This window comes from Oceanospirillum linum (assembly GCF_001995095.2).
Taxonomy (GTDB): Bacteria; Pseudomonadota; Gammaproteobacteria; order Pseudomonadales; family Halomonadaceae; genus Oceanospirillum; species Oceanospirillum linum.
The window spans coordinates 1-57,247 of record NZ_MTSD02000009.1 but is presented as its reverse complement, the minus strand read 5'-3'; the positions used below and the strand labels follow the sequence as shown (position 1 = coordinate 57,247).

The window sequence follows — 57,247 nt, the reverse complement described above, 5'->3', positions numbered from 1 at the left end:
ATCGCCCCCCGGGTCAGCCTCAGATCGGTCTGGTGATACGCGTCGATAACAGGCTGATCATTCATCGCTGAGTGAATCGTTGTTGTGACTCCATGGGCGATACCAAAGGCATCATCGATCAGTTTCAGTATCGGAATCACGCAATTGGTGGTGCAGGAGGCACTGGAAACAATAGTCTGCTGCTGGTTCAGCTCATGCTGATTCAAGCCGTACACGATCGTTGCATCCACATCCGACTCTGCAGGTTGGGAAAACAGCAGTTTTTTTGCACCACTTTCCAGATGACGCTGAGCGCTGGCCCTGTCTTTAAAAGAGCCCGAACACTCCAGCAGCAGATCCACATCCAGCTCACCCCAGGGCAACTGTTCAGGCTCGGCCTGACTTAAGACCTGAATCGGGTGGTTGTTAATCAGCAGTCCCTGCGCATCGGAACCCACCGGCACAGGGAATCGACCATGGGTCGAGTCATAGCGGGTCAGATAGGTGATGGTCTCAAGGTCAGACAACTCATTCAGCGCCACCACCTCTACATCAGCGCAATCCTGACGCTCATAACAGGCACGCAGCACACACTGCCCGATACGCCCGTAACCGTTAATGGCCAATCTGAACTTAGACAAAGCTCCACCTGCTTGGATTCAGTATGAAAAATATCAGCGACTTGGCGGAATATCGTAAAACTGACCGCGAACCACTGAAAAAAGGTGCCGTATTTTCCCGCATATAGCGCTGCAGCGCAAACTTAGTGGGAGGGATGAGGATAAGGTATTGTTATGGCTTACCTAAGAGTGTCGTTTATCAGACGATGAAAGTGCTCCGGACGCGGGCAATCTGTCCCCTTGCTGCTTACTGCTGTACAGAGGATAATCCACGAGCATTCGGGATTTGGTCATCAACAGCAGGACAACACTATGCGACTTAGCGAGGCTCAGGTCTGCAGCATCACGCACATACTGCGCCAGCACTTTGGCGCGGAGAGTGAAATACGGCTTTTTGGCTCCCGGTTGGATGATAGCGCCCGAGGCGGTGATATCGACCTTTATATTGAGCCGGAGCTGACCGACGGGAATGAGCTGGCAAAGGCGCTGATTCAGTCAAAAGTGGCACTGGTCAAAGCCCTGGGCGATCAGAAAATAGATCTGGTGATTAACCGTAAAGGCAGCTCCAGTCTGCCGATTTATCAGCACGCCCGTGAGACTGGGGTTGTTTTGTAGGAACTATCAACTTAAAACCCAAAAGGGAACTGCCTGTGAAACCCATTAACTACCGGGGGATTGAAGAGGTCTGCAGAGCTCACGCAGAACGTCTGCGCTGGGCAAGAGACACGTTAAGCCCCTTATTTCCTCTGCAACCGGAAAACCTAAGCCGTCTCAGCCCCATTGATCTGGCCGTTTTTGATCAGTTTGTGGTGCGTTTTTCAAAGCTTCAGGACGCGATGGGAGCAAAGCTATTTCCCGCAGTGCTCGAACTCACCAAAGAACAGGGTGAGCTGCGCACTTTTATCGATAAGCTGCACCAGCTGGAAAAAATGGGTGCCCTAGACTCTGCCGAGCAGTGGCTGGTCTTCAGGGAAATGCGTAATCAGTTCGCGCACGATTACCCGACCGATCCTAATATGCAGTCTGGTTTGCTGAATCAGGCCTTTGATATGACAGAGATATTGCTGAAAACTCTGGATCAGATAACGGATTTTGCAGCACCTTACCTGCCAAAATAACCACTGCCGGATGGCGCGCCCACGGCGCTTATCCGGCCTACCTTAATGCTCATATACCATTATTCCAGAAACCAAAAAAGGCAACCCGAAGGCTGCCTTTTTTGCGCTTTAAAGCGGGTAACTGATCGTTAAACGATTAGTCGTCCAGCTCTTCCAGCAGTTCGTCAACGGTACCCACGATATTGTCTGTGGTGAAGCCGAACGCTTCAAACAGTTGGTTAGCCGGTTGCTTTAAACTCTGCTTATTTGTCTGATGCCTCTGGCAGCATACGTGTCAGTGTATCGTCTTTTTGTACGAAGTGATGGTAAAGCGCTGCGCCAGCATGCATAGCAATTAGCATCCAAAGAGCCCAGGCTCCAGCAATGTCTTTATGGAAAAAGTCCCATTTCTTTTCCCAAACGCCCCATTCGGTATTGAACAGCTCTAAAATCCACTGCCCTATTCCAGTTTCACGAAAGGTAGGTATCTGAAAAAAACCGTAGTCAATTGGGCCACCGAAGCCGAACCATCCCGAAACAGGCATTGCAAACATAAAGAAGTAAAGAACCCAATGCATCACGTGTGCGCTATTAAGTTGCCACTTTGGCATTGCAGGCATTTTAGGCTGAGTATTCATCAACCTCCATCCTATTCGAAAAGAGGCCCAGGCGAGCACGCTAAAACCTATGGCGGTATGAATATTCAAGCTAGAACGAAATAGTGAATCATCTTTGTCTAAAAACCAAATTTTATAATATACGATCACATAGGCAGCCAAAAAACATAAGGCCACTAACCAGTGAAACCATTTGGCAATACTTCCATAAGTTCTTTCAGTATTTTTAATCATCGTTTTCTTATCCAATAGATATATTAAAATGCACTAGCTCAAATATTACGAGGCCTGCATGCTGGATTAATACGGGCACTTATACCCATATTAATGCTTAAAAAACATCAAATAATCTCACCACCTAAGCCGGGCACAACAACCGTTATATTCATTACTGCTCAGACTTAGAAACCAGCCTTTTTTATCAGCGATGCGGGATACAATATCTAACCCCAGCCCAAAGCTGTTACGGCCAGAATGTCCACGTTGCATCAGGTTAATGTTGTCACTCAGGCCGATACCGGTATCGTTAATGGATAGCTCTTTGTTGCTGATGCTGATATTAATCTGGCCTTCGAAGGTATGTTCATAGGCGTTCCGGATTAAGTTAATAAGTACAATGCGTAACAAATCGGCATTATGCAGTACTAGGTCATGGGGCACCGGGCCAATGTGGATGTTCAACTCACGTCCATCTATCAGGTAATGCAGTTGTTGTGTGACTTCACTCAACATCTGCTGTAAATCATTAGCCGTTACCGGTAATGACTCAACGGACTGAGGTTCATCACGGGATAGCCATAGTAATGCTTCCGTAGTGGACTTCATGTTGACCACAGCCTGGCGCATATGAATCAAGGGTTTGTCGAGATCCTTTTTACCCAGCTGCCGACGCCGGTCGATGATATCCAGTGCGCTACTGAGCACGGTAATGGGGGTGCGCAATTCATGGCTGGCATTTTGTAAAAAATCACTTTCGCGCTGATGATAAGCACGAATACGCTCAATGCCTGCCTCCAGTGTCTGGGCCACCAATCCGGTTTCGCTGCGATCTGCTAATATCGGATGCTTAACGAGTGGCTTTTCCTGGTCAATGTTGGCAGCCATATCCGCCAACGCCTCCATAGGCTTCAGCACCCGTTGATTAAAGCGCTGGGCCATCCACAGCACGATGATCAATAACACAATAAATACGGTAACGGTGATCGTCAGCACCGTTTGCAGAATATTGGGAGATCTACCAGCATTGCCGGTACCATCCTTGGGGGTCGGCTGAAAATGATATACGGCAAATAACTGTTGTTCGCCGTTATTAATTGGGATAGCAGTGAGAAGTAATGGAGCTATGCTTCCATTGGATGAATCAGAGACCTGATAATGAGCTTTATATAAAGTACGATTGCTAAACTCTTGTTGGTTAAACTCATTGCTAATCCAATCGGGCAAGTTCTGTTGACCAACAAATATTGAAAACTCATTAGCCTGTATCTGAGTTTGTGACAGTTCACCACTCTGATATAACTGGGCGTAATAGTCCCCGATAACTTGCAGACTTTTACGCGTAGCGATATCGAGCCCATCTACGTAGAGATAAAACAAGATGCAGCCGAAACCCGTTACCATAAAACTGCTTAATACCAGTAGTTGATTACGCAAAAAATAGCGCAGGCTGTAACGTTTACTGACTGTTAGCTGATGCATCTGCTACTCCTGATCGTCGAAATTATCGCGCAGCACGACACCCACATTTCTCAGCGTGTGTAGCAATGGTGTAGCGAAAGGCTTATTCACTACTTTACGTAACTGATATAAATGTGATTTGAGTGCGTCGGAATCAGGAGGTGCGTCCTGCCAGATTACTCGTTCCAGCTCACGCCGACTAACCGGTGCCGGACTCGCCTTCGCCAGAGCGACCAATAGATCCCAGCCAATCGGGTGCAGGTTTAAGCGCTGCCCCTGACGACTTGCTTCGCGCAAAGACAAATCCAGTGTCAGATCAGCTAGCTGAAGCCGGCTTTGCTGTGGTACCGCGCGACGTGTGAGCGCTTTTATCCGAACCGCCAGTTCAGGTAAATCGAACGGCTTAGTCAGGTAGTCGTCTGCTCCCAGATTAAAACCCTGCAGCTTGTTCTCCAGAGAATCCCGTGCTGTCAGCATCAGGATAGGTGTTTGGTTTCCGGCTTCACGCAATTGCTGGCACACACTCAAACCGTCTAAACCGGGCAGATTGAGATCCAGAATGATCATATCAAATGACTGCTGCTGAGCCAGTTCCAAGCCCTGATCCCCGCGTTCAGTGTAGTCACACTCAACATTCTCAAGCTCGAGGTATTCGATAATATGAGCCGCTAAGGCACGGTTGTCTTCAATCAGCAAAATCAGCATGGTGTTTCCTTTAAAAGAGAAGCAGCAGGCATAAGTATATTGCATGGCTAACGCTGCTTTTCACCTTGATTTCACCTGCTCCCCGATAGGCTTAAGCCACATTCGGATTATAGGATTAGGTAATCGCGACAATGAAATTCATTCAACTCACTGGCATTACGTTATTTTGTCTCGCCTTATGGGGATGTGCCACTCAACCGGCGAATCTCGATGCGATAGCACAAGACAGTGTTGCTGACCGTGCACAATGGGGCTCAGAGCAAACGGCACAAAGCAGCCTGGCCGACAGTTTGCTGGCGCTGTTTAACGATGATGCTCTGAATCAGTTGGTAATAAAAAGCCAGCAGCACAACCTATCCTTATTGCAGCAAAAAGCCCGCACCGATGCCGTCTTATTTACGCTGACTCAAGCTCAAGCAGAAAATTTACCGGAGGTTTCGGCCAACGTAAGCAGCCAGCGCCAGAAAACAGCTAACAGCGGACCAACAAACAGCCATAGCCTAGCGTTGGATGTCAGCTGGGAATGGGATATCTGGGGCGGCCTCCATGCAGAGAGTAAACAGGCACTGGCGGACCTTCAGGCATCGCAGCTCAGCTATCAAGCGTTGCAGGACTCGATCGCAGCACAAACCATGCAGGCTTATATCAATGCCATCAGCCAAACTCAACTGGCCGGATTAAGTGAAAAAAACTATCTCAGCCTGGAAAAAACCTTAATGGTTGTCAGTCGCCAGTACCTTGATGGCAGTGTTGACTTATCGGACCTGACGCAGGCTCGTCAGAACCTGGCCAATGCCGATGCCAGCCGTATCAGCAGCCAATTAGCACAGCGCAATGCTATTCGAACATTACAGCTACTAATAGGTGATTACCCCGACGGTGAGGCTCTGGCCACTTACCATTTACCTAAATTGCTGGCAGCACCTAAAGCTGGTGTGCCCGCGGACGTTCTGGCCCGTCGCCCAGATGTCCAGGCCGCTTGGCATGAAGTCGAAAGTGTTGGCTGGGGTGTGGCTGTGGCTCGGGCTGACCGGTTCCCGAAAATCACACTGACGGGCCAGGTTGGACAGTCAGCAAGCGCATTAAAAGATTTGCTGAATGGCGATCTGATCTGGTCGTTGGCGTCATCAGTGGGCTACAACCTGTTCGATGGCGGCTCATTAAAAGCCAAAGAAGAACAAAGTCTTAGTCTGGCCGAAGCTCAGTATTACAGTTATCTGGATACCGTAATGACAGCATTAAACGAAGTCGAAACGGCCCTCGACAGCGAGCACAGTCAATATCAGCAAGAACAGGCCCAACACCAGGCGGTAGCACAGGCCAGGTTACTGCTAGCCAATGCTGAACAGGACTATCGGGCTGGGCTACTCGATATTACCGATTGGCTCAGTTTTCAGCGCAGCTTATTTACAGCCCAGTCTGCGCTGATCGAAACCCGTAACCAGCGTTTACAAAACCGTATCAGCCTGGGGTTAGCTCTGGGCCTGGGTGTTTGAATCTGGCGCGTTACCTGTCGCTGCTTTAGTTATTGTTAAGAGAAATCTCATGTCATCAAAAAAAACCATCATCAGTATCGCCATAGCGGCGGTTGTAGTTGCAGGCTTTATTGCTTTAGAGCTTCGCCCTGTGACCTCCAGTCAGGCGTCACAGCCTGCGGCAAGCCAGCCTGTCGAGACCAGTAACGCGGTATTGGTCTCCGTTGTTACTACGACCAGCGGCACCACAGAAGCACCTGTAATCGAAGGCTTTGGTACCGCTCAGGCATTATGGAACACGACACTGTCCGCTCAGGTTAAAGGACAGGTTGAAAGTGTGAGCGAGAAATTACTGGTTGGCAGTGCCTTTAATAAAGGCGATGAGCTGGCACGTATAAATGATATTGATTATCTGAGTTTACTGGCTACCGCGAAGGCAGACCTGGCAGCTGCAAAAGTTAACTTCCTGGAGCAACAGCAGCAAACCGAACAGGCACAGGAGCGTTGGCAGCTAAGCGGCCTTGAGGGTTCACCCTCGGATCTGGTCTTACAGCTACCACAACTACAGCAGGCAAAAGACGAACTGGAAGCGGCTCAGGCTGCCGTCAATAAAGCCAGGCAAGATCTAAAGCGCACCCGCATAACCGCACCGTTTAACGGTCGGGTTGCCAGCCGTAATATTAGCCTAGGGACTTATGTCAATGTCGGCAGCGAGGTGGCACAAGTGTTTGCTACCAATAATGTCGAAGTAGAAATTGCTCTTAATGGGCAGCAATTCTCTTTATTAGGTGAAGAGAAGGAGGCATTGCAACGCTCCGTCCAACTGATTGACAGTGCCGACAGTAGCCGCAGTTGGAGTGCCAAAATTGTTCGCTTCCAGTATCAGGTTGACGATACCAACCGCAGCCGCAAGCTGGTTTTACAGGTGAATAACCAACAACAATCCACAGACTTGCTACCCGGCACCTTTGTTAAGGCGTTTATTCCAGGTAAGACACTGAGCGGCCTGCTAAAGCTGCCAGCCAGTGCGCTTTCTCGCGAGGGTTATATCTGGCATGTCAAAGACGGCTTATTGCAACGCTTTAGGGCCGATACGGTTTATAGCAACAACGACTACATAATGGTGCACAGCCCGAACGCAGAGGATACGTCGGTGCCGTTAAACATCGTACGTTACCCTCAATCCGGTTTTCTGCCCGGACAAAAGGCCCAGATCAAGGCGGAGGCTGAACTATGAGCAGCAGCAGCACGGAGAATCATAACAGTGTGATGTCTTGGTTTGTACGCAACCCGGTCGCGGCCAACTTATTGATGGTTATGATTCTGCTGTTGGGGTACTTCACGGCAACCGGTTTGCGGACTGAAACCTTTCCATCGTTCCCTGCGGAAGATGTCACTATCTCAGTAACCGTCGATGGCGGAGGTATCGAAGATATTGAAGAGAGTGTGGTACTAAAAATCGAAGAAGCACTGGAAACAGTGCAAGGTATCGATACTGTACGCAGCTCCATCACAACAGGGAGTGCAACGGTCACTGTCACCAAACTTGATGATTATGATCTGGCGACGTTAAAAGATGATATTGAGACTCAGGTCAATTCCATCAACAACTTCCCGTCAGCAGCCGAAGAGCCCGTGGTGGAAGCAGCCAAACGCGAGTCTCAGGCCATCTGGTTGGCCGTTTACGGTAACACTGATGCCAAAACACTGAAGCTTGTAGCCGAAGGCTTACGTACTGAGCTACTGAGCGACAGCAATATTCAACAAGTCGATGTCAGTGGTGAGCAAACCGAAGAAATCGGCATTTCAATATCTGAGCAAACGCTGCAGCGCTACGGCTGGACACTGGCAGAGGTCGCTAACCAGATCGCTGATCAGTCAATCAATAAATACAGTGGTGAATTAAGCAGTGTCGACGGCGAGATTACTGTTCGCGGTGATTTTCAGCATTATTACCAACCGGGCTTTGAAAACATCGTCCTGCAATCCAGTACAGATGGTTCAGTGATCCGCCTCGGAGAAGTTGCAAATGTGAGTGACGACTTTGAAGAACAGGCGGTGATCTCTCGCTTCAACGGTCATGATGCCATCATGTTAAAAATCGTCGTAACCGGCGATACCAGCCTGATTGACGCTGCTAACGCTGCCAAAGTTGTCAGCAAGAAATACCAACAAACAACTAACCTGCCAGACACGATTATGATTGGTAGTATGAGCGATCAATCAGTTTTTATTACCGAGCGCCTCGACACCATGATCAGCAATGGCCTGGTAGGTATGATGCTGGTTATCGTGCTGCTGGCGTTATTCTTACATCCGATGCTGGCGCTATGGGTTGCGATAGGCATTCCAATCGCCTTTGCCGGTGCCATGATTACGATGGGTTCTATGGGGCTGAACTTTTCCCTTAACGAACTGACCACCTCGGGCTTTTTGGTGGCACTGGGCATTTTAGTTGATGATGCCATTGTGATTGCTGAAAGCGTGTACTCTACCCGTAAAGATGCGCTGAAGCACGACCACAAAGAAAGTACCGCCAGCATCACTATTCGCGGTGCCATGAAAGTGGCCGTGCCGGCAACCTTCGGGGTGCTGACCACGATTGCAGCGTTCTACCCACTCATGTTTATTGATGGCCAAATGGGTAACATTTTTGGCCAACAGGCAGCAATTGTGATCGCGGTATTGGTATTCGCCTTAATTGAGTCAAAGCTGATTCTTCCTGCTCACTTAGCACATATTAAGATGCGACGTGAGCACGATGATAGTAATACCGTGGAAAATAAGAGCACTTTTATTCGGTATTGGAATCGCTTTCAGCAGTTTTTTCAGAACGGCCTGAAAACGATGATTGAAAAATATTATGGCCCGAGTATTCAGGCTGTACTGAAATTCCGAGGGCTGAGTTTGTGTGCCAGTATAGTGATATTTGTACTGGTTATTGGATTGATCCCTATGGGCCAGGTGAAGATAAGCTTCTTTCCAGACATTGAGCCAACGGTGGTTCAGGCCAGTTTTCAGCTACAAGACTCGTTTGGTCGCAAGTTGACTCATGAGATTATCGATACCCTGGAACAGGCGTTAATTGAAACCAACGATGAGTTGAAAGAGAAGTATCAGATGGACGCAGACCCGATTACGTCAATCTATGTCAATTCAACAACGGATACCACAGGAACCGTGACCGGAGAACTGATCGAAGACGGGCAACGCGACTTTGCCTCAGCTGAGGTCAGTAGCCTATGGCGTACTAAAGTCGGTCACTTAGAAGGTATATCAGTGCTGAACTTTGACGGAGCCCGGCGTGGCCCGGAAGCGATCCGCATTGAGCTACAAGCCAAAGAGTTTGCTACCTTGTCCAGGGCTGCCACTGACCTGAAAAAATCGATGACAGCGATTAGCGGGGTTACTGATGTTCGTGATAACTTGAGCGTTAATCAGCCGCAGCTGAGTATTAAAATCAAACCGGCAGCCTACAGCCTGGGCTTAACCAATACCGAAATCATGTCACAGCTGTCATCGGCGCTATATGGTGCACAGGCACAACGTATTCAACGTGGCAGCGACGAAGTCAAAGTAATGGTACGTTACCCGGCACAGGAGCGGAGATACATCAGCGATATAGATCATATGATGATCCGTACTGCCGATGGTACTGAGGTGCCATTTAATGTGGTGGCAGAAACACTGTTCACCGAAGGTATTTCACAAATCGACCGTCTCGATAGTTATCGTGCGGCCAGTGTGATTGCCGGTGTTAATAAACAAGTGATCTCCTCCGACGCCGTCGTAAATCAGTTGCAGCAAGAAGTCATTACCCATTTGCTGAAAACCTATCCCGGTTTAAAGGTTGAGTTCAAGGGCGAAGCATCGGAACGCAGTAAAAGTACGTCATCAATGTCCCAGGGTTTTATCATTGGGTTGTTGATTATTTATGGTTTACTGGCCATTCCCTTAAAGTCATACACCAAGCCGCTGGTGATTATGAGTGTTATTCCCTATGGGGTACTCGGCAGCATTCTTGGGCACTGGATAATCGGTATTAATATCGGCATTCTCTCGCTGTTTGGCACCATTGCCCTGTGCGGTGTCGTTGTCAACGACAGTCTGGTTTTAGTGGCCAAATTTACGGAACTGAAAGATCGTGGACAACATGGTAACCCCGCTATTGTTGAGGCCGGCAAAACACGTTTACGGGCCATCTTACTGACATCCCTGACAACTTTCGCCGGTTTAACCCCCATGCTGTTAGATGATTCCAGCCAAGCGCAGTTTCTTATTCCGATGGCCGTATCGTTAGGGTTCGGTATTTTGTTTGCGACCTTTACCACCCTGTTCGCGCTGCCAATCATTCTGAGCTATCAGGATTCATTGTCGCGCCTGTTGAAGCGTGCAAGCTAAGTGAAGAGCCGAGGCACAGCCCGAAAACTCCGGGGGTTCACACCTATCAGTAACCAAAAGCTTATAACCTAAAATCGCAGTCGGATGGCGCGCTCACGGCGCTTATCCGGCCTGCCTTAATGCTCATATACCATTATTCCAGAAACCAAAAAAGGCAACCCGAAGGCTGCCTTTTTTGCGCTTTAAAGCGGGTAACTGATCGTTAAACGATTAGTCGTCCAGCTCTTCCAGCAGTTCGTCAACGGTACCCACGATGTTGTCTGTGGTGAAGCCGAACTCTTCAAACAGTTGGTTAGCCGGTGCAGATTCACCGAAGGTTTCCATACCGATGATGGCACCTTCAAGGCCCACGTACTTGTACCAGAAGTCTTTGTGAGCAGCTTCGATAGCAACACGGGTGATCACGTCAGCGGGCAGTACTGATTCGCGGTATGCCGCGTCCTGAGCGTCGAAACGGTCGGTAGATGGCATGGATACCACGCGGATCTTCTTGCCTTTCGCGGTCAGCTCTTCTGCAGCAGACAGCGCCAGCGCTACTTCAGAACCGGTGGCGATCAGGATTGCATCAGCCGTGCCTTCACAATCTTTCAGTACGTAGGCACCACGGGCGATGTTCGCCAACTGCTCATCGTTACGAGGCTGGTGGTCCAGGTTCTGACGGGACAGAATCAGGGAAGTCGGGCCGTCGTTACGCTCAAGGGCAGATTTCCAGGCAACGGCAGTTTCAACCGCATCACATGGACGCCATACGCTCATGTTTGGTGTGCCACGCAGGCCAGGGACCTGTTCAACCGGCTGGTGCGTCGGGCCATCTTCACCCAGGCCGATGGAGTCGTGGGTGAATACGTAAATAGCGCGCTGCTTCATCAGTGCTGCCATACGTACGGCGTTACGGGCATATTCCATAAAGATCAGGAAGGTTGCGCCGTAAGGAACAAAACCACCGTGCAACGCCACACCATTCATGATGGCGGCCATACCGAACTCACGGACACCGTAGTGCATGTAGTTGCCGGATGCGTCATCAGCGGTGATCGCTTTTGCGCCGTTCCAGAAGGTCAGGTTAGAGGGTGCCAGATCCGCAGAACCACCCAGTAGTTCAGGCAGCTGAGGCGCAAACTCATTCAGACTGTTCAGAGATGCTTTACGGGTAGCGACGGTTTCGCCTTTCTCCTGACACGCTTTGATGTAAGCATCGGCTTTGTCAGAGAAGTCCGCCGGAAGATCTCCGGACATGCGACGCTTCAGCTCAGCGGCCAGTTCAGGATAAGCGGCTTCATAGGCAGCAAACTGCTGGTTCCAGGTGCTTTCTGCTGCAACACCTTTTTCCTGTGCATTCCAGCCCGCTGCGATATCCGCAGGGATTTCGAATGGCGCGTGAGGCCAGTTCAGGCGCTCGCGGGTCAGTGCGATTTCGTCATCGCCCAGAGGTGCGCCGTGGCAATCTTCTTTGCCTTCTTTGTTTGGCGAGCCAAAACCGATAATGGTTTTACAGATGATCAGGCTTGGCTTGTCAGATTCTGCTTTAGCGGCTTCTGTAGCGGCTTTAATTTCATCAGGGTTGTGGCCATCAACTTTAATCACGTGCCAGCCGTAAGCTTCGAAACGCTGGGCGGTGTTGTCGGTGAACCAGCCTTCCACTTCACCATCAATAGAGATGCCGTTGTCATCATAGAAGGCGATCAGTTTACCCAGACCCAGAGTACCGGCCAGAGAACAGACCTCGTGAGAGATACCTTCCATCATGCAGCCATCACCCAGGAAGGTGTAGGTGTAATGGTCGATGATCTCATGGCCATCACGGTTGAACTGACCTGCCAACGCTTTTTCGGCCACTGCCATACCCACTGCATTGGCGATACCCTGACCCAGAGGGCCAGTAGTGGTTTCAATACCCGGTGCGTAGCCGTGCTCCGGGTGACCGGCAGTTTTAGCGTGCAGCTGACGGAAATTTTTCAGATCATCGATGGACAGGTCGTAGCCGCTCAGGTGCAGCAGAGAGTACAGCAGCATAGAACCGTGGCCGTTGGACAGAACAAAACGATCGCGGTTATACCAATTCGGGTTTTTCGGGTTGTGCTGCAGGAAGTCGTTCCATAGTACTTCAGCAATATCAGCCATCCCCATCGGGGCGCCGGGGTGACCGGACTTGGCTTTCTGGACGGCGTCCATGCTCAGGGCACGGATGGCATTAGCTAAATCAGAACGGGAAGGCATGCTTTCCAGACTCCAGGGTGTGTGGCTTGACCACAAAATATAGGTTTCATGACTCGCTTTTTTCATGCAGATATCAGGCTAAGTCTTTGATGCTGTTCAGATAATAAACAGCCTCAGAAAAGAGACTCACCCGGATAGCGACACAATCGAAGCAAACCACCGGAAAATAGGCGCGTATTGTCGCTGATCTGGCCTCAGGCTTCAAATCTAAAGGCAGATTTATCTTTATCAGGGGATTATTTAACCCCAACGTGATCGGGTCTGCCCACTGTTCGGTATAGAGCAGGACACAGACTCCATTGGTAATCCCAATATAATGAATCCTGCACAGGTGAATTTTAATAAATTTCACTGTGTATAAGGCGAACTCAGTTGCTACAATTACTGACTGAATTTAACTTAAGCGCGTCCAACGGAGTGGTTCCATCCAACATTTTTGTCTGTCTTTGCGATGTTCTGAGCGGACTGAAGTGAGCTTCCTAGGTCAAACGCTACTGTCGGCTGCACGGCCAAAAGCCATGTTATGTCGACTCAACCGACAGCTAAACGTCGTTAGCTGTTACAGGAGGTCAGGCAGGCTCTGCGTTTTAAAACGCTCTGCCTTGGCTAATTCCTTATTTTTAACTCCTTTGAGGGTAATAAGAGGATCATGAGCGAATACTCTTTATTTACGTCTGAATCTGTATCTGAAGGCCATCCGGATAAAATCGCTGACCAGATTTCTGATGCCGTGTTAGATGCCATTCTGGCGGAAGATAAGTACGCCCGTGTTGCCTGTGAAACCATGGTAAAAACTGGTGTTGCCATTGTTTCTGGTGAAATTTCTACATCCGCTTGGATCGACCTGGAAGATCTGGTTCGTGGCGTTATTAACGACATTGGCTATACCTCTTCTGATGTAGGCTTTGATGGCAGCACCTGCGGCATCATCAACCTGATTGGTAAGCAGTCTGTGGATATTGCACAGGGTGTGGATCGTCAGAAACCGGAAGACCAGGGCGCTGGTGACCAGGGACTGATGTTCGGCTATGCATCTAACGAAACAGATGTGCTGATGCCGGCTCCTGTGACCTTTGCTCACCGTCTGGTTGAGCGTCAGGCTGAGGCCCGTAAGAGTGGCCAGCTGGGCTGGTTGCGTCCGGACGCCAAGTCTCAGGTTACCTGCCGCTATGAAAACGGCAAGGTTTCTGCAATTGATGCGATTGTTCTTTCCACACAGCACAACCCGGAAGTCTCTCAGAAAGACCTGCGCGAAGCGGTAATGGAGCTGATCGTTAAGCAGGAGATTCCTGCTGAGCTGCTGACTAAAGATACTCAGTTCCACATCAACCCAACCGGCAACTTTGTTATCGGTGGCCCTGTGGGTGACTGTGGTCTGACTGGCCGCAAGATCATTGTGGATACCTACGGTGGCATGGCCCGCCATGGTGGCGGTGCTTTCTCCGGTAAAGACCCATCCAAGGTTGACCGTTCTGCCGCTTATGCGGGCCGTTATGTAGCGAAAAATATCGTTGCTGCAGGTCTGGCTGACCGCTGTGAGATCCAGGTGTCCTATGCAATTGGTGTTGCTGAGCCAACGTCTGTGTCTATTAACACCTTCGGCACGGGCAAAGTATCCGAGGAAACGATCATTAAGCTGGTTCGTGAGCACTTCGACCTTCGCCCGTTTGCGATCACCCGTATGCTGGATCTGCTGCACCCGATGTACCGCATGACCGCAGCCTATGGCCACTTTGGTCGCAACCCGTTTGAGATGACAGTGGGTGATGACACCTTTACTGCCTTCCCTTGGGAAAAAACAGACAAAGCTGATGATCTGAAAGCCGCCGCAGGCCTGTAAAAGATAGAAGCTTGTTATGTGTCCGGGTCGTTACGACACCGGCACACCCCAAAGCAGGAGCTCGCTCCTGCTTTGCTGCATCTGATTTTTGGTCTGTTGGTTCACTGTTTTAAAACAGTTTTCTGACAGATGGTCGCTTCTGGCAATTCCGGCGGCGACACGCACACGATACTGAGGGGCGCTGCAACGGAGCCTTCTCCGCTACGCTCAGTCTCGTGCCAACTTTAATTGCAAGGGCGCCCATTCATCCGAATGGAGAAACCTATGAGCTTCACTGACTATAAAGTCGCTGATATCACTCTTGCTGACTATGGCCGTAACGAGATCCGCATCGCAGAATCTGAAATGCCTGCGCTGATGGCGATCCGTGAAAAGTACCGTGCAGAGCAACCACTTGCCGGTGCAAAAATCATCGGCTGTATTCACATGACCATTCAGACTGCGGTTCTGATCGAAACTCTGGTCGCACTGGGTGCTGAAGTTCGCTGGTCTTCGTGCAACATCTTCTCTACGCAGGATCACGCGGCCTCTGCTATCGCGGCACAAGAGATTCCTGTATTCGCATGGAAAGGTGAGACTGAAGACGAGTACGTTTGGTGTCTGGAACAAACCATCAACAAAGATGGCAGCCCTTGGGATGCAAATATCCTGCTGGATGACGGTGGCGATCTGACGGCTCTGATCCACGAAAAATATCCGGCGATGCTGGACAGCATCCACGGTGTTTCTGAAGAAACCACCACAGGTGTTCATCGCCTGATCGAAATGATGCAGAAAGGCACTCTGAAGGTTCCTGCAATCAATGTAAACGATGCGGTAACCAAATCCAAAAACGACAACAAGTATGGCTGTCGTCACTCTCTAAACGATGCCATCAAGCGTGGTACCGACCACCTGCTATCGGGTAAGAAAGCCTTGGTTGTTGGCTACGGCGATGTTGGTAAAGGCTCTGCGGCCTCCCTACGCCAGGAAGGCATGATCGTTTCGGTAACCGAGGTTGATCCTATCTGTGCTATGCAAGCTTGCATGGACGGTTTCGAAGTGGTTTCTCCGTTTATCAACGGCAAGTTTGACGGTACAGATGCCTCTATCAATGCACCGCTGCTACAGAAAACAGACCTGATCGTTACCACAACCGGTAACTACAACGTCTGTAATGCCAGCATGCTAAAAGCCCTGAAAAAAGGCGCTGTGGTATGTAACATCGGCCACTTTGATAACGAGATCGATACCGCGTACATGCGTGAAAACTGGGCTTGGGATGAAGTTAAACCTCAAGTACACCGTGTCTTCCGCGATGCAAAACCAGGCAGCGACATCAACTTAGACAGCGATGACTATCTGATTCTGCTATCTGAAGGCCGTCTGGTGAACCTGGGTAACGCCACCGGTCACCCATCCCGTATTATGGATGGCTCTTTTGCCAACCAGGTGCTGGCTCAGATCCACCTGTACAAAGCGGGTTTTGCTAATCTGCCTGCAGAAGAAAAAGCGGCGAACATCACCGTTGAAGTTCTGCCGAAACAGTTGGACGAAGAAGTTGCACGCTACATGGTTGAAGGCTTCAGCGGTGTGATTACCCAGCTGTCTGAAGAGCAGGCTGGCTACATCGGCGTTCCTGTTAAAGGCCCGTTCAAACCGGAAAGCTATAAGTACTAATTCACGGGAAAGATCATTAATCCTGATGGTCTGACCGGATTCGTACTATCAGCCCCGCGGTATTTATCCTCTACGGATAAATCTTCGGGGCTTTTTTATACCTGCTTTAATCACCAACTAAGCTAAAAGATGTCCCTAAACCAGAGGTCAATCCGGCTTTTAAGTAATTAGTTTACCGCAGTTTTTCTTTTCTATGAGTTTTACTCATAAAGATAGAAAAAACTTTCACTGGCACCATAGCTGTAAACTCTGTAAAAAGTAATAAGAAACTAAGCAAACAAACTTTTTTGGAATATAGCCATGAGCCAGCCAGTCGATATCAGTTTTGAATTTTTCCCACCTAAAACCCCACAAGGCCAGGAAAAGCTACGTGTTGTTCGGGATGAACTGGCGGCAATGAACCCGGCTTTTTTCTCAGTAACTTACGGTGCCGGAGGTTCCACCCAGGAACGCACCATCAATACCGTTCAGGAGATGCGCGAAGCTGGAATCAATACTGCCCCGCACCTGTCCTGCGTTGGCAGCAGTACCGAAAGCCTGCGGGAGTTGCTGAACTTCTATATTGAAAAAGGCATCGACCGTATTGTTGCCCTTCGGGGTGACTTACCATCCGGAATGGGTTCCCCCGGTGAGCTGCGTTACGCCAATGAGCTCGTGGAGTTTATCCGCAAAGAAACCGGTGACCACTTTCACCTGGAGGTTGCAGCATACCCTGAAACGCATCCACAGGCGGCGAGCTTTGAGGCAGACTTGCTCAACTTTAAAAAGACGGAGCTAACAGCGCGATTACTCAGTACTTTTTTAATGCGGACAGCTACTTCTACTATGTTGAGCGCTGCCAGAAGCTGGGTATCGAGATTCCGGTTATTCCGGGTATTATGCCGATCACGAACTACAGCAGCCTGGCACGCTTCAGTGATGCCTGCGGTGCTGAAATCCCGCGTTGGGTTCGTAAGCAGTTAGAGTCTTACGCTGATGACAGCGCCAGCATCCGCCAGTTTGGTGAAGAGGTGATTACCCGTATGTGCGAAAGGCTGATTGCAGGAGGAGCCCCAAGTCTTCATTTCTACACCATGAACCAGACTGAACCCAATCGCGCAATCTGTAAAAACCTTGGACTTTAAGATTTTGTAGCCTGTCTCTCTTTTCTTGTTGTTTGTCGCAATATTTATCCGATCTGCAAGTGCATACTTGCAGATCGGTTTTTTATTGCTGTTAAGATGGTGTTTTCGACCCGTCTGAAGATGGAGTGATAGCGGTCTCCTCTCTTGCCGGTACGGGTAACTCTGAGATCCGGTCAACCTGACTTTCCAGCCATTGTGTCACTTCGGCGTGCACATCGTTCACATGGCGGCCTTCAGTCTGTATCAGAGGCCCAAAAATGACCCGTATCGTTCCTGACTTTTTCTGTAGCGGGCTGGATGTCCAGTGTTCTCCACCATTATGGGCCACGGGTAAAATCGGCACCCCCGAGTTAGTCGCCAGCATGGCACCGCCTTTTTTGTGATTCCCACGGGTACCGGGCTGGGTTCGGGTTCCTTCAGGGAAGACCAAAACAGACATCCCCTCTGTCAGCCGGGCTTTACCCTGCTTTAGTACCTGCTTCATAGCCGCAGCGGGCTTTCCGCGATCAACTGCAATGGGGTTCAGGGCCTTCAGCCCCCAACCAAAAAAAGGGATTTTCAGCAGCTCGCGCTTAAGTACTGTACTCATAGGCTGCGCCACCAGTTGCAGATATATGGTTTCCCATTCCGACTGGTGATTGCTCAAAATCACCATCGGCTGACCTTTAGGCAGATTCTCCAGACCTTCAACCTCAGTCCGGATACCACAGGTAATACGCAACCATAACAACACAAACCAGTTAAACCGGGTAATCATCCATGCCTTGGTTTTGAAGGGCAGAAAAAAACTCAGTGGCGTAGAGACGCAACTGGTAAAAATCAGAGCAAAAATATAACCCAGGTAGAAAACAATGGCCCTTATGGCCGTAATCATGCGGAAGGTTCCTCGTTCTCATCAGCAACCTGCTGGTCGGCCAGAGCCTGGTCAGCAATTTTCTCAATCGCCTCAACCAGCGCGGGGCGCCAACTACGTTGTTTGATACCGTAATGATCCATAATCTTCTGGCAATTCATCTCACGGTGCAAAGCTTGCTTACCAGCCAGGCCCATCGCCATTGCAGACACACCCCGAACCATTTCAGCCCCTGTCAGTAACTCACGTTCCTGAGCCAGCTCGATAACCTGTTCAGCAAAGTTTGCACGGCTAATCGGCTCAACGCCGGCATAATGGTAGGTTCCCCAACAATCTGCTCCGGCATCCAGTTGCTGAATGATGGCGACGATAACCCGGCAGGCATCGCTAATGGCAGTGGGCGATAGACTGATGTCGGCTGCCTCCTGAAGATCCTGAGGCATCCGGGCCTCGGCCAGAATAGCCTGAAGCCAACCTTCAGAAGAGGTCCCGTCATAGGGCTCACCGTCAAAAAGCACGCCAAGGCGCAAAATAATATGACGCTTAAGCAGCTGTCGTACGGCTTCTTCGCCCTGCCATTTAGTTTCACCATAGGTGTTTAGCGGGTGCACCGTATCTTTCTCCTGAAACGCGCCATTGCGCACATCACCAATCACTTCATCAGAGGAGATATGGATCAGGGCCGCGCCCAGGTCAAGACTGATATGAGCCAGATGGTCCGGCAAAATAGCATTCAGCTGCCAGGCAAGATCCGGGGACTGCTCAATCTTGCTCAGGTCATCAAACTGGAGTGTATTGACTATAAAATCAGGAGACGCCGCAGTCAGTTGACGTTGCAGTTCAGCTACATCACCTGTATCCCCCTGAAAAACATTGCAATGTAATCCACAAATACCTTGGGCATAGCTGAGAAAGCCCTTGGCCAGGCTGGACTCACTCTCGGTTAAAAAGATATGCATTGTTCTCTGCCGCTCCCATGGCCGCTCATATTCAGGTAAAGGCACGAATAAAACGTTGATCGCCCAAACGTGCCTTTGCTTTCAGATTATCCTGAAGACGATCAAAACTAGAATGGAATATCGTCGTCAAAATCATCGAAACTCTGGGCCGGAGAGCTGGCAGGTGAGCCAAAGTTTCCGCCTTGTGGCTGCTGAGGGGGCTGTTGTGGTGCCGGAGCAGATTGCTGCTGAGGTGCTGGGCGTTGAGCCTGTTGCTGCGGAGCGGACTGCTGTGGTGCAGCTTGTTGCGGTGCAGCCTGACTGTAATCCGGTTGCTGATATGGTGCCGCAGATTGCTGCGGTGCCTGCTGCTGGAAATTATTCTGCGCGGGTTGTCCCATGGGCTGGGCAACTGGGTTATTGCCATAACCGCCCGGATTGCCGCCCATTCCACCCTGGTTCGAGGCACCCGACATATTCGAGCCGCCATTATTGTAACCACTATTATCACCGCGACCATCCAGCATCTGCATCTGGCCGCTGAACCCATCGACAACAACCTCTGTGGTGTATTTATCATTACCATTCTGGTCCTGCCACTTACGCGTTTGCAGTTTGCCTTCGACGTACAGCTTAGAACCTTTTTTCACATATTGACTGACGATGTCCGCCAGCTTGCCGAAAAAAACAACACGGTGCCATTCCGTTTTTTCCTGGCGCTGACCACTGTTTTTATCCATCCAGCTTTCACTGGTTGCCAAAGTTATATTGGCAACGGCACCGCCATTGGGAAGATAACGTACCTCAGGGTCCTGCCCGAGATTACCGACCAGAATAACTTTATTGATACCACGGGACATAATTTACTCCAAAAATTCTGTATTCAGAATGATATCAGGCGATAGCCGCAGCCAGAGCCTGATCATCAAATTGAGCTTTATCGATTTTCATATAGGCTGCTTTTTCATCTGCGATGACAACAACCTCCTCTACACCTGGCAAAGCCAATAGGCGTTTCACAAAACCATCTGCATCATCCGACCAGTGCTCAGGCAGAGATACCGCCTTACTCGTCAGATGTTTTGGTGTTGCCATGGGAAATACAACCACAGCCCATATAAGCGCTAAAACACCACAAACTATTAATACCGCATCAATGCCCCACGCACCATAGAGCCAGCCGCCAGCGGCACCGCCCACAAAGGCCCCCATGAACTGACTGCTCGAATAAACGCCCATGGCAGCACCTTTCTGACCCGCTGGGGAAATTTTACTGACCAGAGAGGGAAGACTGGCCTCCAGCAAATTGAAAGCCATAAAATAAATAAACAGAAATACAAAAAGGGCAGAGCGGCTTTCTGCTGTCAGGCTCCCCATCATTAGTTGAGAAACCGCTACCAGGATAATCGCAAAAATAAAAATCGGTTTCATTTTGCGCTTCTTTTCAGCCACGATAATAAAAGGAATCATGGCCAGGAAAGACAGAATCATAATCGGCAAGTAGACCATCCAATGATGCTGCGCCAGTAACTCCAGCTCTAACATACGAAGAGGAATCACGACAAAAGTTGCGGTCATTATCAGATGTAGAATAAAAATACCAAAATCCAAACGCAAGAGTTCAGGATGCTTCAGAATCTTTTTCAGCTGGCCTTTCTGAACACCTGTGTCCCGATGCTGATCATAACGCTGAGGAGTGGGCACCCACTTCCAGATAACCGCAAGCCCCATACTCGCCAGAACTGCAGTAAACCAAAACAGCCCCTCCAGACCAAAAGGTTGCGAAATAATAGGGCCAAGAACAAGGGCAACAGAAAATGAAATACCGATACTGATCCCCACAACAGCCATCGCTCTCATTCGCATCTGTTCACGGGTCAGATCAGACAACAAAGCCATCACACTACTGGCAATCGCGCCACTACCCTGCAGACAACGGCCAATAATAACGCCATAGATTGACTCCGACATTGCGGCGACAACACTGCCTGCAATAAATAACAGCAGGCCAAAAACAATCACGGTCTTTCGCCCAATCTTATCGGACAAAAAACCAAAGGGGATCTGCAGAAGAGCCTGGGTCAGTCCATAGCCACCAATCGCCATACCAATCAGCGCTGGAGTAGCACCTTCAAGATCTGAGCTATAGATTGAGAGAACCGGGAGCACCATAAACAGACCCAGCATACGCAATACATATAAGCCCGCCAGGCCGGTAACCGCCCGTCGTTCACCGGTTGTCATCACCTCAATACTCATCCGGCTCATATACCCCATTATGCACAATAGAAAGTACCGGCGCCTGCCTGGCACCCGCTTTGAATAGCCGAACATTTTACTCCTGATAAGGGGGGTATTACCACCTCGATAAAATTCATAGGACGGTTTTACTCATGCCCTGTTCTAACATCCGGTGTCTCTCTATAATGCTTAGCCCTACAACATTGGTGCACCTCCATTTCATCAATGCCATCTGATTTAAGTTACAGCGGAAGGTCCATGGATAAGATACTGGTTCGCGGCGCACGTACTCATAACCTGAAAGACGTCAATATAGAAATCCCAAGAGACAAATTAGTGGTGATCACCGGGTTATCCGGTTCAGGTAAATCATCTCTTGCCTTTGATACGCTCTATGCAGAGGGTCAGCGCCGCTACGTTGAGTCGCTTTCCACATACGCCCGCCAGTTCCTCTCTATGATGGAGAAGCCGGATGTTGATCATATTGAGGGGCTGTCTCCAGCCATCTCCATTGAGCAGAAATCAACATCTCACAACCCTCGTTCTACGGTGGGAACCATCACAGAGATCTATGACTACCTGCGCCTTTTGTTCGCCCGCGCGGGTACCCCCCACTGCCCAACACATAACCTGGCACTCGAAGCCCAGGAGGTCAGTCAGATGGTGGACCATGTGCTGGCTTTGCCGGAAGGCAGTAAGCTGATGCTGCTGGCTCCGGTTGTTCGCGCCCGTAAAGGCGAGCATCTTAACCTTCTGAATGAGTTAAAAAGCCAGGGATTTGTCCGCATTCGCATCGATGGCAAAGTTTATGAGCTGGACGATACACCTACGCTTGATAAGAACAAAAAGCACACACTGGAAATTGTAGTTGACCGCATTAAAGTTCGCCCTGACCAACAACAGCGCCTGGCAGAATCTTTCGAGACGGCGCTACAGCTGGCAGATGGACTGGCTATTATCCACTTCATGGATGGTGAGCATAAAGACATCAGCTTCTCATCTAAGTTTGCCTGCCCCGAGTGTGGTTATGCTATTCAGGATCTTGAGCCAAGGCTTTTCTCTTTTAACAATCCAGCCGGTGCCTGCCCCACCTGTGATGGCCTTGGCACACACCAATTCTTTAATCAGGAAAAACTGATTACCAACCCCGAACTCAGCCTGGCAGAAGGTGTTATTCGGGGCTGGGACCGTGGAAGCGTTTATTACTTTTCAATGCTGTCATCCGTCGCCGGGCAGTTTGGCTTTAAACTGGAGACGCCCTGGAAAGACCTTGATGAAGAGCATAAGAACTTTGTGCTGTACGGCACTGGGGCAACTAAGGTCGAATTCATCTATATCAATGATCGCGGCGATAAGGTAACCCGGTCACATCCTTTTGAAGGCGTCATACCCAATATGGAACGCCGCTACCGGGAAACAGAGTCACAGATGGTGAGGGAAGAGCTTGCCAAATATCTCAGCATTCAACCCTGCCCTTCCTGCCACGGCGCCCGACTCCGGGAAGAAGCACGATACGTGAGCATTGCAGACAGGCATATTCAGGATATTGTTCGTCTGCCTATTGGCGAAGCATATAACTACTATGGTGAGCTGGCACTGGAAGGCCGTAAAGGCGAGATCGCAGACAAAATTCTATCTGAAATACGGCAGCGCCTGCAGTTCCTCGTGAATGTGGGGCTCGATTATCTGACCCTGGAGCGAAGTGCTGACACCCTTTCCGGTGGAGAAGCCCAAAGAATTCGTCTGGCAAGCCAGATAGGGGCAGGCCTTGTCGGCGTGATGTATATTCTGGATGAGCCATCTATCGGTCTGCACCAGCGTGACAATGAACGCCTTATCAAAACACTGACCCACCTTCGTGATTTGGGCAATACCGTGATTGTGGTTGAGCATGATGAAGATGCGATCCGCAGCGCTGATTATCTACTGGATATCGGCCCTGGTGCCGGGGTGCATGGTGGACAGGTTATTGCCGCCGGAACCCCGGAAGAGGTTATCGCTAACCCTGAATCCGTCACCGGTCAGTACCTTAGTGGCCAAAAAGAGATCGCGGTGCCAAAAATCCGTATCCCTGCACACCCTGAGCAACAATTAAAACTTAAAGGCGCTAATGGCAATAATCTGAGAGCCGTAGATCTCACCATTTCAGCCGGGCTTTTAACCTGTATTACAGGTGTTTCCGGCTCAGGTAAATCTACTCTGATCAACGGAACCCTGTACCCGATTCTGGCCCGGGAACTCAACCGTAATACAACATTAAATCCGGCTGAGTATGACAGTATCGAAGGCTTGGATCTTTTCGACAAGGTCATCGATATCGACCAAAGCCCCATTGGCCGGACACCTCGATCAAACCCGGCCACATATACCGGACTGTTTACACCTATTCGTGAGCTTTTTGCCGGGACACAGGAAGCCAGATCCAGAGGCTATAAGCCGGGTCGTTTTAGTTTCAATGTCAAAGGAGGCCGCTGTGAAGCCTGCCAGGGTGATGGCTTAATAAAAGTTGAAATGCACTTTCTGCCAGATATCTATGTACCTTGTGATGTCTGCCACGGCAAGCGTTACAACAGGGAAACACTGGAGGTCCGCTATAAAGGTAAGACTATCCATGAAGTATTAGATATGACCATGGAAGATGCCCTTGAGTTCTTCAGCGCAGTACCGGCTCTGGCCCGTAAACTACAAACTCTGATTGATGTGGGACTCTCCTATATCCGCCTGGGTCAAAGCGCAACCACCTTATCCGGCGGCGAGGCTCAGCGGGTGAAGCTGGCGAAAGAGCTTTCGAAGCGGGATACAGGTCAGACCATCTATATTCTTGATGAACCAACGACAGGTCTTCATTTTGCAGATATCCAACAGCTATTAACCGTACTTCAGCGACTGAGAGATCACGGTAATACACTGGTGGTTATTGAGCATAACCTGGATGTCATTAAGACGGCAGATTGGTTAATAGACCTTGGCCCTGAAGGTGGCAGTGGTGGCGGGCAAATTATCGCAGAAGGCACGCCGGAGCAACTCGCAAAAATGGAACACTCCCATACTGGGCGTTTCCTGGCTCCATTGCTGCGAAAAAATAATACACAGGTTTGACAGTAAGCCAGCCTTACAAGAGCCGCACTAAGATGCGGCTTTTTTTGTCGCGGAAGTGGCGAGTAAATCATTAATTTCAGGCATAAAAAAACCGGCCCTTAGGCCGGTTTTGGGAAGAGAGTAAAACTTACTCTTCTTCAGCTGCTACTGGACGATCAACCAGTTCAACGTACGCCATAGGCGCGTTGTCGCCAGCACGGAAGCCGCATTTCAGAATGCGAACATAACCGCCAGGACGATTCTGGTAACGAGGACCCAGATCAGTAAACAGCTTGCCTACAGCTGCATCAGAACGAGTACGAGCAAATGCCAGACGGCGATTTGCAACAGAGTCGTTCTTTGCCAAAGTGATCAGTGGCTCAATGTGGCCACGCAGTTCTTTAGCTTTAGGCAGTGTAGTTTTAATCAGTTCATGTTCAACCAGAGAAACAACCATGTTCTTGAACATAGCCTTACGGTGTGAACTATTACGATTAAATTTACGACCACTCTTACGATGACGCATTTTTCAGTTCCTTACCAAACCGTGATGACTGAATCAGGCAGAAGCCTTATCGTCACCCTTCAAACTTGCTGGCGGCCAGTTTTCCAACCGCATGCCCAGAGACAAACCGCGAGACGCCAGAACGTCCTTGATTTCAGTCAGAGACTTCTTACCAAGGTTAGGGGTCTTCAGCAGTTCTACTTCAGTGCGCTGGATCAGGTCACCAATGTAGTAAATGTTCTCGGCTTTCAGACAGTTTGCAGAGCGAACAGTCAGTTCCAGATCATCAACCGGACGCAGAAGAATCGGATCAATTTGATCTTCCTCTTCTTCAGGTTCTTGCTCTTTGTCAGTCTCAAGATCAACAAAGGCAGCCAACTGCTCCTGAAGGATAGTCGCGGAACGACGGATAGCCTCTTCAGGATCTAAAGTGCCATCTGTTTCCAGATCGATAATCAATTTGTCGAGATCCGTACGCTGTTCAACGCGAGCGCTTTCGACAACATAAGACACACGACGTACCGGGCTGAAGGTCGCATCCAGCTGCAGACGGCCAATAGAACGGCTTTCGTCTTCAGGGGATTGGCGTGCATCAGCCGGCTCGTAACCACGACCACGCTGAATACGAAGCTGCATTTTAATTTCAGCAGCATCATTCAGGTGAGCAATCACGTGCTCTGGATTAACGATTTCAACATCATGATCCAGCTGGATATCACCAGCCGTCACTGCACCAGGACCTTTCTTATTCAGCGTCAGTACAGCTTCATCGCGGCCGTGCAACAGAATTGCAACATCTTTCAGGTTCAGAAGGATCTCAATAACATCTTCCTGAACACCTTCAACCGCACTGTACTCATGCAGAACGCCTTCAATCTCAGCTTCTACAACGGCACAACCCGGCATAGAGGACAAGAGAATACGACGTAGAGCATTACCCAGAGTGTGACCATAGCCACGCTCAAATGGTTCGAGAATTACTTTCGCACGAGTAGCGCTTACTTCTTCGACCTTGATTTCGCGTGGACGTAGAAATTCTGTCACTGAACGCTGCATAGAACTACCTTTACTTAGCTGCCAGATGAATACTCAGAGATTACTTGGAGTACAGCTCAACAATCAGGGACTCGTTGATATCTGCAGATAGCTCAGTACGCTCAGGTTTAGATTTGAACGTGCCTTCCATCTTTTTGTTATCAACATCAACCCACTGTACGTCAGTACGTTGAGAAGCTAATTGCAGTGCGTTCTGAATACGCAGCTGGTTCTTTGCTTTCTCACGAACTGAAACAACATCACCTGCTTTAACTTGGTAAGAAGCGATGTTCACCGTGCGGCCATTTACCTGGATAGCCTTGTGGCTAACAAGCTGACGTGCTTCAGCGCGAGTGGAGCCAAAGCCCATACGATAAATTACGTTGTCCAGACGACTTTCCAGAAGCTGCAGCAGGTTTTCACCAGTAGCACCCTTCAAACGGGCTGCTTCTTTGTAGTAGTTACGGAACTGCTTTTCAAGAACGCCGTACATGCGACGAACTTTCTGCTTTTCACGCAGCTGCAGACCGTACTCAGACAGACGTCCGCGACGCTGACCATGTTGGCCAGGAGCCGTTTCTGATTTGCACTTATTATCAAAAGCGGTTACACCACTTTTCAGAAATAAGTCTACGCCCTCACGACGTGAAAGCTTGCACTTAGGGCCAATATAACGTGCCATCTAAACCGCCTCCTTATACACGACGTTTCTTGGGTGGGCGACAACCGTTGTGCGGAATAGGTGTCACGTCAGTAATGTTGCCAACTTTGAAGCCAGCAGCGTTAAGTGCACGAACAGCAGACTCACGGCCTGGTCCTGGACCCTTAACTAAAACATCAACGTTTTTAACACCATATTCGGCTGCTGCAGTTGCAGCACGTTCACTAGCTACTTGAGCTGCGAACGGGGTACTCTTACGAGAACCACGAAAACCCGAACCACCGGCAGTTGCCCATGAAAGGGTGTTGCCCTGGCGGTCAGTAATCGTAACAATCGTATTGTTAAAAGATGCGTGGATGTGTGCTACACCATCCACAACAGTCTTTTTAACTTTTTTACGGTTACGTGCTGGGTTAGCCATAATGTATGTTTCCTGTAAAAAGCTTCACAAAATTACTTGCGAATCGGTTTACGCGGACCTTTACGAGTACGCGCGTTAGTCTTGGTGCGCTGACCGCGAACGGGAAGGCTACGACGATGACGCAGACCACGATAGCAACCAAGGTCCATCAGACGCTTGATATTCATGCTAATTTCGCGGCGCAGATCACCTTCTACAGTGTACTTGCCTACCTCATTACGAACCTGGTCGAGAACGTCTTCAGACAATTCTGCAATCTTAGTGGTAGGCTCAACACCTACTGCAGCAAGAATGCTTTTAGCAGTGGTTCCACCAATACCATAGATATAGGTCAGCGAGATCACCGCATGCTTATTGTCGGGAATATTGACACCTGCAATACGGGCCATTCAGCTATCTCCGATATACGAGCAATCGCTCTTTCAGTTTATTGTCTACGAAGGGCGCAAAAGAATACTCCTTGATATCAGTAATATCAAGGAGTATCGCCTTTCGTAACCCAAGGTCAGGATTAGCCCTGACGTTGTTTGTGCTTAGGCTCTGTGCAGATCACACGCACAGCGCCGCGGCGACGAATGATCTTGCAGTTACGGCAGATCTTTTTTACGGATGCACGAACTTTCATCACCAACTCCAGTATTAAGGTCTTAGCGCAGCATGCCGCCGCTACCGTAACCTTTCAAGTTCGATTTTTTCATCAGGGACTCATATTGATGACTCATCAAGTGCGATTGCACCTGAGCCATAAAGTCCATGACCACGACTACAACAATCAGCAGGGAAGTACCACCGAAGTAAAACGGTACACTCCAGGCAACTACCAGGAACTGTGGCATCAAAGACACAGCGGTAATGTACAACGCACCGAACAATGTCAGGCGAGACATTACACCATCAATATAGCGAGCTGAGTGCTCCCCGGGACGGATGCCAGGAATGAACGCACCTGATTTCTTCAGGTTGTCAGCGACATCTTTGGGGTTGAATACCAGTGCTGTATAAAAGTAGCAGAAGAATACAACACTGAGCGCAAAAAGCAAGATATACAACGGTTGACCTGGTGCTAAAGCCAAAGAGGCTTCCTGCAACCATGCCATACTTTCATTTTGTCCAAACCACTGGCCAATAGAGGCAGGGAATAACAAAATACTGGAAGCGAAGATTGGCGGGATAACACCAGCCATGTTCACTTTCAGGGGCAGGTGACTGGATTGAGCAGCAAAAACCTTACGGCCTTGCTGACGCTTTGCGTAATTCACAGTGATGCGACGTTGGCCGCGCTCCATGAAAACGACAAATGCAACAGTCAGTACTGCCAGAACGGCAATCGCTAACAGCGCCAGGATATTGATGTTCTCCTGACGAGCCTGTTCAAATGACTGGCCAATGGCGCCTGGTAAACCAGCAACAATACCAGCGAAGATCAGAATGGAAATACCATTACCAATACCACGCTCAGTTACCTGCTCACCAAGCCACATCAGGAATATCGCACCTGAAACCAGGGTAACAACTGCTACAAAGTAGAAGCTGAAATCCGCCGCAAAAGCGACGCCCTGACTAGCAAGACCAACTGCCATACCAATCGATTGTACCGTTGCCAACACAACTGTGCCGTAGCGGGTGTATTGATTGATTTTACGACGGCCGGCTTCCCCTTCTTTCTTGAGTTGTTCAAGAGTCGGGGAAACCACCGTCAGCAGCTGCATGATAATCGAGGCAGAAATGTAGGGCATAATACCCAACGCCAGGATCGACATGCGTTCGAGGGCACCACCTGAGAACATATTGAACAAACTCAGGATGGTACCTTCACTCTGCTGGAATAAAGCAGCCAGTCTCTCAGGATTGATACCAGGAACAGGAATATGTGCGCCGATGCGGTAAACCACGATGGCGATAAACACAAACCGAAGACGGGACCAAAGCTCCGCCAAACCTTTTTGTGCACCTGCTGGTACTGATCCTGATTTAGCCATTATTCTTCGACCTTTCCGCCTGCGGCTTCAATTGCTGCACGTGCGCCTTTTGTTACTTCAAGGCCACTTACAGTAACTGCTTTGTCAATCTCGCCAGACAAGATAACGCGAACACGTTCGATGTTATCTTTGATGATGTCAGCTTGCTTAAGAGCAGCGATATCAACCACATCTGCTTCCACTTTAGCCAGTTCGTGAAGACGAACCTCAGCTTTAAAAGCAGCCTGACGGGAAGTGAAACCAAATTTTGGCAGACGACGCTGCAGTGGCATCTGACCACCTTCAAACCCTGGTTTTACAGAACCGCCGGAACGGGATTTCTGACCTTTGTGACCACGGCCACCGGTCTTACCCAGACCGCTACCGATGCCACGACCAACACGTTTCTTAGCTGGCTTGGAACCCGGAGCCGGGCTCAGAGTATTCAGATTCATGATTACTCTCCCTCAACACGTACAAGGTAATTAACCTTGTTGATCATACCGCGAACGGATGGTGTATCTTCCAGCTCAACTGTGTGACCGATACGGCGCAGACCCAGACCTTTTACACAAAGCTTGTGCTTAGGCAGGATACCGATCGGACTACGGGTAAGAGTTACCTTGATTTTTGCCATGATACTTACCCCAGAATTTGCTCAACAGTCTTGCCACGCTTAGCTGCTACATCTTCAGGAGCGTTCATGTCCGCCAGACCTTTAACAGTCGCACGAACAACGTTCACTGGGTTAGTAGAGCCATAGCATTTAGCCAGAACGTTTTGTACACCAGCAAGCTCCAGTACAGCACGCATCGCACCACCAGCAATTACACCGGTACCTTCAGATGCTGGCTGCATGTAAACCTTAGAAGCACCATGACGTGCTTTTACAGGATACTGCAGCGTGTTGCCGTCAAGCTGAACTTGCACCATATTACGGCGTGCTTGTTCCATTGCTTTTTGAATAGCAACAGGAACTTCGCGAGCTTTACCACGGCCAAAGCCAACACGGCCATTGCCATCACCAACGACAGTCAGAGCTGTGAAGCCGAAGATACGACCACCCTTAACTACCTTGGCGACGCGGTTTACCTGAACTAAACGTTCCTGTAGCTCACCGCCTTTCTGTTCAATATTCGCCATCGCTTTTACCCTTAGAATTCCAGACCGCCTTCACGGGCAGCATCTGCCAGCGCTTTTACACGACCGTGATACTTATAGCCGGAGCGATCAAATGCAACCTTAGTTACACCTGCTTCTTTTGCGCGTTCAGCAATCAGCTTGCCTACTTTGCCTGCCGCTTCAACGTTACCCGTTGCGCCATCACGCAGAGTTGCATCTACAGTAGATGCAGCAGCCATTACCTGGCCGCCGTCTGGGCTGATGATCTGAGCATAAATGTGACGCGGGGTGCGGTTCACACACAGGCGGTGTACGCCGAGCTCACGCATTTTGGCACGTGCACGACGCGCGCGACGTAAACGAGACTCTTTTTTAGCGCTCATAACCCTGCCTTACTTCTTCTTAGCTTCTTTGCGACGTACTTGCTCGTCCGCATAACGGATACCCTTACCTTTATAAGGCTCAGGTGGACGGTAAGCACGAATCTCTGCAGCAACCTGGCCCAGCATCTGCTTGTCAGCACTTTTCAGTACGATAACAGTATTACTTGGCGTCTCTGCGCTCACACCTTCAGGCAATTTATAATCTACCGGGTGGGAGAAACCTAGAGACAGGTTCAGTTCGCTGCCCTTAGCCTGAGCACGGAAACCAACACCTAGGATATTCAGTGTTTTAGTGAAACCTTCACTAGCACCAACTACCATGTTGTTGATCAAGGCACGAGCGGTACCCACCTGTGCCCATGATGCTTTATCAGACGCCGGGGCAAAGGTCAGCACGTTATCGTTTTGTTCAACTACTACGTCCGCATGCAGATCCAGCTTCAGCTCACCCAGTTTACCTTTAACAGTAACCTGACGGCCATCCAGCTTGAATTCAACACCACTCGGCAGTTCAACAGGACTTTTTGCTACCCTGGACATTTCGATCTCCTAGAATACGGTGCAGATGACTTCGCCACCAACACCGGCTTGGCGTGCAGCGCGATCAGTCATAACACCTTTAGAGGTGGACACGATCGCTACACCCAAACCACCTTCGACCTTCGGCAAAGCTCCAGCACCTTTATACTGGCGCAGACTCGGCTTACTAACACGCTCGATTTTTTCAATAACCGGCTTGCCTTCGAAGTACTTAAGTTCAACAGTCAGAGAAGGTTTCACGTCACTGTCTACAGAATAACCTGAGATGTAACCTTCTTCCTTCAGCACGCGTGCCAGCTCAACCTTCATCTTAGAAGAAGGCATGGAGACGGACTCCTTGGCTACCATTTGTGCGTTACGGATACGAGTAAACATATCCGCCAGTGTATCTTGCATGCTCATTAGGTTCGCGCTCCTAAATATACGCGGTTACCAGCTTGCTTTACGCAGGCCAGGAACATCACCACGCATGGCAGCTTCACGCAACTTGATACGGCTCAGGCCGAACTTGTTGTAGAAGCCATGCGGACGACCAGTCACACGACAGCGGTTACGCTGGCGTGCTGGGCTGGAGTCACGTGGCAGTTTCTGCAGCTGTTGCTGTGCTTCCCAACGATCTTCTTCCGAAGTCGCAGGGTTAGCAATCAGAGCTTTTAACTCAGTACGCTTTGCAGCGTACTTCTGTACCAGCTTAGCGCGCTTTGTTTCGCGCTGAACCATACTAACTTTAGCCATGATCCTACCCTTTATTTCTTGAACGGGAACTGTAAAGCACTCAGAAGTGCTAAACCTTCCTCGTTAGTTTCCGCTGTGGTAGTGATAGTGATATCTAAACCGCGGATACGATCGACTTTGTCGTATTCAATTTCAGGGAAGATGATCTGTTCACGAACACCCATACTGTAATTGCCACGACCGTCGAACGATTTCGGGTTCAGACCACGAAAGTCACGAACACGCGGAATAGAAATGTCTACCAGACGATCCAGGAACTCCCACATACGATCAGCGCGCATGGTGACCTTACAACCAATTGGCCAACCTTCACGTACTTTAAAACCAGCAACAGACTTGCGTGCTTTAGTTACGATCGGTTTCTGACCACTCAGTGCTTCCAGGTCTACCAGTGCGTTGTCAACCAGCTTTTTATCGCTGGTTGCATCGCCGATACCCATGTTAAGAGTCACCTTTGTGATGCGGGGAACCTGCATCACATTTTTGTAACCAAACTGCTCCTGCAACTTGGCTACAACTTCTGACTTATATAACTCTTTCAGTCTCGCCATGATGTTACCTGACTCGATTAGGCGTCGATCTCTTTCTGGGTCGACTTGTAAATCCGAACCTTGGAACCATCTTCCAAGACCTTGAAACCAACGCGATCTGCTTTGTTGGTTTCCTTGTTATAAATGGCAACATTTGATGAATGGATGGGCGCTTCGCGCTCAACAATACCACCTTGTGTGCCTAACATCGGGTTTGGTTTGGTGTGACGTTTAACCATATTCACACCAGAAATAACAATGCGACCATCTTTAAGAACACGCTTAATGGTGCCGCGCTTGCCTTTATCCTTACCCGCAATGACGATTACCTCGTCTTCACGTTTAATTTTACGCATAGCCGGTCTCTCGCTCCCTACAGCACTTCAGGCGCCAAGGAAATAATCTTCATGAACTTTTCGCCACGCAGTTCACGTGTCACAGGGCCGAAGATACGGGTCCCGATTGGGGCATCGTTGGTATTGAGCATTACTGCTGCATTACCATCAAAACGGATCACAGATCCATCCGGACGACGAATACCCTGACGCGTACGAACTACTACAGCCTTCAGGACTTGACCTTTTTTAACCTTACCGCGAGGAATTGCTTCCTTAACAGTAACTTTGATGATGTCACCAACTCGTGCATAACGACGCTTAGAACCACCAAGCACCTTAATACACATTACACGACGAGCGCCGCTGTTGTCGGCCACATCAAGCATGGTTTGCGTTTGAATCATCGGTTCTTCTCCAAACCAAATACGCTAACTAAACTTCGATTTGTGCCAGAGCTTAAAGCTCTACAGCACGCTCATCGATGCTCACCAAAGTCCAGGTCTTAGTCTTAGAAATCGGACGACATTCCTGGATCGTTACTACATCACCCATGTTTGCAGTGTTTTCCGCATCATGTACATGTAGTTTGGTTGAACGACGGACATACTTACCATAGATGGGGTGTGCTACGCGACGCTCAACCAGTACAGTGATGGACTTATCCATCTTGCTGCTTACCACTTTACCGGTAACGGTACGGGTATTTTTTTCTGTATCAGCCATCTTAGTTACCTGCTTTTTCTTTCAGCAAAGTCTTAACGCGAGCGATGTCACGACGAACCTGTTGCAGCAGGTGAGTCTGATTCAACTGACCAGTCCCCTTCTGCATACGCAGGTTGAACTGATCACGAAGCAGAGTTTCCAGCTGTTCGTTGAGCTCTTGAACAGACTTTTCACGTAGTTCTGCTGCTTTCATTACATCACCGTCCGCTTAACAAAGGTGGTTGACACAGGGAGCTTAGCAGCTGCCAGTGTAAATGCTTCACGAGCCAGCTGTTCAGACACCCCTTCCATCTCATAAAGGACACGGCCTGGTTGAATCTGGCAAACCCAGTATTCAACATTACCCTTACCTTTACCCTGACGCACTTCAAGAGGCTTACCAGTGATCGGCTTATCAGGAAAAACACGGATCCAGATTTTACCGCCACGTTTGATGTGACGAGTCATCGTACGACGAGCCGCCTCAATCTGACGTGCGGTAATACGGCCGCGACCTGTTGCTTTCAGACCGAACTCACCGAAGCTCACATTATGTCCGCGAGCCAGACCGCGGTTGCGGCCCTTCATCATCTTGCGGAACTTGGTACGCTTTGGCTGTAACATTGTCTATCTCCTACTTGCCTTTCTTCTTAGGCGCGTTCTGCTTTGCACGAACTTCTTCGATGCCACCCAGGATTTCGCCTTTGAAGATCCAGACTTTTACACCGATAACACCATAAGTGGTGTTAGCTTCAGCAGACGCGTAGTCAATGTCAGCACGCAGTGTGTGCAGAGGCACACGGCCTTCGCGATACCACTCAGAGCGTGCAATTTCAGCACCACCCAGACGACCGGACACCTGGATCTTGATACCTTTGGCACCAAGACGCATTGCATTCTGTACCGCGCGCTTCATAGCACGACGGAACATCACACGACGCTCCAGCTGACTGGCTACAGATTCTGCTACCAGTTTGCCGTCTAGTTCAGGTTTGCGAACTTCTTCGATGTTGATATGTACAGGCACGCCCATCATCTTAGTGACTTCGTTGCGCAGTTTTTCAACATCTTCGCCTTTCTTACCAATCACAATACCCGGACGGGCAGTATGAATGGTGATTCGAGCATTCTGAGCTGGGCGCTCAATCTGAATACGGCTCACAGAAGCCTGTTTCAGACGATCTTGCAGGAACGAACGAACCTGAAGATCATTGTTCAGATTATCTGCATAGTCACTACCTTCTGCGAACCACGTAGAAGTGTGATCTTTAACAATACCCAGTCGAATGCCAGTTGGATGTACTTTCTGACCCATCTGGTCGTCTCCTACTTATCTGCTACCTTAACCGTGATATGGCAAGTGCGCTTAAGAATGCGATCAGCACGGCCCTTGGCACGCGGTCTGATACGCTTCATGGTCATACCTTCATCAACAAAAATCGTTGATACGCGCAGCTCGTCGATATCCGCACCTTCATTGTGCTCGGCATTGGCAATGGCTGATTCAAGAACTTTCTTAACCAGCGCCGCAGCCTTTTTAGGGCTGAAGGTTAGCAGATTCAGTGCTTCTGCTACTGGCAGTCCGCGAACCTGGTCAGCTACCAAACGCGCCTTCTGTGCGGATAAGCGAGCACCCCGTAATTTAGCGGCTACTTCCATCTCTTATTCCCCTCGGCTTAACGCTTGGCTTTCTTGTCTACTACGTGACCGCGATAGGTACGTGTAGCAGCGAATTCACCCAGCTTGTGACCTACCATCTCTTCAGAGACGAGTACAGGCACGTGCTGGCGACCGTTATGAACTGCAATGGTCAGACCTACCATTTCCGGCAGGATCATGGAACGACGAGACCACGTCTTAATAGGACGGCGCTCGTTGTTTTCCAGTGCAGCTTCAACCTTCTTCAACAGATGCAGGTCAATAAATGGACCTTTTTTCAGTGAACGTGGCACAGCTGTATCCTCTTAATAACTGTTACTTAGAACCGCGACGACGGACAATGAGTCGGTCTGTACGCTTGTTCTTACGTGTCTTATGACCTTTAGTCGGCACACCCCATGGGGTTACTGGATGACGACCACCAGAGGTACGACCCTCACCACCACCATGTGGGTGATCAACAGGGTTCATTGCAACACCGCGAACAGTTGGACGAACACCACGCCAGCGTTTAGCACCTGCTTTACCCAGGCGACGCAGACTGTGTTCAGAGTTACCAACCTCACCCAGAGTTGCACGACATTCAACCAGCACTTTACGCATTTCACCGGAGCGCAGACGTAGAGTTGCATAAGCACCTTCACGAGCGACCAGCTGAACTGCAGCACCAGCAGAACGCGCAATTTGTGCGCCTTTACCTGGTTTCAGTTCGATACAGTGTATAACGCTACCAACAGGGATGTTACGCAGCGGCAGAGTGTTGCCCGCTTTAATCGGCGCATCAACGCCAGATTGTACCGTATCACCCGCTTTCACACCTTTAGGTGCAATAACATAACGACGTTCACCGTCTGCATACTTCAGCAGTGCAAGATGCGCAGTACGGTTCGGATCGTATTCAATACGTTCAACAGTCGCTGGAATACCATCTTTGTTACGACGGAAATCAACCATACGATAATGTTGACGATGACCACCACCAATATGGCGAGTGGTGATACGACCGTTGTTGTTACGTCCGCCAGTCTTCTGTTTTTTAGCCAGCAGTGGTGCATAAGGAGCACCTTTGTGCAGATCACTGTTAACTACTTTAACAACGTGGCGACGACCTGCTGATGTGGGTTTAGATTTAACAATAGCCATTGTCCCAACTCCTCGCTTATTCAGCGCCAGCAAAGTCGATTTCTTGACCTTCCGCTACAGACACATAAGCCTTGCGGAAACCTTTACGACGACCAATACCACGGGCAGTACGCTTAGTTTTACCTTTAACGTTTACAGTGCTAACACCGGTCACGTTAACTTCAAACAGAGCTTCTACAGCCTTTTTGATTTCTGGTTTAGTCGCATCAGCAGCTACTTTAAATACGTACTGATTGTTTAAATCAGCAACGACAGCCGCTTTCTCAGAAACATGAGGTCCTAGCAGAACCTTGAAAATGCGCTCTTGGTTCATCCCAGCTTCTCCTCGAACTGACGCAGAGCAGGTACGGTTACCAGCACTTTTTCATAAGCCACTAAGCTAACCGGGCTTGCTGCTGCAACATCAATAACTTCAACATTAGGGATGTTACGCGCGGCCAGGAACAAATTAGTGTCAACTTCTGAAGTCACGATCAGAACTTTGTTCAGATCCATTTCTTTCAGCTTGTTCACCAGAACTTTTGTTTTTGGTGCATCTACAGTGAACTCTTCTACTGCAACCAGACGCTCTTTGCGTGCCAGCTCAGACAGGATGCTGCGCATTGCTGCACGATACATCTTTTTGTTCACTTTCTGCTCAAAGTTCTGAGGCTTCGCTGCGAAAGTTGTACCACCGGAGCGCCAGATAGGGCTACGAATAGTACCCGCACGTGCGCGACCAGTACCTTTCTGACGCCATGGTTTAGCGCCACCACCACTCACTTCTGAGCGGGTTTTCTGTGCACGAGTGCCTTGACGGGCTGCTGCCAGATATGCAGTAACAACCTGGTGTACCAGAGCTTCATTATACTCTTTACCAAAGGTTGCCTCAGATACTTCAACGGTACCTGTTGCTCCGCCTGCAAGATTCAGATTCATTCTCTTACCCCTTAGCCGCGAGCTTTAACTGCTGGACGAACAATAACCTGACTACCTGGAGCACCAGGTACGCCGCCTTTAATAAGCAGCAGGTTACGTTCAGCATCGACACGAACAACTTCCAGACTTTGAACAGTAGAACGCTCAGCACCCATGTGGCCCGCCATTTTCTTACCTTTGAAAACGCGACCTGGGGTTTGACACTGACCGATAGAGCCTGGAGCACGGTGAGATAGAGAGTTACCGTGTGTAGCGTCTTGCATGCGGAAGTTCCAGCGCTTAACACCACCCTGGAAACCTTTACCTTTGGAAGTGCCAGTCACGTCAATCATTTGACCAGCTTCAAAGAGGGATACGTTCAGCTCACCACCAACTTCAGGTGCTTCATCACCTTCCGCCAGACGGAACTCAACAAGACCTTTACCAGCTGCAACACCCGCTTTCGCGAAATGGCCTGCTTCTGCTTTGGTCAGATGCTTTGCTTTACGATCACCAGAAGTTACCTGGATCGCAGCATAGCCGTCTTTTTCAAGCGTACGAACCTGTGTTACGCGGTTTGGAGAAACCTCGATAACAGTTACAGGTACGGATACACCATCTTCGGTAAATACGCGGGTCATACCGCTTTTCTTACCGACAAGACCGATAGTCATATTTCGACTCCTTAGTGTACGGGGCTATCACCCGCTATGGCTGCACTTTTCATTGCATTCCACTGATAAATTGTGTGTCGTCTCCCGACGAGCGCCTAATTTTAGATTGGCTAATTAGCCAAGACTGATCTGCACATCAACACCTGCAGCCAGATCCAGCTTCATCAGTGCGTCTACTGTTTTTTCTGTAGGCTCAACGATATCAAGAACACGCTTATGAGTACGAATCTCGTACTGATCACGCGCGTCTTTGTTCACGTGAGGAGAAATCAGAACAGTAAAACGCTCTTTGCGGGTCGGCAGCGGGATTGGACCATGCACCTGAGCACCAGTACGCTTTGCAGTATCAACAATCTCCTGCGCGGACTGATCGATCAGACGATGATCGAATGCTTTCAGACGAATTCGAATTTTCTGGTTTTGCATTCCAAAAACCCCAGTTGGAAACGAGCTAAATGAGCTCACCCTTGATAAAAAGGAAGCGCATTGTAAGAGGAGGGAAATCAGATGTCAAGCATAGACGAAAAGGGATCACCGAATTATTCGGGATCCCTTTCCAGCCTAATCAAAGAGAATTATCACTCAATGATTTTAGCAACAACACCAGCACCTACAGTACGACCACCTTCGCGGATAGCGAAGCGCAGACCTTCTTCCATCGCAATAGGAACGATCAGGGTAGCGCGCAGTTGAACATTGTCACCCGGCATTACCATTTCAACGCCTTCTGGCAGCTCACAAGCACCAGTTACGTCAGTTGTACGGAAGTAGAACTGTGGACGATAGCCTTTGAAGAAAGGAGTGTGACGACCACCCTCTTCTTTAGACAGGATGTACACTTCTGCTTCAAATTCAGTGTGAGGAGAGATAGAACCTGGCTGGCACAGAACCTGACCACGTTCAACATCTTCACGCTTAGTACCACGCAGCAGTGCACCAATGTTCTCACCTGCACGACCTTCGTCAAGCAGCTTACGGAACATCTCAACACCAGTACAGGTAGTCTTAACAGTGTCTTTAATACCAACGATTTCAACTTCGCTACCGGTATTAACGATACCACGCTCAACACGACCTGTTACAACAGTACCACGACCGGAGATGGAGAATACATCTTCGATAGGCATCAGGAATGCACCGTCGATTGCACGCTCTGGCTCAGGGATGTACTCATCCAGAGCTTTAACCAGTTTAGCTACAGCAGTTGTACCCAGCTCGTCAGCATCTTCGCCATTCAGAGCCATCAGCGCAGAACCTGCAATGATTGGAGTGTCGTCACCAGGGAAGTCATAAGTAGACAGCAGATCACGGATTTCCATGTCTACCAGCTCCAGCATCTCGTCGTACTCTTCAGTACCAACGCCGCCACAGTCTTCAGCCAGCAGGTCTGCTTTGTTCAGGAATACAACGATGTAAGGTACACCAACCTGACGAGACAGCAGGATGTGCTCACGAGTCTGAGGCATAGGGCCATCAGTCGCACCACAAACCAGAATCGCACCATCCATCTGAGCAGCACCAGTGATCATGTTTTTAACATAATCGGCGTGACCCGGGCAGTCTACGTGCGCGTAGTGACGGATGTCAGAATCATACTCAACGTGAGAAGTTGCGATAGTAATACCACGCTCACGCTCTTCAGGAGCATTATCGATACCATCAAATGCAACCGCTTCACCACCGAAAACTTCTGCACATACACGAGTCAGAGCAGCAGTCAGTGTAGTTTTACCGTGGTCAACGTGGCCGATAGTACCAACGTTTACGTGCGGTTTGGAACGTTCAAATTTTTCTTTAGACACAGCTAAAACCTCTTTTCATATTTAGCGGCTATTTATGATTAATAACAGCTTCAACAATGCTTGAAGGTGCTTCCGCATATTCCTCAAACTCCATGCTGTAGCTGGCACGGCCTTGAGTTGCGGAGCGCAGGTCGGTTGCATAACCGAACATTTCACCTAGCGGTACCAGGGCACGAATGACTTTCCCCGAGACGGTGTCATCCATACCTTGAACCAAACCACGACGACGGTTCAGGTCGCCCATTACATCACCCATATATTCTTCAGGCGTTACCACCTCAACCTTCATTACAGGCTCTAGAAGAACAGGATCTGCATTGATACAACCTTGTCTGACAGCCATAGAACCCGCGATCTTGAACGCCATCTCATTGGAGTCCACATCATGGTATGAGCCATCATACAATGTAACCTTAACGTCGATCATAGGGTAACCGGCCAGAACACCATTCTGCAGCTGCTCAGAGCAGCCCTTGTCTACAGCAGGAATGTATTCTTTAGGCACCACACCACCTACGATTTCGCTATTGAATTCGTAGATTTTTTCACCGTCTTCACCCTTATCAGTCAAAGGCTCAATACGCAGCCAAACATGACCAAACTGACCACGACCACCAGATTGACGTATAAACTTTCCTTCCTGCTCTACAGCGGAACGGATTGTTTCACGATAGGCAACTTGCGGCTTACCAATATTTGCATCGACCTTGAACTCACGGCTCATACGATCAACGATAATATCAAGGTGCAACTCACCCATACCTGAAATCAGGGTCTGGCCGGTTTCTTCGTCAGTCTGCACACGGAATGATGGATCTTCCTGAGCAAGTTTACCCAGTGCTACGCCCATTTTCTCCTGATCCGCCTGAGTCTTAGGCTCAACCGCAACAGAAATAACAGGCTCTGGAAACTCCATACGCTCAAGGATGATTTTCCCACCCGCATCACACAGGGTGTCACCTGTGGTGACATCTTTCATGCCGATTAGGGCAGCGATATCACCTGCACGGACTTCTTTGATCTCTTCACGGTCATTTGCATGCATCTGAACCATGCGGCCCACACGCTCTTTCTTGCCTTTGACAGAGTTATACACACTGTCACCAGACTTCAAAACACCGGAATACACGCGAACAAAGGTCAGCGCACCCACAAAGGGGTCGGTAGCAATCTTGAAAGCCAAAGCGGAGAAATGCGCGGAATCATCCGCTTCACGATTGGCGATGGTTTCACCATCATCCAACGTCCCTTCAATCGCTTTAACTTCCGTTGGAGCCGGCAGATACTCTACAACGGCATCCAAAACTGCCTGAACGCCCTTGTTCTTAAAAGCAGAACCACAAAGCGCCAGTACAATTTCATTATTCAAAACACGGGCACGAAGACCTGACTTAATCTCATCGATTGTCAGCTCTTCGCCTTCGAGATACTTGTCCATCAGCTCATCAGATGCTTCGGCTGCTGCCTCAATCATCTTCTCACGATATTCCTCAGCCTGATCAAGAAGCTCCGCCGGAACTTCTTTAAGCTCATAAGTCATACCGTTATCGGCCATATCCCAGTAGATCGCCTTCATGCGCATCAAGTCGATAACGCCTTCAAACTCATCTTCTGCACCGATATTCAACTGAATAGGAATCGGTGTCGCTTTCAGGCGACTCTCAATCTGGTCGACCACACGCAGAAAATCTGCGCCCGTCCGATCCATCTTGTTAACAAATACGATTCGGGGGACTTCGTACTTGTTTGCCTGACGCCATACCGTTTCAGACTGTGGCTCAACACCAGAGGAACCACAGAAAACCACCACAGCACCATCAAGCACACGCAACGAACGCTCAACTTCAATAGTGAAGTCTACGTGCCCGGGTGTGTCAATAATGTTAATTCTGTGTTGATCAAACTGTTGATCCATACCTGACCAGAAACAGGTAGTAGCAGCAGAAGTGATGGTAATACCACGCTCCTGCTCTTGCTCCATCCAGTCCATGGTCGCCGCGCCATCATGTACTTCACCAATCTTATGTGAAAGACCAGTGTAAAAAAGCACGCGCTCAGTTGTTGTTGTCTTACCAGCATCAACGTGCGCGCAAATACCGATGTTACGGTAGCGGTCAATTGGGGTCTTACGTGCCACGACATATCTCCCGTTATATTAGAAGCGGTAGTGCGAGAATGCCTTGTTCGCTTCTGCCATGCGGTGAACGTCTTCACGTTTCTTAACAGCAGCACCTTTACCTTCAGCTGCGTCAAGAATTTCACCAGCAAGACGCAGATCCATGGATTTTTCACCACGGCTACGCGCTGCATCTACCAACCAACGCATAGCAAGAGCCATACGACGGGCAGGACGCACTTCAACGGGTACCTGATATGTAGCACCACCCACACGGCGGGATTTTACTTCCACCAAAGGCTGGATAGATTCAAGTGCTTTTTCAAACATTTCCAGCGGTTGCTCTTTGCTGCGCTCTTCTACTTTCTCCAGAGCACCGTAAACGATTTTTTCAGCAACAGATTTCTTACCGCTAACCATTACATGGTTCATAAACTTAGCCAGGCGCTCATTACCGAACTTAGGATCCGGGATAATTTCACGCTTTGCGGCGACGCGACGTCTAGGCATTGATAAGCCCTCTTCCAGGTCTTCAGGTAAATCCGGAATTTACTCCGGCCTTACTCTTATCGACAGAGATTAATTTATTAAGACTTAGGACGCTTGGTTCCGTATTTGGAACGGCCCTGTTTACGATCCTGAACACCAGAAGTATCCAAGCTACCACGAACTGTGTGATAACGAACACCTGGCAAATCCTTCACACGACCACCGCGGATCAGAACAACAGAGTGCTCCTGAAGGTTGTGACCTTCACCGCCGATGTATGAAGAAACTTCAAAACCGTTAGTCAAACGTACACGACATACCTTACGAAGAGCCGAGTTAGGCTTCTTAGGGGTAGTTGTGTATACACGAGTACATACACCGCGTTTTTGCGGGCAGCTTTGAAGAGCAGGTACGTCACTCTTCTCAACTTTACGCTTACGAGGTTTGCGTACCAACTGATTGATGGTTGCCATGAAAGCAGACTCCACGTTGTACACAAAAAAGACAGTGGTTAAACCACCGCCATACTAATTTAAGGAGGCGCATTGTATGTTGCCTCCCCTATACAGTCAAGGCCGGACATCATCCGGCCTTCACTCACTTCACCGCGAAGTAAATATTAATCTTCGCTGTTCAGCATTTCACTCAGAGCTGCTTCAACTTCACTGGCCGTCGGACCAGCCAAAGCTGCTTCAGCATCCTGAAGTTTTTGCTTACGATTGCTATGGTAAGTCAGACCTGTACCCGCAGGAATCAGGCGACCTACAACAACATTCTCTTTCAGACCACGGAGTTGATCGCGCTTACCGGTTACAGCAGCTTCGGTCAGTACTCTTGTGGTTTCCTGGAAAGATGCAGCAGAGATAAAGGATTCTGTTGCCAGAGATGCCTTAGTAATACCCTGCAGCACACGAGTGTACTTAGCCGGGAATTTATCTGCCTTCTCGAGAATCTCGTTCTCTTCCAGAACCTGAGATACTTCAACCTGATCGCCCTGAATAAAGGTAGAGTCACCGGATTCTGTGATCTCTGCTTTACGCAGCATCTGGCGGGCAATAACTTCGATATGCTTATCGTTAATGCCTACACCCTGCAAGCGATAAACTTCCTGCACTTCACTGGTAATATATTCAGCCAGTTTACTGACACCCAGAAGACGCAGAATATCGTGCGGGTTGGATGGGCCATCAGAGATCACCTCACCACGCTCAACTTTTTCACCCTCAAACACGTTCATCACGCGCCATTTAGGGATCAGCACTTCATAAGTCTCACCATTATCCTGAGTAATCTGGATACGGCGCTTACCCTTAGTTTCTTTACCGAAAGTCACAACACCAGAAACTTCAGCCAGCAGAGCAGGCTCTTTCGGACGTCGCGCTTCAAACAGGTCAGCCACTCGCGGCAGACCACCGGTAATATCTTTGTTACCACTGGATTCCTGAGGAATACGGGCAATAATTTCACCGACGCCAACTTCTTTGCCATCCTCAACGGTAACAACTGCATTACCAGGAAGCAGGTACTGTAGCGGTGTCTGTGAGTTCGGCATCGCAAGCTCATTGCCTGCTTCATCCAACAGCATAATCATTGGACGTAAATCTTTACCTGCTGCCGGGCGGGCAGACGGGTCGATAACCTCAATAGAGGAAAGACCAGTCAGTTCATCCTGGGTACGGGTAATGGTGATACCATCTTCCATCTGGTTAAACTTGGCGCGACCCGCCATTTCAACCACGATTGGGTGGGTGTGCGGGTCCCACTTCGCCAGAATCTGACCGGATTCAACCATGTCACCTTCACGAACACTAATTTCTGCACCGTATGGCAGCTTGTAGTATTCACGCTCACGGCCAGTTTCATCAGCCACCGCCAATGCACCGGAACGGGAGACAGCAACCAGTTTACCGTCTTTACGCTCTACAACCTTGATGTTGTGGAAGCGAACTGTGCCACCATGCTTAACCTGCACATTATCGATAGCTGACGCACGGGAAGCGGCACCACCAATGTGGAAAGTACGCATGGTCAGCTGGGTTCCAGGCTCACCAATCGACTGAGCCGCGATAACACCGACAGCCTCACCCACGTTAACCAGGTGTCCACGTGCTAGGTCACGACCATAACAGCTTGAGCAGACGCCATACCGCGTATCACATGAGATTGCAGAGCGTACAATAATCTCATCAACACCCATGGTATCCAGACGATCACACCAGGCCTCATCCAGCAGAGTACCGCGAGGAATCAGGATCTCGCCGGTATCATGCTTAACCACATCCTGCGCCACAACACGACCCAGAACACGATGTCCCAGAGGTACAACGATATCACCACCCTCAATCAGAGGATGCATGGTCAGGCCGTTTTCGGTACCACAGTCATGCTCAGTAACCACCAGATCCTGTGCCACATCGACCAAGCGACGTGTCAGATAACCGGAGTTAGCGGTTTTCAGTGCCGTATCCGCCAAACCTTTACGAGCACCGTGGGTCGAGATGAAGTACTGAAGTACGTTCAGACCTTCACGGAAGTTCGCCACAATCGGTGTTTCGATGATGGAGCCATCCGGCTTAGCCATCAGGCCGCGCATACCCGCCAACTGACGAATCTGTGCAGCACTACCACGAGCACCAGAGTCAGCCATCATGAATACAGAGTTGAAAGAGTCCTGCTCTTCCTCTTCTCCATCCCGGTTGATGACCGTCTCTTTCGAGATACCTTCCATCATAGCCTTAGCAACCTTATCGTTTGCTTTCGACCAGATATCGATAACCTTATTGTACTTCTCGCCCTGAGTTACCAGACCGGAAGAGAACTGCTGTTCAATCTCTTTAACTTCTGCTTCTGCTGCAGCAACAATTTGTGCTTTTGCATCAGGAATTACGAAATCGTTCACACCGATAGAAGCACCGGACAGAGTTGCCTGACGGAAACCTGTGTACATCAGTTGGTCAGCAAAAATAACAGTATCTTTCAGGCCGACACGGCGATACGAGTTATTAATCAGGCGAGAGATCGCCTTTTTGCTCATCGGCTGATTCACCAGATCAAAAGGCAGACCTTTCGGCAGTACGCGATACAGCATTGCGCGACCAACGGTGGTGTCTTTAATTGAAGTAACTTCTTCAATTTCACCATCGTCCTGTAATAGCTTCTCAGTAATACGCACTTTGACTTTAGCCTGCATGTGCACCTTACCGGCACCCAACGCACGCTCTGCTTCGTCAACACCACTGAATACCATACCTTCGCCTTTCGCGTTGATACGGTCACGGGTCATGTAGTACAGACCCAGTACAACGTCCTGAGAAGGAACGATAATTGGCTCACCGTTCGCAGGAGACAGTACGTTGTTGGTAGACATCATCAACGCACGGGCTTCAAGTTGTGCTTCGGTGGTCAGAGGCAGGTGAACAGCCATCTGGTCACCATCGAAGTCAGCGTTATAGGCCGCACAAACCAGCGGGTGCAGCTGAATCGCTTTACCTTCAATCAGAAGAGGCTCAAATGCCTGAATACCCAGACGGTGCAGTGTTGGTGCACGGTTCAGTAGTACCGGGTGTTCACGGATAACCTCAGCCAGGATATCCCATACTTCAGGCAGCTCACGTTCAACCATCTTTTTAGCAGCTTTAATGGTTGTCGCCATACCTTTTGCTTCCAGGCGCGCAAAGATAAATGGCTTGAACAGTTCAAGGGCCATTTTCTTCGGCAGACCGCACTGGTGCAGTTTCAGCTGCGGACCTACGGTAATTACAGAACGACCGGAGTAGTCCACACGCTTACCGAGAAGGTTCTGACGGAAACGACCCTGCTTACCTTTGATCATATCTGCCAAAGATTTCAGAGGACGTTTATTAGAGCCTGTAATCGCACGACCACGACGACCGTTATCCAGCAGGGCATCAACCGATTCCTGCAGCATACGTTTTTCGTTACGTACGATAATGTCAGGAGCGTTCAGATCCAGCAGACGCTTCAGACGGTTATTACGGTTAATCACACGACGGTACAGATCGTTCAGATCCGAAGTCGCGAAACGACCACCATCCAGAGGAACCAGTGGACGCAGATCAGGTGGCAGTACAGGCAGTACTTCCATGATCATCCACTCAGGCTTGTTACCTGATTTAAAGAAGGCTTCCAGCAGTTTCAGGCGCTTGGACAGCTTCTTAATTTTGGTTTCACTGTTGGTTTGCGGAATCTCTTCACGCAGGTGATTAATCTCTTCTTCGAGCTCGATGTCTTTCATCAGCTCCTGAATCGCTTCAGCACCCATGCGGGCATCGAAGTCATCACCAAACTCTTCCAGTGCTTCGTAGTACTGCTCATCGTTCAGCAGCTGACCACGCTCCAGAGTCGTCATACCCGGATCGATCACTACGAAAGATTCGAAGTAAAGCACGCGCTCAATATCACGTAAGGTCATATCCAGAAGCAAGCCGATACGTGACGGCAGAGACTTCAGGAACCAAATATGTGCAACAGGTGACGCCAGTTCAATATGACCCATACGGTCACGACGTACTTTAGCCTGTGTAACCTCTACACCACATTTTTCACAAATAATACCGCGGTGCTTCATGCGCTTATATTTACCGCACAGGCACTCGTAGTCTTTTACCGGACCAAAAATTTTGGCACAGAACAGACCATCGCGTTCCGGCTTGAAGGTACGGTAGTTGATGGTCTCTGGCTTTTTAACTTCGCCAAAGGACCAAGCGCGAATCATATCCGGCGATGCCAGAGTGATTTTAATCGAGTCGAATTCGTCGCTTTGTCCCTGTGCTTTCAGCACATTAACTAGATCTTTCATCGGCAACTGCTCCAAATGGAGTTACTGATGCGGGCCGCAGCCCGCATCGGAATTCATCTGCTTCAATCTGTTAAGCGATTAGCTTTCCAGATCAATGTCGATACCCAGAGAACGGATTTCCTTCACCAACACGTTGAAGGATTCTGGCATACCCGGTTCCATGCGATGGTCACCATCAACGATGTTTTTATACATCTTGGTACGACCGTTCACGTCATCCGACTTAACAGTCAGCATCTCCTGAAGGGTATAAGCCGCGCCGTATGCTTCCAGTGCCCACACTTCCATCTCACCGAAACGCTGACCACCAAACTGAGCTTTACCACCCAGAGGCTGTTGCGTTACAAGGCTGTAGGAACCTGTGGAACGGGCATGCATCTTGTCATCAACCAAGTGATTCAGTTTCAGCATGTACATGTAACCAACGGTCACAGGACGGTCAAACTGCTCACCGGTACGGCCATCACGCAGCCAAACCTGACCACTGTCAGGAATGTCCGCCAGACGCAGAAGTTCTTTGATCTCAGGCTCAGGGGCACCATCGAATACCGGTGTTGCAATAGGAACACCCTTACGAAGGTTCTGGGCCAGTGCGATCACTTCATCGTCCGTCAGGCTATCGATATCTTCTTTGTGGTTACCGACCTGATTATAAACCTTGTCCAGGAACTCACGAATTTGCTGTACCTGGTTATCACGCTGCTCCAGCAACATCTCATTGATCTTATCGCCAAGACCCTTAGCCGCCATACCCAGGTGAGTTTCAAGAATCTGACCCACGTTCATACGGGATGGTACACCAAGCGGGTTAAGAACAATGTCTACCGGCTCACCTTTGGCATCGTACGGCATATCTTCAATTGGCATAATCGCAGAGATTACACCTTTGTTACCGTGACGACCTGCCATCTTATCACCAGGCTGGATACGACGTTTGATAGCAACGTAAACTTTAACAATCTTCAGAACACCGGGAGCAAGGTCATCACCCTGCTGCAGTTTCTTCTTCTTGTCTTCAAACTTCTCGTCCATCTCTTTGCGGCGTTGCTCAAGCTGCTCATCAGCTTGCTGCAGAACCTCATTAAGAGACTCATCAGTCAGGGATAGCTTAAACCAGTCTTTACGCGGCAGCTCAGCAAGATAATCGCTTGTCAGCTTGTCACCTTTCAGCAACTTAGGACCACTCAGAACCTCTTTGCCATCCAGCTGACGACCCAGGCGTTCGAATGTTGCTTCTTCAGCAATGCGATACTCTTCCTGAAGATCCTTACGAACCTCATCAAGCTGAGACTGCTCAATAGCACGGGCACGACTGTCTTTCTCAACACCATCACGGGTGAAAACCTGAACATCGATAACCGTGCCTTTTACGCCTGTCGATACACGCAGAGAGGTATCTTTAACGTCGGAGGCTTTTTCACCAAAGATCGCACGCAGCAGCTTCTCTTCTGGTGTCAGCTGGGTTTCACCCTTCGGCGTAACCTTACCAACCAGAATGTCACCTGCGCCTACTTCAGCACCGATATAAACAATACCGGACTCATCCAGTTTACCCAGTGCGCTTTCACCAACATTCGGAATATCAGATGTGATCTCTTCAGGGCCTAACTTGGTATCACGGGATACACAGGTCAGTTCCTGAATATGAATCGTGGTAAAGCGATCTTCCTGCACAACCCGCTCGGAAACCAAAATGGAATCCTCGAAGTTGTAGCCGTTCCACGGCATAAAGGCGATGCGCATGTTCTGACCCAAAGCCAGATCACCCAGATCTACGGAAGGCCCATCAGCCAGAATGTCACCACGAGCAACGACATCACCAGGACGTACAATGGCACGCTGGTTGATACAGGTATTCTGGTTAGAACGGGTGTATTTGGTCAGATTGTAGATATCAACACCGGCTTCACCAGCGTCAGTCTCTGCATCGTTAACACGAATTACGATACGACTGGCATCCACAGAATCAATAACACCACCACGACGCGCTACGGCACACACACCGGAGTCACGGGCAACAAAACGCTCCATACCGGTACCGACCAACGGCTTGTCAGCACGCAGTGTTGGTACAGCCTGACGCTGCATGTTCGAACCCATCAATGCACGGTTCGCATCATCATGTTCCAGGAACGGAATCAGTGCCGCTGCAACCGAAACAACCTGACGTGGCGAAACGTCCATCAGAGTAACCTGATCCGGAGTCATAAAGGTCGTTTCACCTTTGTGACGTACCTGAACCAGCTCATCAACCAGCTGACCATCTTTAATGGTCGCAGAAGCCTGTGCGATGATGTACTGACTTTCTTCGATCGCAGACAGATAAGCCATCTCGTCTGTAACCATGCCATCGACCACTTTACGGTACGGTGTCTCAAGGAAACCGTAGTCATTCGTGCGGGCATAGGTCGCCAGGGAGTTAATCAGACCAATGTTTGGACCCTCAGGGGTCTCAATTGGGCATACACGGCCGTAGTGCGTCGGGTGTACGTCACGCACTTCAAAGCCGGCACGTTCACGGGTCAGACCACCAGGGCCTAACGCAGAAACACGACGCTTGTGAGTTACCTCAGAAAGCGGGTTGTTCTGATCCATAAACTGTGACAGCTGAGAAGAGCCAAAGAACTCTTTGATTGCTGCAGCAACGGGCTTGGCATTGATCAGGTCCTGAGGCATCAGGCCTTCACTTTCCGCCAGAGACAAACGCTCTTTAACCGCACGCTCAACACGAACCAGACCAACACGGAACTGGTTTTCAGCCATTTCGCCAACAGAACGGATACGACGGTTACCCAGGTGGTCGATATCATCAACTTCACCTTTACCGTTACGGATGTTGATCAGCTCACGTAAAACATCAATGATGTCTTCATGGCTAAGAACTCCGGATCCTGTATCTTCTGTCCGTCCGATACGACGGTTAAACTTCATGCGACCCACTGCAGACAGATCATAGCGATCTTCGCTGAAGAACAGATTAGCAAACAGTGCTTCGGCAGATTCTTTTGTCGGCGGCTCACCAGGGCGCATCATGCGATAGATCTCAACCAGTGCTTCCAACTGATTGCGAGTGCTATCGATACGCAGGGTGTCTGAGATAAACGGAACGCAATCCAGGTCATTGGTGTATAAGGTTTCAATAACCTTACAGCCAGACTGAGCCAGTTTCTCAAGAATCTCGTTATTGATTTCCGCGTTACATTCGCAGATAAGCTCGCCGGTCTTTTCATCAACCATGTCTTTCGCAATGACGCGACCAAACATGTATTCAACCGGAACCTTCAGCTTATCAAGACCCGCCTTTTCAATCTGACGGATATGTCGCGGTGTGATACGACGATCTTTTTCAACAATGACATTGCCATCATTGTCACAGATATCGAAGGATGCCGTTTCACCACGAAGGCGACTTGGCACCAGCTCCATGAACAATCCATCACGTTCAAAGTAGAACTTGTTGGTGTCAAAGAACATATCCAGCATCTGTTCGGACGTGTAGTTCAAAGCACGCAGAAGAACAGAGGCAGGTAGTTTGCGACGACGGTCAATACGAACAAAAACACTGTCTTTAGGATCGAATTCAAAGTCCAACCATGAACCACGGTAAGGGATCACCCGTGCTGAATATAGCAGTTTACCGGATGAGTGGGTCTTACCTTTATCATGATCGAAGAAAACACCCGGAGAACGGTGAAGCTGAGACACGATAACACGCTCGGTACCATTAATTACAAAGGTACCATTCTCAGTCATCAGGGGCATTTCGCCCATGTAAACTTCTTGTTCTTTAATATCCTTGATTGCCTTGTTCGATGACTCTTTGTCATAAATGACAAGGCGGACTTTAACGCGCAAAGGTGCAGCGTAGGTAACACCACGCAGTTGGCACTCTTTTACATCAAAAACCGGAGCACCCAGACGATAGCTAACATATTCCAGAGATGCATTACCGGAATAGCTTTCGATTGGGAATACCGACTTAAACGCAGCGTGAAGGCCTAAATCCTCCCGCTGTTCAATAGTTTTTTCTTCTTGCAGGAAGGATCGATAGGAGTCCAGCTGGATGGCCAGCAAATACGGCACATCCATGACATGGGGTAGTTTACCGAAATCCTTGCGGATACGTTTTTTCTCAGTATATGAGTAAGCCATCAGTATTCCCCAGCTTGTTCATCTGATCAGGCCACGACATGGATCTAACACATCCAGTTGATCGATGTCGATAAGTCTTCACACCGCCGATTAAAGCAGCAACGTGTTTAAAAGCAGTCAAGGATATTATGAACAGAAAAAGGCCGGCGGCGAATCGCCACCAGCCCACTGCAATTTTCAGCAGCGTCTGCTGTACTGCAAAGCTTATTACTTCAGCTCTACAGATGCACCAGCTTCTTCCAGCTGTGCTTTAGCAGCTTCAGCGTCATCTTTAGATACGCCTTCTTTAACTACAGCAGGAGCACCGTCAACCATAGCCTTGGCTTCTTTCAGACCCAGACCAGTGATTGCACGTACTGCCTTAATTACATTAACTTTCTTGTCACCAGCACCAGCCAGAACAACGTCAAATTCAGTTTGCTCAGCAGCAGCAGCTTCACCGCCCGCAGCACCACCAGCTACTACTGCAGCTGCAGCAGATACACCGAATTTTTCTTCCATTGCTTCAACCAGTTCAACAACGTCCATTACGGACATTTCAGCAACTGCATTGATGATATCTTCTTTAGTCAGAGCCATTATCTTAGCTTCCCAACGTTGTAGAGCAATTGTCGCTCATTAAAACCAAAATTCTTTATCGATAGAACAAGAAACGCTATTAAGCTGCTTCTTCTTCTTTCTGATCGCGAATAGCTGCCAGTACGCGTGCCAGCTTGCCTGCAGATGCTTCTTTCATAGTCATCATCAGGCTTGCAATAGCTTCGTCGTATGTTGGCAGTTTTGCCAAACGGTCAATATCCGCAGCCGCGATCAACTCTCCTTCGTACGCCAGAGCTTTAACTTCGAACGCTTCTTCTTCTTTAGCAAAATCTTTCAGAAGACGCGCTGCCGCACCCGGATGCTCCATAGAGAAAGCGATCAGAGTAGGGCCTACGAAGCTTTCTTTCAGGCACTCAAATGAGGTACCTTCAACAGCTAGGCGAGCCAACGTGTTACGAACAACACGTAGCTGTACACCGGCTTCACGGGCTTCTTTACGCAGGGCAGTCATTGCACCTACAGTAACGCCACGGGAATCGGCAACTACAACAGAAAGAGCAGACTGGGCAGCTTCGTTGACTTCAGCAACAATTGCTTTTTTGTCTTCGAGACGTAGTGCCACTTTACTTGCTCCTAAGCTATGAAGGCTATTGCCTTCTTCTTACCACCACCCCTTTTCAGGGAAGTAACGATGGTTGGGCACCAGAAAATCTGGCGGGCCATTCCATCTGCGCAGGACTCAGATCGAAATCTAAAATTAAGCCTAAACTCCTGCGGTCTTTGACGGAACTCCTGCACCTGACAAATTAATAGCCAAGCACCGAAGCCCCGCAAAGTTTAGTAACTGTCTTAAACCGCCAGATCGGAAATATCGATCGTCAGGCCAGGGCCCATAGTGGAAGACAGTGTAATTTTCTTCAGGTAAACACCTTTAGAAGCTGACGGCTTCAGCTTTTTCAGGTCAGCGACCAGCGCTTCAAGGTTACCTTTGATAGCATCGGCAGTGAAATCCACTTTACCAATACCAGCATGAATAATACCATTCTTGTCCGTACGGTAGCGAACCTGACCAGACTTAGCATTCTTAACTGCATTTGCTACGTCAGGAGTTACAGTACCAACCTTAGGGTTAGGCATCAGACCACGAGGGCCTAACAGCTGACCCAGCTGACCCACAACGCGCATTGCATCTGGAGATGCAATCACAACATCATAGTTCAGGTCGCCGCCTTTCATTTCAGCAGCCAGCTCATCCATACCTACAACGTCAGCACCAGCTTCTTTAGCGGCATCAACGTTGGCACCCTGAGTAAATACTGCAACACGTACATCTTTACCGGTACCGTTAGGCATAACAGTAGCGCTACGAACAACCTGGTCAGATTTACGAGGATCAACACCCAGGTTAACAGCTACTTCTACAGATTCTTTGAACTTGACAGTAGACAGTTCAGAAAGCAAAGCAATAGCTTCAGAAACGGTATATGCCTTTTCAGCATCTACCTTGTCACGAATCAGTTTAGCGCGCTTAGATAACTTAGCCATTTTACAGACCCTCCACGTTCAGACCCATACTACGGGCAGTACCAGCGATTGTACGAACGGCTGCATCCATATCAGCAGCAGTCAGATCAGGCTGTTTAGTGGTTGCGATCTCTTCAAGCTGAGCGCGAGTCACCGTACCCACTTTCTGGGTATTCGGGCGTGCACTACCGCTCTTCAGGCCTGCTGCTTTCAGCAACAGCACAGCCGCCGGAGGTGTCTTAGTTACAAATGTAAAGCTACGATCTGCATATACAGTGATAACAACTGGAATCGGCAGACCCGCTTCTACATCTTGAGTAGCCGCATTGAATGCTTTACAGAATTCCATGATGTTAACACCATGCTGACCCAGAGCCGGACCTACTGGAGGACTTGGGTTCGCTTTACCTGCACCAACCTGCAGTTTGATATAGGCTTCAACTTTCTTAGCCATTTTTCTCTCCTATGTGGGTATAACGCTTTTCAGCTTCCCGTTAAGACGACATGCGCCTGAAATTAGTCTTTTTCTACCTGGCCAAACTCAAGCTCAACCGGCGTAGAACGACCGAAGATAAGCACAGAAACCTGAAGCTTGCTCTTCTCATAATTCACTTCTTCGACGACACCGTTAAAATCTGCAAACGGTCCATCAATAACCCGAACAACCTCACCGGGCTCAAACAGAGTCTTAGGACGAGGTTTATCAGTCCGGTCTGCAACGCGTTGTAAAATAGCGTCAGCTTCGCGCTCAGTAATTGGAGCCGGCTTCTCAGCAGTACCACCAATAAACCCTAAAACCCGAGGTGTCTCTTTAACCAGGTGCCATGCAGAGTCATTCATCTCCATCTGCACCAGAACATAGCCAGGATAGAATTTTCGTTCACTTTTGCGCTTCTTACCGTCGCGCATTTCAACGACCTCTTCTGTTGGCACTAAAATCTCGCCAAACAGATCTTCCACCTCATGGAGCTTCACTCGCTCCTGCAGAGAACGCATCACATGCTTCTCATAACCTGAATAGGCATGCACAACATACCAACGCTTAGACATGTCTATTCCTCGATCAATTAACAACCATTGAGACCAACCAGCCAAGAAGGGTATCTATCCCCCAAAGCACAAGCCCCATAAACAAAACTGCTGCAAGAACAATCAGGGTTGTCTGAGTTGTCTCTTGGCGCGAAGGCCAAACAACCTTACGAATTTCTGCACGAGACTCCGCAGCCATATCTATGAAGCGGCGGCCTTTTTCGGTCTGCATCGCAACAAAACCAGCAACGACAGCAATAACCAAAACACCTAAAACGCGATATAAAGGCGAATATTCTTTAAAATAAAGATTTCCCGCCACTGCAACAGAGACAAGCAGAACTACCAAACCCCATTTAATACCATCAAAATTTGATGACTGGGTTTCCGCGTTGCTTTTCATGATGAACTCCTTAGATTTCGGCGGCTGCCGAGAAGGATATACCAGACGGGGAGATACTGGCAGGCCAGGAGGGACTCGAACCCCCAACAGCCGGTTTTGGAAACCGGTGCTCTACCAATTGAACTACTGGCCTAACACTTGCTCGCTGAGCCAAAAAAACAGCCCGAGCATTCTACTCTTGAGCACAAAGGCTTGCAAGCCAAAACGCTAAAAGCTACACAGAAAAAAACAGACGGATAAACCGTCTGCTTTTTCAAAACTGGAGCTCATGACCGGATTTGAACCGGTGACCTCTACCTTACCAAGGTAGTGCTCTACCAACTGAGCTACATGAGCCTTGGAGCGGGCAGCGGGAATCGAACCCGCATCATCAGCTTGGAAGGCTGAGGTTCTACCACTAAACTATGCCCGCAAGAAAAATGGTGGAGGGGGAAGGATTCGAACCTTCGAAGGCGAACCGGCAGATTTACAGTCTGCTCCCTTTGGCCACTCGGGAACCCCTCCGAGCTTAAACCTTGATGATAACCATATAGCTATCAGGCTTTTCGCTTGTGCCTCTTGCGGCAACGGGGCGTACTATACCAACCCCATTACCCTCTGGCAAACCTTTTTTTAAGTTTTTTTCCTTTTTTATTCAAAGCAGTAGCGCAAGCCACGAATAACAAGGGTTCTGTCAATTTCAGCATCCAGTCCATATCCGGCTTCCAAAGCCTTTTCGGCATCACCACCTGTTAAGACAAAGAGTTTATCTTCAGACTCCATGTGCTGAATATCAGCAAGCCAGGAAAATACCATGCGATTAATGCCATGATCAACGCAGCATTCAGTGTTATGGCCAGGCTCCAGCCTGGACGAATTACCGCCAAATCCTACCTGAGCAGTATGGACACCCAAAGCCTCCTTCATAAGTCTATATCCAGGTGTAATATAACCCCCAAGATGCATTCCGGTGTCGTCAACAAAGTCTGCAGTAATCGCAGTTCCAAGATCTATAACACTAAAGCTCTTCTGGTTTTCGACCCACAAAGCGAGCATGGCTAACCAGCGGTCTACCCCCAGCCTGGATTCATCATCATAGGCAACTGTTAGCCCCTTATGGCACTTGGTAACTCTTGCAACTCTTACAGCTGGGGTTATCGACTGAGACCAGTTGGCGATCTCCTTATGACGAGATACTGTTGCCACTCTAACTTCATTCACTCCCTGCAATGGTAACGAATCAAAGCTGTCTGCATATTTAATTTCAGGGCTATCTGCAGCCATGAACTTGATCCGAGTGTTACCAACGTCCACCAGGAGTAGTTTACTTAGCTCTGACACTAACTTCTCCACCAGCAAAAGTACGAAGGGTTCCATCTCTAAGGCGAACCTGAATATTACCCCGACCATCTAAGCCTTCAGCCACGCCTTCGATCTCCAACGCACCCAAAAATACCGTCACAGGTTTCCCCGCAAGGAAGTCATATCTTTCCCACTCAGACAGAAGATCAGAAGCCTTTCCTAAAACAATTTGATCGAGCCTTTCATAAATACTGCGTATCAGTGCAGTAGCTACTTCTTCGCGACGTACATCAGTGTATTGATCTACCGCCGTAAATGGCTGATCAATACCCTCCTGAGGAAGGCTTGAGTTAGTAAAGTTAATGCCGATTCCGATCACCACATTGCACTGACTTGAAAGATCCCCATCAACCTCTATCAGAATTCCTGCCAGCTTACTGCCATCCGCATAGACATCATTTGGCCATTTAACCTTAACGTCGGCTACTCCCCTGGCCTCCAGCACTTGTGCAACGCTAATGCCCACTTCAAGACTCAGGGTTTCAAGCGAGGCTGCACCAACAGGTAAAGCTGCAGCACAGGACATATAAAGGTTCGCACCATAAGGACTTAGCCAGTTACGCCCTCTGCGCCCACGACCTGCTGTTTGCTGTTCCGCGAGTACAACACTAAAATTATCCGGCCATTGTCCCTTTTTTTCTACTACCGCATCCTGAGCATCAGTATTAGTACTGCCGGTAATCGCATTCAGTTGAACATCCAGCCCATCAGCTTTTATAAGCGCCTTATCAAGAGGATCAAAGGAGTACTTTAACCGATACCCTTTACTCTGCTCACGCTCTATTCTTAAGCCTATAGCTTCCAACTTCTGTATTCGTTTCCAAATTGCAGCGCGACTGACCCCCAACAACTCAGCCAACTGAACACCACTATGCCACTCACCATCAGAAAAATAATTAATCAGATCAGAATTATCCACAACAGCACCTCATAAAAACCAGAGACCACTATAACCCTCTGCCAAGCTTTCGGCACCCGCCAGTCTCTTTTAATAATCTGTTTACCAGGCGTACTACCCTATCATTCATGTCAAGCCTAAATCCCGGGCATAAAAAAACCCCGCTTCAATGAAGCGGGGTTTTTTTGGGCTGTCTGTGTACTATTTACACAGTCAGCCAGTATAAGGCGCTTGACGATGTCCTACTCTCACATGGGGAGACCCCACACTACCATCGGCGCTGAGCAGTTTCACTTCTGAGTTCGGAAAG

The 57,247-nt window shown here is 49.2% G+C and carries 59 protein-coding genes, 4 tRNA genes, 1 rRNA gene, 1 pseudogene and 1 riboswitch (1 of these 66 cut by a window edge); of the genes and pseudogenes, 9 read left to right on the top strand and 56 right to left on the bottom strand.

Going from position 1 to position 57,247, the window contains the following annotated elements:
- Positions 1–620: the 5' portion of a type I glyceraldehyde-3-phosphate dehydrogenase gene (locus tag BTA35_RS15185; protein ID WP_238377612.1), read on the bottom strand. The gene continues 400 nt to the left of window position 1, outside the view; 620 of the gene's 1,020 nt are visible here — the first part of the coding sequence; its start codon is at positions 618–620; the stop codon falls past the left edge of the window.
- A gap of 291 nt (positions 621–911) precedes the next feature.
- Between BTA35_RS15185 and BTA35_RS15180 the strand changes: the two genes are divergently transcribed.
- Both BTA35_RS15180 and BTA35_RS15175 read left to right on the top strand, forming a co-directional pair.
- Complete coding sequence (locus BTA35_RS15180) at positions 912–1,214, top strand: nucleotidyltransferase domain-containing protein (protein ID WP_078320664.1); 303 nt, start codon at positions 912–914, stop codon at positions 1,212–1,214.
- Between the two features lie 35 nt (positions 1,215–1,249).
- Positions 1,250–1,717 carry a Cthe_2314 family HEPN domain-containing protein gene (locus tag BTA35_RS15175; RefSeq protein WP_078320663.1) on the top strand — a complete coding sequence of 156 codons (468 nt, stop codon included), beginning with the start codon at positions 1,250–1,252 and terminating at the stop codon, positions 1,715–1,717.
- A gap of 242 nt (positions 1,718–1,959) precedes the next feature.
- Here the strand turns inward: BTA35_RS15175 and BTA35_RS15170 are convergent, their stop codons facing one another.
- The 3 genes from BTA35_RS15170 to BTA35_RS15160 all read right to left on the bottom strand — a co-directional run bounded on the left by BTA35_RS15170 (position 1,960) and on the right by BTA35_RS15160 (position 4,695).
- Positions 1,960–2,547 carry a cytochrome b gene (locus tag BTA35_RS15170; RefSeq protein ID WP_078320662.1) on the bottom strand — a complete coding sequence of 196 codons (588 nt, stop codon included), beginning with the start codon at positions 2,545–2,547 and terminating at the stop codon, positions 1,960–1,962.
- Between the two features lie 117 nt (positions 2,548–2,664).
- The gene (locus BTA35_RS15165) at positions 2,665–4,011 is read right to left on the bottom strand and encodes a sensor histidine kinase (protein WP_078320661.1); all 1,347 of its coding nucleotides are present in this window, start codon (positions 4,009–4,011) and stop codon (positions 2,665–2,667) included.
- Positions 4,012–4,014: 3 nt separating this feature from the next.
- Positions 4,015–4,695 carry a response regulator transcription factor gene (locus tag BTA35_RS15160; protein ID WP_078320660.1) on the bottom strand — a complete coding sequence of 227 codons (681 nt, stop codon included), beginning with the start codon at positions 4,693–4,695 and terminating at the stop codon, positions 4,015–4,017.
- A 131-nt stretch (positions 4,696–4,826) separates the two neighbouring features.
- Here BTA35_RS15160 and BTA35_RS15155 point away from each other — a divergent pair, with 131 nt between their 5' ends.
- From BTA35_RS15155 to BTA35_RS15145, 3 genes are read left to right on the top strand one after another with little or no spacing between them, the layout of a single operon-like run.
- Positions 4,827–6,191 carry an efflux transporter outer membrane subunit gene (locus BTA35_RS15155; RefSeq protein ID WP_078320659.1) on the top strand — a complete coding sequence of 455 codons (1,365 nt, stop codon included), beginning with the start codon at positions 4,827–4,829 and terminating at the stop codon, positions 6,189–6,191.
- Between the two features lie 49 nt (positions 6,192–6,240).
- Positions 6,241–7,407, top strand: coding sequence for an efflux RND transporter periplasmic adaptor subunit (locus BTA35_RS15150; protein ID WP_078320658.1), 1,167 nt, complete (start codon positions 6,241–6,243; stop codon positions 7,405–7,407).
- The gene (locus BTA35_RS15145) at positions 7,404–10,571 is read left to right on the top strand and encodes an efflux RND transporter permease subunit (protein WP_078320657.1); all 3,168 of its coding nucleotides are present in this window, start codon (positions 7,404–7,406) and stop codon (positions 10,569–10,571) included. Before BTA35_RS15150 ends, BTA35_RS15145 begins: the two co-directional genes overlap by 4 nt.
- Before the next feature lie 210 nt (positions 10,572–10,781).
- Here BTA35_RS15145 and tkt read toward each other — a convergent pair whose 3' ends face one another.
- Entirely contained in the window at positions 10,782–12,788 is a 2,007-nt protein-coding gene (gene tkt / locus BTA35_RS15140; protein ID WP_078320722.1) for a transketolase, read from the bottom strand.
- Positions 12,789–13,437: 649 nt separating this feature from the next.
- Here tkt and metK point away from each other — a divergent pair.
- The 3 genes and pseudogenes from metK (at position 13,438) to metF (ending at position 17,411) form a co-directional block, all read left to right on the top strand.
- Positions 13,438–14,628, top strand: coding sequence for a methionine adenosyltransferase (gene metK / locus BTA35_RS15135; protein ID WP_078320656.1), 1,191 nt, complete (start codon positions 13,438–13,440; stop codon positions 14,626–14,628).
- A 167-nt stretch (positions 14,629–14,795) separates the two neighbouring features.
- Positions 14,796–14,877: riboswitch (S-adenosyl-L-homocysteine riboswitch) on the top strand.
- A gap of 15 nt (positions 14,878–14,892) precedes the next feature.
- Complete coding sequence (gene ahcY / locus BTA35_RS15130) at positions 14,893–16,287, top strand: adenosylhomocysteinase (protein WP_274378437.1); 1,395 nt, start codon at positions 14,893–14,895, stop codon at positions 16,285–16,287.
- Positions 16,288–16,587: 300 nt separating this feature from the next.
- Positions 16,588–17,411: pseudogene (gene metF / locus BTA35_RS15125) on the top strand (methylenetetrahydrofolate reductase [NAD(P)H]).
- Between the two features lie 91 nt (positions 17,412–17,502).
- Here metF and BTA35_RS15120 read toward each other — a convergent pair.
- From BTA35_RS15120 to BTA35_RS15105, 4 genes are all read right to left on the bottom strand, one after another.
- Complete coding sequence (locus BTA35_RS15120; RefSeq protein ID WP_078320655.1) at positions 17,503–18,285, bottom strand: lysophospholipid acyltransferase family protein; 783 nt, start codon at positions 18,283–18,285, stop codon at positions 17,503–17,505.
- Entirely contained in the window at positions 18,282–19,223 is a 942-nt protein-coding gene (locus BTA35_RS15115) for an SDR family oxidoreductase (protein WP_078320654.1), read from the bottom strand. The genes BTA35_RS15120 and BTA35_RS15115 overlap by 4 nt, the downstream gene beginning before the upstream one ends.
- Positions 19,224–19,330: 107 nt before the next feature.
- On the bottom strand, positions 19,331–20,062 hold the full coding sequence (gene ssb / locus BTA35_RS15110; protein ID WP_078320653.1) for a single-stranded DNA-binding protein: 732 nt from the start codon (positions 20,060–20,062) through the stop codon (positions 19,331–19,333).
- Between the two features lie 34 nt (positions 20,063–20,096).
- Complete coding sequence (locus BTA35_RS15105; RefSeq protein WP_338013017.1) at positions 20,097–21,461, bottom strand: MFS transporter; 1,365 nt, start codon at positions 21,459–21,461, stop codon at positions 20,097–20,099.
- 240 nt (positions 21,462–21,701) lie between these two features.
- Between BTA35_RS15105 and uvrA the strand changes: the two genes are divergently transcribed.
- The gene (gene uvrA, locus BTA35_RS15100) at positions 21,702–24,542 is read left to right on the top strand and encodes an excinuclease ABC subunit UvrA (RefSeq protein WP_078320651.1); all 2,841 of its coding nucleotides are present in this window, start codon (positions 21,702–21,704) and stop codon (positions 24,540–24,542) included.
- 127 nt (positions 24,543–24,669) lie between these two features.
- Here the strand turns inward: uvrA and rplQ are convergent, their stop codons facing one another.
- From rplQ to rrf, 47 genes are all read right to left on the bottom strand, one after another.
- Positions 24,670–25,047, bottom strand: coding sequence for a 50S ribosomal protein L17 (rplQ, locus tag BTA35_RS15095; protein WP_078320650.1), 378 nt, complete (start codon positions 25,045–25,047; stop codon positions 24,670–24,672).
- A 33-nt stretch (positions 25,048–25,080) separates the two neighbouring features.
- The gene (locus tag BTA35_RS15090; RefSeq protein WP_078320649.1) at positions 25,081–26,082 is read right to left on the bottom strand and encodes a DNA-directed RNA polymerase subunit alpha; all 1,002 of its coding nucleotides are present in this window, start codon (positions 26,080–26,082) and stop codon (positions 25,081–25,083) included.
- 40 nt (positions 26,083–26,122) lie between these two features.
- Positions 26,123–26,743, bottom strand: coding sequence for a 30S ribosomal protein S4 (gene rpsD, locus BTA35_RS15085; protein WP_078320648.1), 621 nt, complete (start codon positions 26,741–26,743; stop codon positions 26,123–26,125).
- 13 nt (positions 26,744–26,756) lie between these two features.
- Positions 26,757–27,143: a 30S ribosomal protein S11 gene (gene rpsK, locus BTA35_RS15080; RefSeq protein ID WP_028301439.1), complete on the bottom strand. Its 387-nt coding sequence runs from the start codon at positions 27,141–27,143 to the stop codon at positions 26,757–26,759.
- Between the two features lie 32 nt (positions 27,144–27,175).
- Positions 27,176–27,532: a 30S ribosomal protein S13 gene (gene rpsM, locus BTA35_RS15075; RefSeq protein ID WP_078320647.1), complete on the bottom strand. Its 357-nt coding sequence runs from the start codon at positions 27,530–27,532 to the stop codon at positions 27,176–27,178.
- A 122-nt stretch (positions 27,533–27,654) separates the two neighbouring features.
- Positions 27,655–27,768 (bottom strand): 50S ribosomal protein L36, encoded by a 114-nt coding sequence (gene rpmJ / locus BTA35_RS15070; protein WP_028304221.1) that lies wholly within the window; start codon positions 27,766–27,768, stop codon positions 27,655–27,657.
- Positions 27,769–27,790: 22 nt separating this feature from the next.
- Positions 27,791–29,122: a preprotein translocase subunit SecY gene (gene secY, locus BTA35_RS15065; RefSeq protein WP_078320646.1), complete on the bottom strand. Its 1,332-nt coding sequence runs from the start codon at positions 29,120–29,122 to the stop codon at positions 27,791–27,793.
- A complete protein-coding gene (gene rplO, locus BTA35_RS15060; protein ID WP_078320645.1) occupies positions 29,122–29,556 on the bottom strand; it encodes a 50S ribosomal protein L15 in 435 nt (144 codons plus the stop codon). Before rplO ends, secY begins: the two co-directional genes overlap by 1 nt.
- Before the next feature lie 2 nt (positions 29,557–29,558).
- Positions 29,559–29,741, bottom strand: coding sequence for a 50S ribosomal protein L30 (gene rpmD / locus BTA35_RS15055; protein WP_036591057.1), 183 nt, complete (start codon positions 29,739–29,741; stop codon positions 29,559–29,561).
- 2 nt (positions 29,742–29,743) lie between these two features.
- Positions 29,744–30,244 carry a 30S ribosomal protein S5 gene (gene rpsE / locus BTA35_RS15050; RefSeq protein ID WP_078320644.1) on the bottom strand — a complete coding sequence of 167 codons (501 nt, stop codon included), beginning with the start codon at positions 30,242–30,244 and terminating at the stop codon, positions 29,744–29,746.
- Between the two features lie 11 nt (positions 30,245–30,255).
- Positions 30,256–30,606 (bottom strand): 50S ribosomal protein L18, encoded by a 351-nt coding sequence (rplR, locus tag BTA35_RS15045; RefSeq protein WP_078320643.1) that lies wholly within the window; start codon positions 30,604–30,606, stop codon positions 30,256–30,258.
- Positions 30,607–30,615: 9 nt separating this feature from the next.
- Complete coding sequence (gene rplF / locus BTA35_RS15040; protein WP_078320642.1) at positions 30,616–31,146, bottom strand: 50S ribosomal protein L6; 531 nt, start codon at positions 31,144–31,146, stop codon at positions 30,616–30,618.
- 9 nt (positions 31,147–31,155) lie between these two features.
- Positions 31,156–31,548: a 30S ribosomal protein S8 gene (rpsH, locus tag BTA35_RS15035; protein WP_078320641.1), complete on the bottom strand. Its 393-nt coding sequence runs from the start codon at positions 31,546–31,548 to the stop codon at positions 31,156–31,158.
- A 27-nt stretch (positions 31,549–31,575) separates the two neighbouring features.
- Positions 31,576–31,881: a 30S ribosomal protein S14 gene (gene rpsN / locus BTA35_RS15030; RefSeq protein ID WP_078320640.1), complete on the bottom strand. Its 306-nt coding sequence runs from the start codon at positions 31,879–31,881 to the stop codon at positions 31,576–31,578.
- A gap of 11 nt (positions 31,882–31,892) precedes the next feature.
- The gene (gene rplE, locus BTA35_RS15025; protein ID WP_078320639.1) at positions 31,893–32,432 is read right to left on the bottom strand and encodes a 50S ribosomal protein L5; all 540 of its coding nucleotides are present in this window, start codon (positions 32,430–32,432) and stop codon (positions 31,893–31,895) included.
- A gap of 17 nt (positions 32,433–32,449) precedes the next feature.
- The gene (gene rplX, locus BTA35_RS15020; protein WP_078320638.1) at positions 32,450–32,767 is read right to left on the bottom strand and encodes a 50S ribosomal protein L24; all 318 of its coding nucleotides are present in this window, start codon (positions 32,765–32,767) and stop codon (positions 32,450–32,452) included.
- A 17-nt stretch (positions 32,768–32,784) separates the two neighbouring features.
- The gene (rplN, locus tag BTA35_RS15015; RefSeq protein ID WP_078320637.1) at positions 32,785–33,153 is read right to left on the bottom strand and encodes a 50S ribosomal protein L14; all 369 of its coding nucleotides are present in this window, start codon (positions 33,151–33,153) and stop codon (positions 32,785–32,787) included.
- Between the two features lie 52 nt (positions 33,154–33,205).
- Positions 33,206–33,472: a 30S ribosomal protein S17 gene (rpsQ, locus tag BTA35_RS15010; protein WP_078320636.1), complete on the bottom strand. Its 267-nt coding sequence runs from the start codon at positions 33,470–33,472 to the stop codon at positions 33,206–33,208.
- Between the two features lies 1 nt (position 33,473).
- Positions 33,474–33,665: a 50S ribosomal protein L29 gene (gene rpmC, locus BTA35_RS15005; RefSeq protein WP_078320635.1), complete on the bottom strand. Its 192-nt coding sequence runs from the start codon at positions 33,663–33,665 to the stop codon at positions 33,474–33,476.
- A complete protein-coding gene (gene rplP / locus BTA35_RS15000; protein WP_078320634.1) occupies positions 33,665–34,075 on the bottom strand; it encodes a 50S ribosomal protein L16 in 411 nt (136 codons plus the stop codon). The genes rpmC and rplP overlap by 1 nt, the downstream gene beginning before the upstream one ends.
- Before the next feature lie 10 nt (positions 34,076–34,085).
- Complete coding sequence (gene rpsC / locus BTA35_RS14995) at positions 34,086–34,766, bottom strand: 30S ribosomal protein S3 (RefSeq protein ID WP_078320633.1); 681 nt, start codon at positions 34,764–34,766, stop codon at positions 34,086–34,088.
- A gap of 11 nt (positions 34,767–34,777) precedes the next feature.
- Positions 34,778–35,110 (bottom strand): 50S ribosomal protein L22, encoded by a 333-nt coding sequence (rplV, locus tag BTA35_RS14990; protein WP_078320632.1) that lies wholly within the window; start codon positions 35,108–35,110, stop codon positions 34,778–34,780.
- Between the two features lie 17 nt (positions 35,111–35,127).
- Positions 35,128–35,403 carry a 30S ribosomal protein S19 gene (rpsS, locus tag BTA35_RS14985; protein ID WP_078320631.1) on the bottom strand — a complete coding sequence of 92 codons (276 nt, stop codon included), beginning with the start codon at positions 35,401–35,403 and terminating at the stop codon, positions 35,128–35,130.
- A gap of 22 nt (positions 35,404–35,425) precedes the next feature.
- Positions 35,426–36,253, bottom strand: a complete 828-nt coding sequence (gene rplB / locus BTA35_RS14980) for a 50S ribosomal protein L2 (protein ID WP_078320630.1) — start codon at positions 36,251–36,253, stop codon at positions 35,426–35,428.
- 16 nt (positions 36,254–36,269) lie between these two features.
- Complete coding sequence (gene rplW / locus BTA35_RS14975; RefSeq protein ID WP_078320629.1) at positions 36,270–36,566, bottom strand: 50S ribosomal protein L23; 297 nt, start codon at positions 36,564–36,566, stop codon at positions 36,270–36,272.
- Positions 36,563–37,171, bottom strand: a complete 609-nt coding sequence (rplD, locus tag BTA35_RS14970) for a 50S ribosomal protein L4 (protein ID WP_078320628.1) — start codon at positions 37,169–37,171, stop codon at positions 36,563–36,565. The genes rplW and rplD overlap by 4 nt, the downstream gene beginning before the upstream one ends.
- Positions 37,172–37,182: 11 nt before the next feature.
- Positions 37,183–37,824: a 50S ribosomal protein L3 gene (gene rplC, locus BTA35_RS14965; protein ID WP_078320627.1), complete on the bottom strand. Its 642-nt coding sequence runs from the start codon at positions 37,822–37,824 to the stop codon at positions 37,183–37,185.
- Between the two features lie 114 nt (positions 37,825–37,938).
- Positions 37,939–38,250: a 30S ribosomal protein S10 gene (gene rpsJ, locus BTA35_RS14960; RefSeq protein WP_028304199.1), complete on the bottom strand. Its 312-nt coding sequence runs from the start codon at positions 38,248–38,250 to the stop codon at positions 37,939–37,941.
- 152 nt (positions 38,251–38,402) lie between these two features.
- Positions 38,403–39,626, bottom strand: coding sequence for an elongation factor Tu (gene tuf, locus BTA35_RS14955; protein WP_078320626.1), 1,224 nt, complete (start codon positions 39,624–39,626; stop codon positions 38,403–38,405).
- Positions 39,627–39,654: 28 nt separating this feature from the next.
- Complete coding sequence (gene fusA / locus BTA35_RS14950; RefSeq protein ID WP_078320625.1) at positions 39,655–41,763, bottom strand: elongation factor G; 2,109 nt, start codon at positions 41,761–41,763, stop codon at positions 39,655–39,657.
- 18 nt (positions 41,764–41,781) lie between these two features.
- A complete protein-coding gene (rpsG, locus tag BTA35_RS14945) occupies positions 41,782–42,252 on the bottom strand; it encodes a 30S ribosomal protein S7 (protein WP_078320624.1) in 471 nt (156 codons plus the stop codon).
- 77 nt (positions 42,253–42,329) lie between these two features.
- Complete coding sequence (gene rpsL / locus BTA35_RS14940) at positions 42,330–42,704, bottom strand: 30S ribosomal protein S12 (RefSeq protein WP_028304195.1); 375 nt, start codon at positions 42,702–42,704, stop codon at positions 42,330–42,332.
- A 146-nt stretch (positions 42,705–42,850) separates the two neighbouring features.
- Positions 42,851–47,050, bottom strand: a complete 4,200-nt coding sequence (rpoC, locus tag BTA35_RS14935; RefSeq protein WP_078320623.1) for a DNA-directed RNA polymerase subunit beta' — start codon at positions 47,048–47,050, stop codon at positions 42,851–42,853.
- A gap of 78 nt (positions 47,051–47,128) precedes the next feature.
- Positions 47,129–51,202 carry a DNA-directed RNA polymerase subunit beta gene (gene rpoB / locus BTA35_RS14930; RefSeq protein WP_078320622.1) on the bottom strand — a complete coding sequence of 1,358 codons (4,074 nt, stop codon included), beginning with the start codon at positions 51,200–51,202 and terminating at the stop codon, positions 47,129–47,131.
- Between the two features lie 207 nt (positions 51,203–51,409).
- A complete protein-coding gene (gene rplL, locus BTA35_RS14925; RefSeq protein ID WP_078320621.1) occupies positions 51,410–51,781 on the bottom strand; it encodes a 50S ribosomal protein L7/L12 in 372 nt (123 codons plus the stop codon).
- Between the two features lie 79 nt (positions 51,782–51,860).
- Entirely contained in the window at positions 51,861–52,364 is a 504-nt protein-coding gene (gene rplJ / locus BTA35_RS14920; RefSeq protein ID WP_078320620.1) for a 50S ribosomal protein L10, read from the bottom strand.
- A 227-nt stretch (positions 52,365–52,591) separates the two neighbouring features.
- On the bottom strand, positions 52,592–53,287 hold the full coding sequence (gene rplA / locus BTA35_RS14915) for a 50S ribosomal protein L1 (protein ID WP_078320619.1): 696 nt from the start codon (positions 53,285–53,287) through the stop codon (positions 52,592–52,594).
- A 1-nt stretch (position 53,288) separates the two neighbouring features.
- Entirely contained in the window at positions 53,289–53,720 is a 432-nt protein-coding gene (gene rplK, locus BTA35_RS14910) for a 50S ribosomal protein L11 (protein WP_078320618.1), read from the bottom strand.
- A 62-nt stretch (positions 53,721–53,782) separates the two neighbouring features.
- The gene (nusG, locus tag BTA35_RS14905) at positions 53,783–54,316 is read right to left on the bottom strand and encodes a transcription termination/antitermination protein NusG (RefSeq protein ID WP_078320617.1); all 534 of its coding nucleotides are present in this window, start codon (positions 54,314–54,316) and stop codon (positions 53,783–53,785) included.
- A gap of 13 nt (positions 54,317–54,329) precedes the next feature.
- Positions 54,330–54,698 (bottom strand): preprotein translocase subunit SecE, encoded by a 369-nt coding sequence (gene secE, locus BTA35_RS14900; RefSeq protein WP_078320616.1) that lies wholly within the window; start codon positions 54,696–54,698, stop codon positions 54,330–54,332.
- Positions 54,699–54,755: 57 nt separating this feature from the next.
- Positions 54,756–54,831 (bottom strand) — tRNA-Trp (locus BTA35_RS14895).
- A gap of 127 nt (positions 54,832–54,958) precedes the next feature.
- Positions 54,959–55,034: transfer RNA gene (locus tag BTA35_RS14890), tRNA-Thr, on the bottom strand.
- 2 nt (positions 55,035–55,036) lie between these two features.
- Positions 55,037–55,110: transfer RNA gene (locus BTA35_RS14885), tRNA-Gly, on the bottom strand.
- A gap of 8 nt (positions 55,111–55,118) precedes the next feature.
- Positions 55,119–55,202 (bottom strand) — tRNA-Tyr (locus BTA35_RS14880).
- A gap of 126 nt (positions 55,203–55,328) precedes the next feature.
- A complete protein-coding gene (locus BTA35_RS14875; RefSeq protein ID WP_274378436.1) occupies positions 55,329–56,054 on the bottom strand; it encodes a type III pantothenate kinase in 726 nt (241 codons plus the stop codon).
- A complete protein-coding gene (locus BTA35_RS14870) occupies positions 56,002–56,958 on the bottom strand; it encodes a biotin--[acetyl-CoA-carboxylase] ligase (protein ID WP_078320614.1) in 957 nt (318 codons plus the stop codon). Before BTA35_RS14870 ends, BTA35_RS14875 begins: the two co-directional genes overlap by 53 nt.
- A gap of 208 nt (positions 56,959–57,166) precedes the next feature.
- A 5S ribosomal RNA gene (gene rrf / locus BTA35_RS18950) occupies positions 57,167–57,247 on the bottom strand; the annotation flags it as partial.

Excerpts from the sequence above, each read along its gene's own strand:
- secY (WP_078320646.1), bottom strand. The coding sequence starts at position 29,122 with ATGGCTAAATCAGGATCAGTACCAGCAGGTGCACAAAAAGGTTTGGCG.
- BTA35_RS15165 (WP_078320661.1), bottom strand. The coding sequence starts at position 4,011 with ATGCATCAGCTAACAGTCAGTAAACGTTACAGCCTGCGCTATTTTTTG.
- rplP (WP_078320634.1), bottom strand. The coding sequence starts at position 34,075 with ATGTTACAGCCAAAGCGTACCAAGTTCCGCAAGATGATGAAGGGCCGC.
- BTA35_RS15180 (WP_078320664.1), top strand. The coding sequence starts at position 912 with ATGCGACTTAGCGAGGCTCAGGTCTGCAGCATCACGCACATACTGCGC.
- rpsC (WP_078320633.1), bottom strand. The coding sequence starts at position 34,766 with ATGGGTCAGAAAGTACATCCAACTGGCATTCGACTGGGTATTGTTAAA.
- rpsK (WP_028301439.1), bottom strand. The coding sequence starts at position 27,143 with ATGGCTAACCCAGCACGTAACCGTAAAAAAGTTAAAAAGACTGTTGTG.
- rplF (WP_078320642.1), bottom strand. The coding sequence starts at position 31,146 with ATGTCCAGGGTAGCAAAAAGTCCTGTTGAACTGCCGAGTGGTGTTGAA.
- rplR (WP_078320643.1), bottom strand. The coding sequence starts at position 30,606 with ATGAGCGCTAAAAAAGAGTCTCGTTTACGTCGCGCGCGTCGTGCACGT.
- BTA35_RS15115 (WP_078320654.1), bottom strand. The coding sequence starts at position 19,223 with ATGCATATCTTTTTAACCGAGAGTGAGTCCAGCCTGGCCAAGGGCTTT.
- BTA35_RS15160 (WP_078320660.1), bottom strand. The coding sequence starts at position 4,695 with ATGCTGATTTTGCTGATTGAAGACAACCGTGCCTTAGCGGCTCATATT.
- secE (WP_078320616.1), bottom strand. The coding sequence starts at position 54,698 with ATGAAAAGCAACGCGGAAACCCAGTCATCAAATTTTGATGGTATTAAA.
- rplL (WP_078320621.1), bottom strand. The coding sequence starts at position 51,781 with ATGGCTCTGACTAAAGAAGATATCATCAATGCAGTTGCTGAAATGTCC.
- rplA (WP_078320619.1), bottom strand. The coding sequence starts at position 53,287 with ATGGCTAAGTTATCTAAGCGCGCTAAACTGATTCGTGACAAGGTAGAT.
- nusG (WP_078320617.1), bottom strand. The coding sequence starts at position 54,316 with ATGTCTAAGCGTTGGTATGTTGTGCATGCCTATTCAGGTTATGAGAAG.
- rpmJ (WP_028304221.1), bottom strand. The coding sequence starts at position 27,768 with ATGAAAGTTCGTGCATCCGTAAAAAAGATCTGCCGTAACTGCAAGATC.
- rplC (WP_078320627.1), bottom strand. The coding sequence starts at position 37,824 with ATGACTATCGGTCTTGTCGGTAAGAAAAGCGGTATGACCCGCGTATTT.
- BTA35_RS15145 (WP_078320657.1), top strand. The coding sequence starts at position 7,404 with ATGAGCAGCAGCAGCACGGAGAATCATAACAGTGTGATGTCTTGGTTT.
- rpsD (WP_078320648.1), bottom strand. The coding sequence starts at position 26,743 with ATGGCACGTTATATTGGCCCTAAGTGCAAGCTTTCACGTCGTGAGGGC.
- rplK (WP_078320618.1), bottom strand. The coding sequence starts at position 53,720 with ATGGCTAAGAAAGTTGAAGCCTATATCAAACTGCAGGTTGGTGCAGGT.
- uvrA (WP_078320651.1), top strand. The coding sequence starts at position 21,702 with ATGGATAAGATACTGGTTCGCGGCGCACGTACTCATAACCTGAAAGAC.
- rpsJ (WP_028304199.1), bottom strand. The coding sequence starts at position 38,250 with ATGCAAAACCAGAAAATTCGAATTCGTCTGAAAGCATTCGATCATCGT.
- rplD (WP_078320628.1), bottom strand. The coding sequence starts at position 37,171 with ATGAATCTGAATCTTGCAGGCGGAGCAACAGGTACCGTTGAAGTATCT.
- tkt (WP_078320722.1), bottom strand. The coding sequence starts at position 12,788 with ATGCCTTCCCGTTCTGATTTAGCTAATGCCATCCGTGCCCTGAGCATG.
- rpoB (WP_078320622.1), bottom strand. The coding sequence starts at position 51,202 with ATGGCTTACTCATATACTGAGAAAAAACGTATCCGCAAGGATTTCGGT.
- rpmC (WP_078320635.1), bottom strand. The coding sequence starts at position 33,665 with ATGAAAGCAGCAGAACTACGTGAAAAGTCTGTTCAAGAGCTCAACGAA.
- rpsM (WP_078320647.1), bottom strand. The coding sequence starts at position 27,532 with ATGGCCCGTATTGCAGGTGTCAATATTCCCGACAATAAGCATGCGGTG.
- BTA35_RS15090 (WP_078320649.1), bottom strand. The coding sequence starts at position 26,082 with ATGCAGCGTTCAGTGACAGAATTTCTACGTCCACGCGAAATCAAGGTC.
- rpsQ (WP_078320636.1), bottom strand. The coding sequence starts at position 33,472 with ATGGCTGATACAGAAAAAAATACCCGTACCGTTACCGGTAAAGTGGTA.
- BTA35_RS15150 (WP_078320658.1), top strand. The coding sequence starts at position 6,241 with ATGTCATCAAAAAAAACCATCATCAGTATCGCCATAGCGGCGGTTGTA.
- BTA35_RS15155 (WP_078320659.1), top strand. The coding sequence starts at position 4,827 with ATGAAATTCATTCAACTCACTGGCATTACGTTATTTTGTCTCGCCTTA.
- rpoC (WP_078320623.1), bottom strand. The coding sequence starts at position 47,050 with ATGAAAGATCTAGTTAATGTGCTGAAAGCACAGGGACAAAGCGACGAA.
- ahcY (WP_274378437.1), top strand. The coding sequence starts at position 14,893 with ATGAGCTTCACTGACTATAAAGTCGCTGATATCACTCTTGCTGACTAT.
- metK (WP_078320656.1), top strand. The coding sequence starts at position 13,438 with ATGAGCGAATACTCTTTATTTACGTCTGAATCTGTATCTGAAGGCCAT.
- rplO (WP_078320645.1), bottom strand. The coding sequence starts at position 29,556 with ATGAATCTGAATACTCTGAGCCCGGCTCCGGGTTCCAAGCCAGCTAAG.
- BTA35_RS15105 (WP_338013017.1), bottom strand. The coding sequence starts at position 21,461 with ATGAGTATTGAGGTGATGACAACCGGTGAACGACGGGCGGTTACCGGC.
- rpsL (WP_028304195.1), bottom strand. The coding sequence starts at position 42,704 with ATGGCAACCATCAATCAGTTGGTACGCAAACCTCGTAAGCGTAAAGTT.
- rpsN (WP_078320640.1), bottom strand. The coding sequence starts at position 31,881 with ATGGCTAAAGTTAGTATGGTTCAGCGCGAAACAAAGCGCGCTAAGCTG.
- rpsE (WP_078320644.1), bottom strand. The coding sequence starts at position 30,244 with ATGGCGAATATTGAACAGAAAGGCGGTGAGCTACAGGAACGTTTAGTT.
- rplE (WP_078320639.1), bottom strand. The coding sequence starts at position 32,432 with ATGGCGAGACTGAAAGAGTTATATAAGTCAGAAGTTGTAGCCAAGTTG.
- rplV (WP_078320632.1), bottom strand. The coding sequence starts at position 35,110 with ATGGAAGTAGCCGCTAAATTACGGGGTGCTCGCTTATCCGCACAGAAG.
- rplX (WP_078320638.1), bottom strand. The coding sequence starts at position 32,767 with ATGCGTAAAATTAAACGTGAAGACGAGGTAATCGTCATTGCGGGTAAG.
- BTA35_RS14875 (WP_274378436.1), bottom strand. The coding sequence starts at position 56,054 with ATGGAACCCTTCGTACTTTTGCTGGTGGAGAAGTTAGTGTCAGAGCTA.
- rpsG (WP_078320624.1), bottom strand. The coding sequence starts at position 42,252 with ATGCCTAGACGTCGCGTCGCCGCAAAGCGTGAAATTATCCCGGATCCT.
- rplB (WP_078320630.1), bottom strand. The coding sequence starts at position 36,253 with ATGGCTATTGTTAAATCTAAACCCACATCAGCAGGTCGTCGCCACGTT.
- BTA35_RS15170 (WP_078320662.1), bottom strand. The coding sequence starts at position 2,547 with ATGATTAAAAATACTGAAAGAACTTATGGAAGTATTGCCAAATGGTTT.
- rplN (WP_078320637.1), bottom strand. The coding sequence starts at position 33,153 with ATGATTCAAACGCAAACCATGCTTGATGTGGCCGACAACAGCGGCGCT.
- BTA35_RS15120 (WP_078320655.1), bottom strand. The coding sequence starts at position 18,285 with ATGATTACGGCCATAAGGGCCATTGTTTTCTACCTGGGTTATATTTTT.
- rplW (WP_078320629.1), bottom strand. The coding sequence starts at position 36,566 with ATGAACCAAGAGCGCATTTTCAAGGTTCTGCTAGGACCTCATGTTTCT.
- rpsH (WP_078320641.1), bottom strand. The coding sequence starts at position 31,548 with ATGAGCATGCAAGATACACTGGCGGATATGTTTACTCGTATCCGTAAC.
- ssb (WP_078320653.1), bottom strand. The coding sequence starts at position 20,062 with ATGTCCCGTGGTATCAATAAAGTTATTCTGGTCGGTAATCTCGGGCAG.
- rplQ (WP_078320650.1), bottom strand. The coding sequence starts at position 25,047 with ATGCGTCATCGTAAGAGTGGTCGTAAATTTAATCGTAATAGTTCACAC.